At 71.0% G+C, this 56,822-nt stretch carries 47 protein-coding genes and 9 pseudogenes (2 of these 56 cut by a window edge); 13 read left to right on the top strand and 43 right to left on the bottom strand.

Features of this window, described 5'->3' with window-relative positions:
* Together Sfulv_RS21410 and Sfulv_RS21405 are read right to left on the bottom strand one after the other, a co-directional pair.
* A protein-coding gene (locus Sfulv_RS21410) for a polyamine ABC transporter substrate-binding protein (RefSeq protein ID WP_173316176.1) crosses the window boundary here: on the bottom strand, positions 1-77 show its start. Its footprint begins 1,174 nt before the window's first position; the window shows 77 of its 1,251 coding nt (coding positions 1-77); its start codon is at positions 75-77; its stop codon lies beyond the left edge, outside the window.
* Positions 78-123: 46 nt separating this feature from the next.
* Positions 124-1,638 carry a gamma-aminobutyraldehyde dehydrogenase gene (locus Sfulv_RS21405; protein ID WP_173316175.1) on the bottom strand — a complete coding sequence of 505 codons (1,515 nt, stop codon included), beginning with the start codon at positions 1,636-1,638 and terminating at the stop codon, positions 124-126.
* A gap of 189 nt (positions 1,639-1,827) precedes the next feature.
* Between Sfulv_RS21405 and ybiA the strand changes: the two genes are divergently transcribed.
* Positions 1,828-2,394 carry a riboflavin biosynthesis intermediates N-glycosidase gene (gene ybiA / locus Sfulv_RS21400; protein WP_371874693.1) on the top strand — a complete coding sequence of 189 codons (567 nt, stop codon included), beginning with the start codon at positions 1,828-1,830 and terminating at the stop codon, positions 2,392-2,394.
* A gap of 92 nt (positions 2,395-2,486) precedes the next feature.
* On the opposite strand, the gene Sfulv_RS21395 is transcribed toward ybiA, so the two are convergent.
* Positions 2,487-3,194 carry a DUF4190 domain-containing protein gene (locus Sfulv_RS21395; RefSeq protein ID WP_173316174.1) on the bottom strand — a complete coding sequence of 236 codons (708 nt, stop codon included), beginning with the start codon at positions 3,192-3,194 and terminating at the stop codon, positions 2,487-2,489.
* A 129-nt stretch (positions 3,195-3,323) separates the two neighbouring features.
* On the opposite strand from Sfulv_RS21395, the gene Sfulv_RS21390 reads away from it, so the two are divergent.
* The 3 genes from Sfulv_RS21390 (at position 3,324) to Sfulv_RS21380 (ending at position 5,974) form a co-directional block, all read left to right on the top strand.
* On the top strand, positions 3,324-4,358 hold the full coding sequence (locus Sfulv_RS21390; RefSeq protein ID WP_173316173.1) for an adenosine deaminase: 1,035 nt from the start codon (positions 3,324-3,326) through the stop codon (positions 4,356-4,358).
* A 20-nt stretch (positions 4,359-4,378) separates the two neighbouring features.
* Positions 4,379-5,101, top strand: coding sequence for a glycerophosphodiester phosphodiesterase (locus Sfulv_RS21385; protein ID WP_173316172.1), 723 nt, complete (start codon positions 4,379-4,381; stop codon positions 5,099-5,101).
* Between the two features lie 66 nt (positions 5,102-5,167).
* Positions 5,168-5,974, top strand: a complete 807-nt coding sequence (locus Sfulv_RS21380; protein WP_173316171.1) for an SAM-dependent methyltransferase — start codon at positions 5,168-5,170, stop codon at positions 5,972-5,974.
* A gap of 108 nt (positions 5,975-6,082) precedes the next feature.
* Here Sfulv_RS21380 and Sfulv_RS21375 read toward each other — a convergent pair whose 3' ends face one another.
* Complete coding sequence (locus Sfulv_RS21375; protein ID WP_173316170.1) at positions 6,083-7,522, bottom strand: gamma-aminobutyraldehyde dehydrogenase; 1,440 nt, start codon at positions 7,520-7,522, stop codon at positions 6,083-6,085.
* A gap of 161 nt (positions 7,523-7,683) precedes the next feature.
* Between Sfulv_RS21375 and Sfulv_RS21370 the strand changes: the two genes are divergently transcribed.
* From Sfulv_RS21370 to Sfulv_RS21355, 4 genes are all read left to right on the top strand, one after another.
* Positions 7,684-8,190: an Lrp/AsnC family transcriptional regulator gene (locus Sfulv_RS21370; RefSeq protein WP_173316169.1), complete on the top strand. Its 507-nt coding sequence runs from the start codon at positions 7,684-7,686 to the stop codon at positions 8,188-8,190.
* Positions 8,175-9,554 carry an aspartate aminotransferase family protein gene (locus Sfulv_RS21365; RefSeq protein WP_173316168.1) on the top strand — a complete coding sequence of 460 codons (1,380 nt, stop codon included), beginning with the start codon at positions 8,175-8,177 and terminating at the stop codon, positions 9,552-9,554. The genes Sfulv_RS21370 and Sfulv_RS21365 overlap by 16 nt, the downstream gene beginning before the upstream one ends.
* A gap of 214 nt (positions 9,555-9,768) precedes the next feature.
* Positions 9,769-10,506 carry an ABC transporter ATP-binding protein gene (locus tag Sfulv_RS21360; RefSeq protein WP_173316167.1) on the top strand — a complete coding sequence of 246 codons (738 nt, stop codon included), beginning with the start codon at positions 9,769-9,771 and terminating at the stop codon, positions 10,504-10,506.
* Complete coding sequence (locus Sfulv_RS21355) at positions 10,488-11,663, top strand: hypothetical protein (protein ID WP_173316166.1); 1,176 nt, start codon at positions 10,488-10,490, stop codon at positions 11,661-11,663. The genes Sfulv_RS21360 and Sfulv_RS21355 overlap by 19 nt, the downstream gene beginning before the upstream one ends.
* A 122-nt stretch (positions 11,664-11,785) precedes the next feature.
* Here Sfulv_RS21355 and Sfulv_RS30615 read toward each other — a convergent pair.
* Positions 11,786-12,168: pseudogene (locus Sfulv_RS30615) on the bottom strand (integrase core domain-containing protein); the annotation flags it as partial.
* 104 nt (positions 12,169-12,272) lie between these two features.
* Positions 12,273-12,671 (bottom strand): VOC family protein, encoded by a 399-nt coding sequence (locus Sfulv_RS21340; protein WP_173316164.1) that lies wholly within the window; start codon positions 12,669-12,671, stop codon positions 12,273-12,275.
* 92 nt (positions 12,672-12,763) lie between these two features.
* Between Sfulv_RS21340 and Sfulv_RS21335 the strand changes: the two genes are divergently transcribed.
* A complete protein-coding gene (locus Sfulv_RS21335; protein WP_173316163.1) occupies positions 12,764-13,753 on the top strand; it encodes a helix-turn-helix transcriptional regulator in 990 nt (329 codons plus the stop codon).
* Between the two features lie 59 nt (positions 13,754-13,812).
* On the opposite strand, the gene Sfulv_RS21330 is transcribed toward Sfulv_RS21335, so the two are convergent.
* The 10 genes and pseudogenes from Sfulv_RS21330 to rpsB all read right to left on the bottom strand — a co-directional run bounded on the left by Sfulv_RS21330 (position 13,813) and on the right by rpsB (position 24,242).
* The gene (locus Sfulv_RS21330; RefSeq protein ID WP_173316162.1) at positions 13,813-14,313 is read right to left on the bottom strand and encodes an SRPBCC family protein; all 501 of its coding nucleotides are present in this window, start codon (positions 14,311-14,313) and stop codon (positions 13,813-13,815) included.
* Between the two features lie 82 nt (positions 14,314-14,395).
* Positions 14,396-15,436 (bottom strand): ABC transporter ATP-binding protein, encoded by a 1,041-nt coding sequence (locus Sfulv_RS21325; RefSeq protein ID WP_173316161.1) that lies wholly within the window; start codon positions 15,434-15,436, stop codon positions 14,396-14,398.
* Between the two features lie 2 nt (positions 15,437-15,438).
* On the bottom strand, positions 15,439-17,067 hold the full coding sequence (locus Sfulv_RS21320; protein WP_173318086.1) for an ABC transporter permease: 1,629 nt from the start codon (positions 17,065-17,067) through the stop codon (positions 15,439-15,441).
* A gap of 56 nt (positions 17,068-17,123) precedes the next feature.
* Positions 17,124-18,221, bottom strand: a complete 1,098-nt coding sequence (locus tag Sfulv_RS21315) for a thiamine ABC transporter substrate-binding protein (RefSeq protein WP_173316160.1) — start codon at positions 18,219-18,221, stop codon at positions 17,124-17,126.
* A gap of 243 nt (positions 18,222-18,464) precedes the next feature.
* Complete coding sequence (gene rlmN, locus Sfulv_RS21310) at positions 18,465-19,571, bottom strand: dual-specificity RNA methyltransferase RlmN (protein WP_173316159.1); 1,107 nt, start codon at positions 19,569-19,571, stop codon at positions 18,465-18,467.
* 104 nt (positions 19,572-19,675) lie between these two features.
* Positions 19,676-20,758, bottom strand: a complete 1,083-nt coding sequence (locus Sfulv_RS21305; RefSeq protein ID WP_173316158.1) for a phosphatidate cytidylyltransferase — start codon at positions 20,756-20,758, stop codon at positions 19,676-19,678.
* Complete coding sequence (gene frr, locus Sfulv_RS21300; RefSeq protein WP_073726823.1) at positions 20,758-21,315, bottom strand: ribosome recycling factor; 558 nt, start codon at positions 21,313-21,315, stop codon at positions 20,758-20,760. Before frr ends, Sfulv_RS21305 begins: the two co-directional genes overlap by 1 nt.
* Before the next feature lie 116 nt (positions 21,316-21,431).
* Positions 21,432-22,207, bottom strand: a pseudogene (gene pyrH, locus Sfulv_RS21295) (UMP kinase).
* A gap of 159 nt (positions 22,208-22,366) precedes the next feature.
* Positions 22,367-23,203 carry a translation elongation factor Ts gene (tsf, locus tag Sfulv_RS21290; protein WP_173316157.1) on the bottom strand — a complete coding sequence of 279 codons (837 nt, stop codon included), beginning with the start codon at positions 23,201-23,203 and terminating at the stop codon, positions 22,367-22,369.
* Between the two features lie 97 nt (positions 23,204-23,300).
* Positions 23,301-24,242 carry a 30S ribosomal protein S2 gene (gene rpsB, locus Sfulv_RS21285; protein ID WP_173316156.1) on the bottom strand — a complete coding sequence of 314 codons (942 nt, stop codon included), beginning with the start codon at positions 24,240-24,242 and terminating at the stop codon, positions 23,301-23,303.
* 278 nt (positions 24,243-24,520) lie between these two features.
* Here rpsB and Sfulv_RS21280 point away from each other — a divergent pair.
* Positions 24,521-25,099: pseudogene (locus tag Sfulv_RS21280) on the top strand (murein hydrolase activator EnvC family protein); the annotation flags it as partial.
* A 133-nt stretch (positions 25,100-25,232) separates the two neighbouring features.
* On the opposite strand, the gene Sfulv_RS21275 reads toward Sfulv_RS21280, so the two are convergent.
* The 17 genes and pseudogenes from Sfulv_RS21275 to Sfulv_RS21195 form a co-directional block, all read right to left on the bottom strand.
* A complete protein-coding gene (locus Sfulv_RS21275; protein ID WP_173318084.1) occupies positions 25,233-25,790 on the bottom strand; it encodes a TetR/AcrR family transcriptional regulator in 558 nt (185 codons plus the stop codon).
* 190 nt (positions 25,791-25,980) lie between these two features.
* Positions 25,981-26,817 (bottom strand): RNA polymerase sigma factor WhiG, encoded by an 837-nt coding sequence (gene whiG / locus Sfulv_RS21270; RefSeq protein ID WP_173316155.1) that lies wholly within the window; start codon positions 26,815-26,817, stop codon positions 25,981-25,983.
* A 254-nt stretch (positions 26,818-27,071) separates the two neighbouring features.
* On the bottom strand, positions 27,072-28,280 hold the full coding sequence (gene dprA, locus Sfulv_RS21265; protein WP_173316154.1) for a DNA-processing protein DprA: 1,209 nt from the start codon (positions 28,278-28,280) through the stop codon (positions 27,072-27,074).
* Positions 28,277-29,901, bottom strand: a pseudogene (locus Sfulv_RS21260) (YifB family Mg chelatase-like AAA ATPase). The gene dprA and the pseudogene Sfulv_RS21260 overlap by 4 nt, the downstream one beginning before the upstream one ends.
* A complete protein-coding gene (locus tag Sfulv_RS21255) occupies positions 29,901-30,260 on the bottom strand; it encodes a YraN family protein (protein ID WP_173316153.1) in 360 nt (119 codons plus the stop codon). Before Sfulv_RS21255 ends, Sfulv_RS21260 begins: the two are co-directional and overlap by 1 nt.
* Positions 30,261-30,343: 83 nt before the next feature.
* On the bottom strand, positions 30,344-30,652 hold the full coding sequence (locus Sfulv_RS21250; RefSeq protein ID WP_003965949.1) for a DUF2469 domain-containing protein: 309 nt from the start codon (positions 30,650-30,652) through the stop codon (positions 30,344-30,346).
* Between the two features lie 63 nt (positions 30,653-30,715).
* On the bottom strand, positions 30,716-31,204 hold the full coding sequence (locus Sfulv_RS21245; protein WP_173316152.1) for an NUDIX hydrolase: 489 nt from the start codon (positions 31,202-31,204) through the stop codon (positions 30,716-30,718).
* Positions 31,194-31,958 (bottom strand): signal peptidase I, encoded by a 765-nt coding sequence (gene lepB / locus Sfulv_RS21240; RefSeq protein ID WP_173316151.1) that lies wholly within the window; start codon positions 31,956-31,958, stop codon positions 31,194-31,196. Before lepB (Sfulv_RS21240) ends, Sfulv_RS21245 begins: the two co-directional genes overlap by 11 nt.
* Positions 31,959-32,008: 50 nt before the next feature.
* Positions 32,009-32,824: a signal peptidase I gene (lepB, locus tag Sfulv_RS21235; RefSeq protein WP_371874692.1), complete on the bottom strand. Its 816-nt coding sequence runs from the start codon at positions 32,822-32,824 to the stop codon at positions 32,009-32,011.
* A gap of 7 nt (positions 32,825-32,831) precedes the next feature.
* Complete coding sequence (gene lepB, locus Sfulv_RS21230) at positions 32,832-33,881, bottom strand: signal peptidase I (RefSeq protein WP_173316150.1); 1,050 nt, start codon at positions 33,879-33,881, stop codon at positions 32,832-32,834.
* Positions 33,874-34,643, bottom strand: a pseudogene (gene lepB / locus Sfulv_RS21225) (signal peptidase I). The gene lepB (Sfulv_RS21230) and the pseudogene lepB (Sfulv_RS21225) overlap by 8 nt, the downstream one beginning before the upstream one ends.
* A 45-nt stretch (positions 34,644-34,688) precedes the next feature.
* On the bottom strand, positions 34,689-35,039 hold the full coding sequence (gene rplS, locus Sfulv_RS21220) for a 50S ribosomal protein L19 (RefSeq protein WP_173316149.1): 351 nt from the start codon (positions 35,037-35,039) through the stop codon (positions 34,689-34,691).
* Positions 35,040-35,164: 125 nt separating this feature from the next.
* A pseudogene (trmD, locus tag Sfulv_RS21215) lies at positions 35,165-35,985 on the bottom strand (tRNA (guanosine(37)-N1)-methyltransferase TrmD).
* Positions 35,982-36,575: a ribosome maturation factor RimM gene (rimM, locus tag Sfulv_RS21210; protein WP_173316148.1), complete on the bottom strand. Its 594-nt coding sequence runs from the start codon at positions 36,573-36,575 to the stop codon at positions 35,982-35,984. The pseudogene trmD and the gene rimM overlap by 4 nt, the downstream one beginning before the upstream one ends.
* A 98-nt stretch (positions 36,576-36,673) precedes the next feature.
* Positions 36,674-36,913 (bottom strand): RNA-binding protein, encoded by a 240-nt coding sequence (locus Sfulv_RS21205; protein ID WP_173316147.1) that lies wholly within the window; start codon positions 36,911-36,913, stop codon positions 36,674-36,676.
* Between the two features lie 2 nt (positions 36,914-36,915).
* Entirely contained in the window at positions 36,916-37,353 is a 438-nt protein-coding gene (rpsP, locus tag Sfulv_RS21200; RefSeq protein ID WP_173316146.1) for a 30S ribosomal protein S16, read from the bottom strand.
* A 156-nt stretch (positions 37,354-37,509) separates the two neighbouring features.
* Positions 37,510-38,102, bottom strand: a pseudogene (locus tag Sfulv_RS21195) (hypothetical protein).
* A gap of 580 nt (positions 38,103-38,682) precedes the next feature.
* Between Sfulv_RS21195 and Sfulv_RS21190 the strand changes: the two are divergent.
* Positions 38,683-39,555: a methyltransferase domain-containing protein gene (locus Sfulv_RS21190; RefSeq protein WP_173316145.1), complete on the top strand. Its 873-nt coding sequence runs from the start codon at positions 38,683-38,685 to the stop codon at positions 39,553-39,555.
* A gap of 85 nt (positions 39,556-39,640) precedes the next feature.
* Here the strand turns inward: Sfulv_RS21190 and ffh are convergent, their stop codons facing one another.
* The 5 genes and pseudogenes from ffh to nsdA all read right to left on the bottom strand — a co-directional run bounded on the left by ffh (position 39,641) and on the right by nsdA (position 47,320).
* Entirely contained in the window at positions 39,641-41,191 is a 1,551-nt protein-coding gene (gene ffh / locus Sfulv_RS21185; protein WP_173316144.1) for a signal recognition particle protein, read from the bottom strand.
* Positions 41,192-41,338: 147 nt separating this feature from the next.
* A pseudogene (locus Sfulv_RS21180) lies at positions 41,339-43,788 on the bottom strand ([protein-PII] uridylyltransferase).
* Positions 43,789-43,816: 28 nt separating this feature from the next.
* Positions 43,817-44,155: a P-II family nitrogen regulator gene (locus tag Sfulv_RS21175; RefSeq protein ID WP_173316143.1), complete on the bottom strand. Its 339-nt coding sequence runs from the start codon at positions 44,153-44,155 to the stop codon at positions 43,817-43,819.
* Positions 44,152-45,501, bottom strand: coding sequence for an ammonium transporter (locus Sfulv_RS21170; RefSeq protein ID WP_173316142.1), 1,350 nt, complete (start codon positions 45,499-45,501; stop codon positions 44,152-44,154). The genes Sfulv_RS21175 and Sfulv_RS21170 overlap by 4 nt, the downstream gene beginning before the upstream one ends.
* Positions 45,502-45,844: 343 nt before the next feature.
* The gene (gene nsdA, locus Sfulv_RS21165) at positions 45,845-47,320 is read right to left on the bottom strand and encodes a transcriptional repressor NsdA (RefSeq protein ID WP_173316141.1); all 1,476 of its coding nucleotides are present in this window, start codon (positions 47,318-47,320) and stop codon (positions 45,845-45,847) included.
* A 419-nt stretch (positions 47,321-47,739) separates the two neighbouring features.
* Between nsdA and Sfulv_RS21160 the strand changes: the two genes are divergently transcribed.
* Positions 47,740-48,387 (top strand): bifunctional DNA primase/polymerase, encoded by a 648-nt coding sequence (locus Sfulv_RS21160; protein ID WP_173316140.1) that lies wholly within the window; start codon positions 47,740-47,742, stop codon positions 48,385-48,387.
* An 82-nt stretch (positions 48,388-48,469) separates the two neighbouring features.
* Here Sfulv_RS21160 and ftsY read toward each other — a convergent pair whose 3' ends face one another.
* From ftsY to Sfulv_RS21135, 5 genes and pseudogenes are all read right to left on the bottom strand, one after another.
* Positions 48,470-49,681 (bottom strand): signal recognition particle-docking protein FtsY, encoded by a 1,212-nt coding sequence (gene ftsY, locus Sfulv_RS21155; protein ID WP_173316139.1) that lies wholly within the window; start codon positions 49,679-49,681, stop codon positions 48,470-48,472.
* Between the two features lie 293 nt (positions 49,682-49,974).
* Positions 49,975-51,392 (bottom strand): annotated as a pseudogene (locus Sfulv_RS21150) (sugar porter family MFS transporter).
* Positions 51,393-51,600: 208 nt separating this feature from the next.
* Positions 51,601-55,176 (bottom strand): chromosome segregation protein SMC, encoded by a 3,576-nt coding sequence (gene smc / locus Sfulv_RS21145; RefSeq protein WP_173316138.1) that lies wholly within the window; start codon positions 55,174-55,176, stop codon positions 51,601-51,603.
* 294 nt (positions 55,177-55,470) lie between these two features.
* A complete protein-coding gene (locus Sfulv_RS21140) occupies positions 55,471-55,683 on the bottom strand; it encodes a hypothetical protein (protein ID WP_173316137.1) in 213 nt (70 codons plus the stop codon).
* 441 nt (positions 55,684-56,124) lie between these two features.
* Positions 56,125-56,406, bottom strand: a complete 282-nt coding sequence (locus tag Sfulv_RS21135) for an acylphosphatase (protein ID WP_173316136.1) — start codon at positions 56,404-56,406, stop codon at positions 56,125-56,127.
* 155 nt (positions 56,407-56,561) lie between these two features.
* On the opposite strand from Sfulv_RS21135, the gene Sfulv_RS21130 reads away from it, so the two are divergent.
* Positions 56,562-56,822 carry the start of a CAP domain-containing protein gene (locus tag Sfulv_RS21130; protein ID WP_173316135.1) on the top strand. It continues 621 nt past the right edge of the window, so 261 of the gene's 882 nt are visible here — the first part of the coding sequence; it begins with the start codon at positions 56,562-56,564; its stop codon lies beyond the right edge, outside the window.

Below are 56,822 nucleotides of genomic sequence, written 5' to 3'. Positions count from 1 at the left end.
CCCCTGCCCGTGGTCAGGCTTCGCCTCATGGCCGCCAGCCGGGCGGGAGAGAGGTGCTCGGGCTCGTACTGCTCCATACGCGTTGCCCTTTCGGGTGTGTGGCCGCCGGTCGGGCGACGTCTGCTATCGGTCCCCGAAGATCGTGCGGTGCCAGTCCTTGCGCGCGACCGCGCTGTTGTCGTACATGACGTGCTTGACCTGTGTGTACTCCTCGAAGGAGTACGCCGACATGTCCTTGCCGAAACCGCTGGCCTTGTATCCGCCGTGCGGCATCTCGCTGATGATCGGAATGTGGTCGTTCACCCAGACGCAGCCCGCCTTGATCTCGCGGGTGGCCCGGTTGGCCCGGTAGAGGTCGCGGGTCCAGGCGGAAGCCGCGAGTCCGTACGGGGTGTCGTTGGCGAGGGCGATGCCTTCGTCATCGGTGTCGAAGGGCAGGACGACGAGGACCGGCCCGAAGATCTCGGACTGGACGATCTCGCTGTCCTGGGCGGCGTCCGCGACCAGGGTCGGCCGGTAGTAGGCGCCGTCCCTGAGACCGCCGCCGGGCGCCTCGCCGCCGGTGACGACGGTGGCGTAGGCGCGGGCGCGCTCGATGACGGCGGCGACCCGGTCGCGGTGGGCGTGGCTGATCAGCGGGCCGAGGTCCGTCGAGGGGTCGAAGGGATCACCGAGCCGTACGGTCTCCATGAGCGCGGCGACGTCCCGTACGAAGGCGTCGTAGAGGGGGCGCTGCACGTAGGCGCGGGTGGCGGCGGTGCAGTCCTGGCCGGTGTTGATGAGGGAGCCGGCCACCGCGCCGTTGACGGCCGCTTCGAGGTCGGCGTCGTCGAAGACCAGGAAGGGCGCCTTGCCGCCGAGTTCGAGGTGGAGGCGCTTGACGGTGGAGGTGGCGATCTCCGCGACCCGCCTGCCGACGGCCGTCGATCCGGTGAAGGAGGTCATGACGACGTCGGGGTGGCCGACAAGGTGCTCACCCGCGTCCCTGCCCGCTCCGGTGACGATGTTGATCACCCCGTCCGGGATGCCCGCCACGGTTGCCGCCTGGGCGAACATCAGCGAGGTCACAGGGGTGGTCTCGGCAGGCTTCAGGACGATGGTGTTGCCTGCGGCGATGGCCGGGAGGACCTTCCACGCGGCCATCTGGAGGGGGTAGTTCCAGGGGGCGATGGAGCCGATGACGCCGATCGCCTCGCGGCGTACGTAGGAGGTGTGGTCGCCGTCGTACTCGGCCGCCGCCTTGCCCTCCAGATGACGGGCGGCGCCCGCGAAGAAGGCGGTGTTGTCGACGGTGCCCGGCACGTCGAACCCGGTGGAGAGCTTGATCGGCTTGCCGCACTGGAGGGACTCGGCGTACGCGAGGTCGTCGGCCTGTCCGGCGAGCTCGGTGGCGAAGCGGTACATCACGTCGGACCGCTCGCCGGGGGTGGCTCCGGACCAGCCGGGGAACGCGGCGGCCGCCGCGGCGACGGCCGCGTCCACGTCCTCGGTGCCGGCCAGTTCGTAGCGGTAGACCGTCTCGCCCGTCGCCGGGTTCACCACCTCGTGGTGGCGCCCTGATGTGCCGGACCGCAGTTTTCCGCCAATGTACTGCGCGCCGCCCGCGAAGCGGTCCTGCACGTGGAAGCCGTTGCCCATGACGCACTCCTCCGCCGCTCACTCCGCTGGGCGGGGGCGGCGTAGCTTCTGGTCGAGTTGAGTGCCGATCCTGACAGAGGGACCCCAGGCCAACAAGTGATTCCGTTGTTGCCTTTTGGTTACGCGACGGAATCTGTCGACCATGTGTCGTGTCGGCGCGAAGATCCCCGTACGGAGTGTCCGTGGCGGATGCCAGACTCCCATGCCATGGGGCACACCGAGGATCTTGTGGCGAGAGTCGCGCGTGGCGAGAAAGTGAAGTACCTGCCGTTCTGGGGGCACCGCCCGAGCCACGACGGCCGGCTCGGTCCGAGCTGTCTGAGCCAGTGGTGGCCCTCTCCGTTCACCGTGGACGCGGTGACGTACGCGTCGGCGGAGCACTGGATGATGGCCGGCAAGGCGCGGCTCTTCGGCGACGCGGAAGCGGAGATACGGGCGGTCGGGGCGAGCGGCCCGGGGGCGGCGAAGAAGGTGGGCCGGCTGGTCCGCGGCTTCGACCAGGAGGTCTGGGCGCGCGAGCGCTTCGGCCTGGTGGTGGAGGGCAGCGTCCACAAGTTCGGCCAGGACCCCGCGCTGCGGGGGTATCTGCTGGGCACGGGGGACCGCGTGCTGGTCGAGGCGAGCCCTCTCGACCGGATCTGGGGCATCGGCCTCGCCGGGGACGACCAGCGGGTGAGCGATCCGGCGCGCTGGGAGGGGCTGAACCTGCTCGGCTTCGCGCTCATGGAGGCGCGGACGCGGCTGCGGGCGCTCTGACGGACGGTCCCGGAGCGCCGTTCGCGGGCAGGCGCGTGTCCTGTCCGCGAACGGCGAACGGCGGCCGGGAACGCACGGGCGGAGGCGAGCGGCTACCGGCCGGCGCCGGCCACGAGCGAGGTGGCGTACGGGTCGTCGTACTCCTCGATGTCGTTGAAGTCCTGGCCGTGCGTGGCGAACAGCCAGATGAAGAAGCCGATGATCGCCGCGCCGAGCGCGATGCCGATGGAGCCGAGGATGACTCCGGTCAGGGCCTGACCCGCGTTGTCGGCCTCACCGCGGGCCACGCGCCTGCGCCCCAGGATGCCGAAGATCAGGGCGAGGATGCCCAGGATCAGGCTCGGGACTCCGTAGACGCAGAACAGGCAGACGGCCAGGATGCCGAGCACCATGGCGGCCGTGCCGAGGCCGTTGGCGGGCGGCGGACCGCCCCACCCGGGCCCGCCTCCGTAGCCCGGATAACCCGGGTAGCCGCCGTACGGCGGGACGGGCGCGGCCGGATAGCCGTACGGCCCCGAGGGCGGAGCGGCCTGTCCGGGCCCGCCGGGCGCGAGGGCCGGCGGCGGAACGGCCGTGTCACCCGGCCCGTATCCGGCCCCCGCGCCGCCCTGACCGTATCCCGGGGCGCCGGCTCCCGGGGCTGGACCGCTGCCGACGCCCGGCATGGCGCTGACGGTCGGCTGGTCGTGCGCGGGCGGCGGTCCTGCGGCCGGTTTGCCCAGGTCCACCCGGCTGTCCGGCGGTGCCCACGGATCGCGTGGCGCACGCCCGCCCCCGGGCTGCTCTGTGCTGTCTGACATGGGCCTCCCCCATCGTGGTCCCGTCATGCTACGGCCCGGCCCCGGGCGGCCCGCCCCCGCATACGATGATCGGTGCGGCCGGTGCCCCCGGACGCCAGACGCCGAACGCCGAGACTTCCGGAGAGTCCGATGAACGATCTGCACCCCTTCATCGCGGGGCTGCCCAAGGCCGAACTCCACGTGCACCACGTCGGATCGGCCTCCCCGCGCATCGTCTCGGAACTGGCCGCGCACCACCCCGACTCCAAGGTCCCCACCGACCCGGAGGCACTGGCGGACTTCTTCACCTTCACCGACTTCGCGCACTTCATCGACGTCTACCTCTCCGTGGTGGACCTCGTGCGGACCCCGGAGGACGTGCGGCTGCTCACCTTCGAGGTGGCCCGGGACATGGCCCGCCAGAACATCCGGTACGCGGAGCTGACCGTCACCCCGTTCAGCTCGACCCGGCGCGGCATCCCCGAGGTGGGCTTCATGGAGGCCATCGAGGACGCCCGCAAGGCCGCCGAGGCCGAGCTCGGCGTCGTCCTTCGCTGGTGCTTCGACATCCCCGGCGAGGCCGGCCTGGAAGCCGCGGCCGAGACCACCAGGCTCGCCCTGGACCTGCGGCCCGAAGGACTCGTCTCCTTCGGCCTCGGCGGCCCGGAGATCGGCGTGGACCGCCCGCGGTTCAAGCCGTACTTCGACCAGGCCATCGCCGCGGGCCTGCACTCGGTCCCGCACGCCGGGGAGACCACGGGTCCGCAGACCGTCTGGGACGCGCTCACCGCCCTGCGCGCCGAACGCATCGGCCACGGCACCAGCTCGGTCCAGGATCCGAAGCTGCTCGACCACCTCGCCGAGCACCGGATCGCGCTGGAGGTCTGCCCGACCTCCAACATCGCCACCCGCGCGGTCGCCGACCTCGAACTGCACCCGGTCCGCGAGATGACCGAAGCGGGGGTGCTCGTGACGATCAACAGCGACGACCCGCCGATGTTCGGCACCGACCTCAACAACGAGTACGCCGTGGCCGCCCGCCTCCTGGCGCTCGACGAGCGCGGGGTGGCCGCCCTCGCGAAGAACGCGGTGGAGGCGTCCTTCCTGGACCCGGCGGGCAAGCGGAAGCTGGCCGCCGAGATCGACACGTACACGGCGAGCTGGCCGGCGACCTCCGCCGGGTGACCTCCCGCCACAATGAACCCATGGACCACCCTCTCCGCACCGCCCCCGCCGTCACCGCCGTGGCACACCGCGGCGATCCGTACCGGGCCCGCGAGAACACGCTGCCCTCGGTCCGCTCCGCGCTGGAACGCGGGGCGGACGCGGTCGAGGTCGACGTCCGCGTCACCCGTGACGGCGTGCCGGTCCTGCTGCACGACTCCACGCTGGAACGGCTGTGGGGCCACGACCTGCGTCTCGACCGGCTCCGCCACCACGAGCTGACCGAGCTGACCTCGGGCGGCGTGCCCACGCTGCGCGAGGCGCTGCTCGCCACCGCCGGGCACCGTCTCATGATCGACCTGCCCGGCTGCACCGACGCCTCCGTACGCGACATCGTCGGCACGGTCCACGAGTGCGGCGCGGGCGAGCGGGTGTACTACTGCGCGGGCGGCGGGGCCATGCTCCGCGTCCGGGCGGCCGATCCGTCCGCCGAGATCGCGCTGACCTGGAACACCCTCGCCCCGCCGCGCGCCGCGCTCGTGGCGGCCGTGAAGCCCCGCTGGATGAACTACCGGTTCGGCCTGGTGAGCCGGGAGCTGACGGAGCGCGTGCACCGGGACGGGATGCTCGTCTCCGCCTGGACGGCCGACACCAGGCGGACGATGCGCCGCCTGATCGGGCGGGGCGTCGACTCGATCACCACGAACCGCGTCGACGCGCTGCACGGAGTGCTCGCCAACTTCCCCGCCCGCGAGGCACCTTGATCGATCCGGCATGATGGAAGGCACGGCATCTTCCGTGATGCCAGGCCCGGCACCAGAGGAGCACACGTGAGCGACCCCAGCACCGAATCCGTCCCCGCCCGCGTCCGTTCCGACGTCGCGCACAACGCCCGGGTCTGGAACTACTGGCTGGGCGGCAAGGACAACTACCCGGTGGACCGGGCGGTCGGCGACCAGGTCACCGGCATGTACCCGAGCATCGGCGAAGTGGCCCGCGCGGACCGGGCGTTCCTCGGCCGGGTGGTGCGGCATCTCGCCGGTGACCTGGGCATCACCCAGTTCCTGGACATCGGCACGGGTCTGCCGACCTTCAACAACACCCACGAGATCGCGCAGCACACCGTTCCGCACTCCCGCATCGTGTACGTCGACAACGACCCGATCGTGCTGGCCCACGCGCGGGCCCTGCTCACCAGCTCGCCCGAGGGCGCCACCGAGTACATCGACGCCGACGCCCATCACCCGGAACAGATTCTGCGCTCCGTCGAGCCGACCCTGAACCTGAGGCAGCCGGTCGCGGTGATGATGCTCGGCATCCTCAACTTCGTCCTGGACACCGGCGAGGCGCGGAGCGTCGTGAGCAGGCTGATGGACGCGATGCCCTCCGGCAGCTACCTGGTGCTCACCCACCCCACGCTGGAGCTGGGCGGCGAGGGCAACGAGGAGGCGATGCGCTTCTGGAACGAGCACGCCACTCCGCCGATCACCGCCCGCTCCCGCACCGAGTTCGCCGCCTTCATGGACGGTCTGGAACTTCTGGACCCGGGCATCGTGTCCTGCGCCCAGTGGCGTCCGGAACCGGGCGCCCCGGCGGCCGAGGTCGCCCAGTTCGGCGCGGTGGCCCGCAAGCCGTAGGGGACGGGGTGCGGGCCGGGCCGCCGCGCTCCCGCCGGTCCGGCTCCGGAGACGGGAAACGGCCCCGGGCCTGAGCCCGGGGCCGTCACACCGCTCGTGGTACGCCGGTCAGTCGTCGAGCGACGTCATGACGTGCTTGATGCGGGTGTAGTCCTCGAAGCCGTATGCGGAGAGGTCCTTGCCGTAGCCGGACTTCTTGAATCCGCCGTGCGGCATCTCGGCGACGAGCGGGATGTGGGTGTTGATCCACACGCAGCCGAAGTCGAGGTTCTTGGACATCCGCATGGCGCGCGCGTGGTCCTTGGTCCACACCGAGGACGCCAGCGCGAACTCCACGCCGTTGGCGTACTCCAGGGCCTGGGCCTCGTCCGTGAACGACTGGACGGTGATGACGGGGCCGAAGACCTCGTTCTGGATGATCTCGTCGTCCTGCCTGAGGCCGGAGACCACGGTCGGCGCGTAGAAGTAGCCCTTGTCACCGACCCGCTGACCGCCCGCCTCGACCTTGGCGTGGGCGGGGAGGCGCTCGATGAAGCCGCTGACCTGCTTCAGCTGGTTGGCGTTGTTGAGCGGGCCGTAGAGCACGTCCTCGTCGTCCGGGGCCCCGGTCTTCGTCTCCGCCGCGGCCTGGGCGAGCGCGGTGACGAACTCGTCGTGGATCGACTCGTGGACCAGAACACGGGTCGCGGCCGTGCAGTCCTGCCCGGCGTTGAAGAAGCCCGCGACGGAGATGCCCTCGACGGCCTTGGCGATGTCGCTGTCCTGGAAGACGACGGCGGGCGCCTTGCCGCCGAGCTCCAGGTGGACGCGCTTGACGTCCTTGGCCGCGGACTCGGCGACCTGCGTGCCGGCCCGTACCGAACCGGTGATGGAGGCCATCGCCGGGGTGGGGTGCTCGACCATCGCGCGGCCGGTGTCGCGGTCGCCGCAGATGACGTTGAAGACGCCCTTGGGGAGGATGGCGCCGATGATCTCGGCGATCAGCACGGTCGACGCCGGGGTGGTGTCGGACGGCTTGAGGACGACGGTGTTGCCCGCGGCGAGCGCCGGGGCGAACTTCCAGACCGCCATCATCATCGGGTAGTTCCACGGCGCCACCTGGGCGCACACGCCCACCGGCTCACGGCGGACGATGGAGGTCAGGCCCTCCATGTACTCGCCGGCCGAGCGGCCTTCGAGCAGCCGGGCGGCACCCGCGAAGAACCGGATCTGGTCCACCATCGGCGGGACCTCTTCGGTACGGGTGAGCTCCAGCGGCTTGCCCGTGTTCTCCGACTCGGCCGCGATGAGGTCCTCGGCGCGCTCCTCGAAGGCGTCGGCGATCTTGAGCAGGGCCTTCTGGCGCTCGGCCGGCGTGACGTCACGCCAGGCGGGGAAGGCGGCGGCCGCCGCCTCCATGGCGGCATCGACGTCGGCCTGTCCGGAGAGCGGGGAGGTCGCGTAGACCTCTTCCGTCACCGGGTTGACCACGTCGATGGTCCGCCCGTCCGCGGCGTCCCGGAACTCTCCGTTGATGTAGTTGCGCAGACGGCGCACCTCGGTGGTCACAACCACCCCTCCTGTCGGCTGTCCGATGGATGAGATTCCACCCTAATCGCTTCGGTGACGCTTTCGACATAGCCACCGGGCGTCAACTTCGGATTCGGTGAGATCCAGGTCCCCAGACAACGAATTTCATCGATCTGGGCTTGCCAGACAGACGAGTCCCGGTGCAGAGTGAGTCTGTGGCCAGTCGCAGCGCAGACTCCAGGACCGGGAACGGACCGTCCCCGACGGTCGATGCCGTCTCCCTCGCAATCATCGAGCAGCTCCAGGAGGACGGACGCCGTCCGTACGCCGCGATCGGCAAGGCCGTCGGCCTGTCGGAAGCGGCGGTACGCCAGCGCGTCCAGAAGCTGCTCGACCAGGGCGTGATGCAGATCGTCGCCGTCACCGACCCGCTCACCGTGGGACTCCGGCGGCAGGCGATGGTGGGCATCAATGTCGAGGGAGACCTCGACCCCGTCTCGGAAGCCCTGGCGGCCATGGCCGAGTGCGAGTACGTGGTCATGACCGCGGGCTCCTTCGACCTGATGGTGGAGATCGTCTGCGAGGACGACGACCACCTGCTGGAGACGATCAACAAACGCATCCGGGCCATTCCCGGTGTGCGCTCCACCGAGAGCTTCGTCTACCTCAAGCTCAAGAAGCAGACCTATATGTGGGGAACCCGATAGCCGTGAGCAAGGACCTCAGCCGAACCGCGTACGACCACCTGTGGATGCACTTCACCCGCATGTCGGACTACGAGAACGCGCCCGTTCCCACCATCGTGCGTGGCGAGGGCACCTACATCTTCGACGACAAGGGCAAGCGCTACCTCGACGGCCTCTCCGGCCTGTTCGTGGTCAACGCCGGCCACGGCCGTCACGAGCTCGCCGAGACGGCGTACAAGCAGGCGCAGGAGCTGGCCTTCTTCCCGGTGTGGTCGTACGCCCACCCCAAGGCCGTCGAGCTGGCCGAGCGTCTGGCGAACTACGCCCCGGGTGACCTGAACAAGGTCTTCTTCACGACAGGTGGCGGCGAGGCCGTCGAGACCGCGTGGAAGCTGGCGAAGCAGTACTTCAAGCTCACCGGCGAGCCGACCAAGTACAAGGTCATCTCCCGCGCGGTGGCGTACCACGGCACCCCGCAGGGCGCCCTGTCCATCACGGGCCTGCCGGCCCTGAAGGCCCCCTTCGAGCCGCTGGTTCCCGGCGCGCACAAGGTGGTCAACACCAACATCTACCGCGCCCCGATCCACGGCGACGACCCCGAGGCGTACGGCCGCTGGTGCGCCGACCAGATCGAGCAGGAGATCCTCTTCGAGGGCCCCGAGACCGTGGCCGCGGTCTTCCTGGAGCCGGTGCAGAACGCCGGTGGCTGTTTCCCGCCGCCGCCCGGGTACTTCCAGCGGGTCCGCGAGATCTGCGACCAGTACAACGTGCTGCTCGTCTCGGACGAGACGATCTGCGCCTTCGGCCGCCTCGGCACGATGTTCGCGTGCGACAAGTTCGACTACGTGCCGGACATGATCACCTGCGCCAAGGGCATGACCTCGGGCTACTCCCCGATCGGCGCGTGCATCATCTCCGACCGCCTGGCGGAGCCGTTCTACCAGGGCGGCAACACCTTCCTGCACGGCTACACCTTCGGTGGCCACCCGGTCTCCGCGGCCGTGGGCATTGCCAACCTCGACCTGTTCGAGCGTGAGGGCCTCAACCAGCACGTCCTGGACACCGAGGGCGCGTTCCTCTCGACCCTCCAGAAGCTGCACGACCTGCCGATCGTCGGCGACGTCCGCGGCAACGGCTTCTTCTACGGCATCGAGCTGGTGAAGGACAAGGTCACCAAGGAGACCTTCACCGACGAGGAGACCGAGCGCGTCCTGTACGGCTTCCTCTCCAAGGCGCTGTACGAGAACGGCCTGTACTGCCGGGCCGACGACCGCGGCGACCCGGTCGTCCAGCTCGCGCCGCCGCTCATCTCCGACCAGGCGACCTTCGACGAGATCGAGGGCATCCTGCGGTCCGTTCTCACGGAGGCGTGGACGAAGCTCTGACCCCGGTGAGGGCCCCTGGCTGATGTCGTTCCAGCGGTCATTTCATACGGTCCACGCGGCCCGGATACGCCTTTCGAGTGAGAAGGAGCGCATCCGGGCCGCGTGCTGTGCGCACACCCGGGCCGGGCTGCCTACCGTGCCGAGAGACCGATCGGCCGCGTCTCCCTTCCCCCGTACGGGGGAAGGGAATACTGACTGAACCGAGGTGTACGCCATGGTGGCCCCGCCGGACAACGACGTGATCTGGGCGCGTTCCCTGCACCATTCCCACAACGGCTCACCCGGTCTCGGCGGTGTCTCCGTCGGCGTCCGGGACGGCGAGATCCTGGCCGTGACCGGGCCGCGCGGCAGCGGGAAGACCACGCTGCTGCACTGTCTGTCCGGGCAGCTGGTGCCCCAGCAGGGCGAGGTCTGGTACAACAGCGTCCCCCTCCACACGATGGGCCCGCGCCTGCGGGAACAGCTGCGCCGCGACCGCTTCGCCTGGATCGCCCCCGAGCCCCAGCTCGTGCCGGAGCTGACCACCTGGGAGAACGCGGCCCTTCCCCTGCTCCTGCGGGGCACCTCGCACCGGGCCGCCAAGAAGGCTGCGCTGGAGTGGCTGGAGCGCCTGGATATCGCCGCGCTCGCCAAGAAGCGGCCCCACGCGCTGCTCCAGGCACAGCGCCAGCGGGTCTCCGTGGCCCGGGCCCTGACCGCGTCACCATCGGTGATCTTCGCCGACGAGCCGACCGCGGCGCTCCACCGCGCGGACCGCACGCAGCTCCTGCGCACCCTGACGACCGCGGCCCGCTCCCACGACATCACGGTCGTCCTCGCCACCCACGACGTGGAGGTCGCCGCCCTCGCCGACCGCGCGGTCGCCCTGCTGGACGGCCGCCGCGTCAGCACCGTCACCCTGCCCGCCGTGTCCGATACGGAAGGCCGCTCGGCGTGCTCGCTCTCCGTCTGACCCGCGGTACGCACCCCCTGGTCCTGGCGCGGCGCCTGCTCGTCGCCGCGGCCTCGGCCGGCGTCGGTTTCCTGCTGCTCTGCACCCTGGGGTACGCCTCCGGCCACCCGGCGCAGGCCACGGGGTCGGTACTGCGGCTGCTGTGGTGCCTGGTCCCGCTGGCGGCCGCCGTGCAGTTCGCCGTCGCGGTGGCCCGGACCGACCCGGCCACCCGGCCCCGCCCCGGGCTCTTCGCCATCGGGCTGGGCCCGGTCAGGCTCTCGGTGCTCGCGGCCGTCTCCACCGCGGTCTCCACCACGCTCGGCTCGATGGTGGCCCTGCTGCTCTTCCTGCACCTGCGGGGCGACCTGACGGGGATGCCGTTCGACGGCCGCGCCACCGAGCTGCTGGGAGCCGGTACACCGCTGCCGCTGGCGGCCGCCCTCACGCTGCTCGCCCTCGTACCGGTGGCCTCGGTGCTCGCGAGTGCGCTCGCCCTACGCGCCCGGCCCCCCGTGGCCTCCTCCCCCACCGCCCCGGACGGCGCCGGTGACCCCGGCACATCGGGGGCTCCCTCGGGGCTGCCGTGGGGCGTCGCCCTGACGGCGGCCGGTCTGGCCGTCGAGGCGTACGCGAGCCGGGGCCCGGCGGGCGGCAGCCCGTTCCCGCTGCCCGGCAGGCTGGACGCCACCCCGGCCGGCGTGCTGGCGGGCTGGACACTGACCGCGATCGGCCTGGCCATGGCCGGCCCCGGACTCACCTACCTCTGCGGCCGGCTGCTCCAGGCCGTGCGCCCGGGAGCCGTCCGCCTGCTGGCGGGCCGGGTCCTGATGGACGAGGCCCGGCGTATCGGCCGCCCGCTCGGGGTGGTCTGCGCGGTGCTGTCCGGGGTGATCGCCGCCGCCGCGCTGTACGGGACGGGGCCCCGCCCCTTCGGTCCCCTCACCGCTCTCGGTGCGGCGCTCGTACTCGGCTGCACGACGGCGACGCTGCTGACCTCGGCGCTGGAGGCGAAGCAGGCCCGCGCCAGGACCGCCGACGCGCTGCTCAGGATGGGCGCCCCGGCATCCGCACTGCGCGGCGCAACCGCCGTGCGGGCCGGCGCGCTGCTGGCCGTTTTCGCCCCGCTGACCTGGACGGTCGCGCAGCTGGCCGCGCTGCCCCTGACCGCCGCCTGACGTCTAGGTGTGGTGTCTCAGGACGTTGGTTCCACGGCGTCCTCGAAGGCGAGCTGCTGCGGGATCGTGTCGAGTGGCTTCGGCGGCTGGTCGAACACGATGCGGTAGTCACTGCCGGAGGTCCGGCTGATGGGTGGCCGGCCTCCGAGCGCGGAGTGCGGGCGCTCGTGGTTGTAGTAGTTGAGGAAGTTCGCGAGCGCGGCCCTGCGTTCCTGCTCGGAGGTGTAGGCGCGCACGTAGGCCCACTCGCGGGCCAGCGTCCCGTTGAACCTCTCCACCTTCCCGTTGGTCCGTGGCGGTACGGCCTGGTGCGCTTGGGCTTCGTTCCCGTCACGACCAGGGCAGCGGCCCAGGCGCGAGAGCGGTAGCAGGAGCCGTTGTCGGTGAGGACGCGGCGGATCGGCGTGATGTCGTGGGCGGCGAAGAACGCGACGGAACGATGCCAGAACGCGGCTGCGGTCACGGCCTTCTCGTCGTCCAGAGCCTCGGTGTAGGCGAGTCGGGAGTCGTTCCGATGTCCCCTGCTGGTGGCGCTCCTGGACCCGGCGGCCGCGTTCACCGGGAGCCCCTGAGATTTCGGGGCTCCCGCGTGAGCGGCTGTGCGTGGCGTCAGCGTGCGAACTTTTCGATGGCCTCCGGGGTGACGGGGGTGAAGAAGTTGACGAGGTTGCCGTCGGGGTCGCGGAACAACAGCGACCGGTTGCCCCAGGGCATCGTGGTGGGCACGTTGACGAAGTCGGTGACGAAGCCGGTCAGGTTCTGGTGAACGCGGTCCACGTCGTCGACGAGGAACTCGATGATCACGCTGTGGTTGTCCGCCGGGCGGGCAGAGCCCGGGGCGAACAGCGGGACGGTGCGGGTGCCGGCGATCGCGAGGGTTGCGCCCGCGGTCCTGAGTTCGGCGAAGTCCTCGGTGGCCCGTATCGCCTGCATCCCTGTAGCTCGCTCGTAGAACTCGACGAGGCGTGCGACGTCGCTGGTGATGATGCGGATCGAGACGAAGTCCATGGGTATCTCCTTGGCTGTGCTGGAGGCGTGCAGTCTCAGGCTAGGAGAAATAGTGGACAGAATCGGTCCTGTATTCGCGTTAGGCTGCGAACATGTCACGACCCACAGGCCGCGTGCTGAGACTCCTGGAGCTACTGCAGTCGGGCGGCACCCGGACTGTGGCCGAGCTCGCCGACCGTCTCGGCGTCGAAGGGCGCACTGTGCGGCGGTATGTGGACCAACTGATCGAACTGGACGTGCCCGTGGAGTCGGTGCGCGGCCGCTACGGCGGGTACCGGCTGGCTCCCGGGTACCGTTTGCCTCCGCTCATGCTCAGCGACGACGAGGCGCTGGCCGTGCTGCTCGGCCTGGTCGCCGGCCGCCGGGCAGAGCTGACGACGACGGAGCGCACGGCAAACGAGACGGCGTCAGCGAAGATCCGGCGGGTGCTGCCCAAGCACATCGCCCGCCGGCTCGACACACTCCTGGAAGCTCTCGCCTTCACGGATCAGCCCGGCGAGTTGGACCACCCGGACGCCGGGCTCCTGCTCACCATCGCCGATGCGGTGCGCCACCGCCGACCGGTGTCGATCCGCTACACCGACCGCGACGGACGGCGCAGCGAACGCACACTGCACGCGTACGGGATCGTCGCCCATGCGGGCCGGTGGTACGTGACGGGCAAGGACGCCCAGGTCGGCGAGGACCGAACCTTCCGGCTCGATCGCATCGCAGCCGCGAGGGCCCTGTCCGGCTCATTCGAAGCGCCCGTGGGTCCCGGTCCGGCACAACGCGTGTTGTCAGGATTCGCCACGGCCGAGTACAGGCATCAGGTCACCTTGCGGATCCACGGGACAGTTGAGCAGATCCGCGCCCACCTCCCCGCCAGCGTCGCGAGCCTGGAGGAGCACGAGCCCGCGGCCGGCCAGGACCCGGCGGCCGAGCACTGGCTGCGCGTCGAGCTACGGGCGGAGCGGCTCGACTGGTTGCCTCCGGTACTCGCCTCACTCGACCGGCCGTTCGCCATCGAGCACCCCGATGAACTCCGCGCCCTCGTCATCGCGCTCGCCGATCGCTTCGCGTCCTATGCCCGCCAAGCCTGACAGGCGAAGAACCAATGTCATGAGACGGCACATCTAGGCCCGGGGCGGGCCGGCCGCTCTCAGCGAGGAGGCGCAGGCCGGGAGCGGAGGTCCGGCGGCGGCGCCGGACCGCGGGTGGTCGCGAGGACCGTGGTGAGCGTGTCGAAGCACGCCTCCCAGCCGTCCTCCGCTGCGGCGTACTGCTCCGGTGTGAGGTTCCCGCCGCGCTGGCGGAACGTCATCTCGGTGGTGCGCCCCCGGCCGGTGAACGTGGCGGTGACGATCTCGCCCTCGGCCTCGTCGGCGACGCTGCCGTCCTTCAGCGTGAAGACGAGCCGCTGCGGTGCGACCACCTCGCGGTAGACCCCGTGGAAGGGCATCTCGGTGCCCGGTACGACGAGGACCAGGCTCCAGGCCCCGCCCGGCCTGACGTCCATCGACACCCGGTCGAGCGGTACGGCGGCGTGGCCGCCGTACCAGGCGGCGAAGCGTTCGGGCGTCGTCCACGCCTCGAACACCCGCTCCCGTGGGGCGTCGAAGGCCCGGGTGAGATCGATGCCCTCGCGTACTGACCCGTCCATGGTCGTGGTCCTTTCCTGGGGCCCGGCAGGGCGGTCGCCGACCGTTCCAGGGGACCAGGCTCCGGGGGGCGCCGCCAGCCGGTCACTTCCCGGACGGCTCCCCCGCCGGCGCCAGGACCACCGTCTCCGCCACGTCGAAGGTGACCCCGACGGCGGCGCCCTCCTGCGGGGTGTCCCGCAGCGCGCACGCCGCCTCCAGCACGGGCCCGCGCTCGGGCCGCAGCAGTACGGAGACGTGGTGCCCCCGGAACGTACGCGCCTCCACGGTGCAGCGCAGGCCGTCCCGCGGGGCCCCGATCCGCACCCCGGCCGGCCGCACGAGCAGCTCGCACGGCCCCTGCCACTCCCCCTCGGCCACCGCCACCTTGCCCCAGACCGTGTCCGCCACCGTGCCCGTCACCTCGGCGTCCACCACGTTGTCGAAGCCGAGGAACCGGGCGACGAACGCGGAAGCGGGCCTCTGCCACACCTCAAGCGGAGTCCCCGTCTGCGCGATCCGCCCCTCACGCATCACCACCACCCGGTCGGCGAGGGCGAACGCCTCCCCCTGGTCGTGCGTGACGGCCAGCACCGTGGTGCCCAGCCGGCCGAAGAGCGTGCGCAGTTCGACGACCAGGCGTTCGCGCAGGCTCCGGTCCAGCTGTCCCAGCGGCTCGTCCAGCATCAGCAGCTTCGGGCTGGGGGCCAGCGCGCGGGCGAGCGCGACACGCTGCTGCTCGCCGCCGGAGAGTGCGGCGACCGCCCGGCGCCCGGCGCCCGGCAGCCCGACCAGGTCGAGCAGTTCGGCGACCCCGCTCTCCCGCTCCGCCCGTCCGGCACCGTGCATCCGCAGCCCGAAGGCGACGTTGGCCCCGGCATCGCGGTGCGGGAACAGCTGGTGGTCCTGGAACATCAGGCCCAGACCCCGCCGGTGCACGGGCACCCCCGCCTGGTCCGCGCCGCCCAGCAGCACCCGGCCGCCGTCCATCGGCTGCAGCCCGGCGACCACCCGGAGCAGCGTCGACTTGCCGCTGCCGCTCGGCCCCAGCACGCAGACGATCTCGTGCTCGGCGACCTGGAGGTCCACCGCGTCGAGCGCGGTGCGCCCGCCGAAGCGGACCGTGGCCGATTCCAGTGCCAGCATGGTCAGAACTCCCCGGATCGATCGGTGCGGATACGTTCCAGCAGCAGCAGCGACACCGCGCAGACGAGCATCAGAATCGTGCTGAGGGCCATCGCCTGCCCGTAGTTGAGCTCCCCGGACCGTCCCAGCAGCCGGGCCACCGCGACCGGCAGCGTCGGGTTGTCGGGGCGCGCGATGAACACGGTCGCGCCGAACTCGCCGAGCGACACGGCGAACGCGAAGCCCGCGGCGACCAGCAGCGCCCGGCGCACCAGCGGCAGGTCGACCTCACGCCAGACCCGCACCGGCGAGGCCCCGAGCACCGCCGCCGCCTCCCGGAGCCGCCCGTCCACCGCGCGCAGGACGGGCAGCATGGTCCGTACGACGAAGGGGACACCCACCAGGGCCTGCGCGAGCGGCACCAGGATCCAGGACGTCCGCAGATCGAGCGGTGGCTCGTCCAGCGTGATCAGGAAGCCGAAGCCGACCGTCACGGCGGACACCCCGAGCGGCAGCATCAGCAGCGCGTCGAACCCGCGGACCAGCCGCCCGGCACGCCGGGTCAGCGCCGCCGCCGCGAGCCCGCCGACGAAGAGCGCGATCAGGGTCGCGACGAGCGCGTACCGCAGCGAGTTCCAGACGGCTTCGAGCGGCGGTACGAGGAACGTGGAACCGCTCGCCTCGGCCGACCGCAACGCGCGGTAGAAGCCCAGCCCGTGACCGCCGGGACCGTCGAAGGAGCGCTCCACCAGCACACCCAGCGGCAGCAGGATCAGCAGCAGGACGGTCAGCAGCACCCCGCCCAGCAGCGCCCACTGCCCGGCGCCGCGCGGTCGGCGGGCGGTCTGCGCCGGGTCGACCAGCTTCAGGGCGGTCTCCCTGCGCCGTACGGTCCAGGCGTGCACGGCGAGGATCGCGCCGACCGCGGCGAACTGGACGAGGGTCAGCACGGCGGCCGTCGGCAGGTCCAGGAGCTGGGCGGTCTGCCGGTAGATCTCCACCTCGAGCGTGGAGAAGGCCGGGCCGCCGAGGATCTGCACGACGCCGAAGGAGGTGAACGTGAAGAGGAAGACCATCAGTGCGGCGGCGGCGACGGCGGGCACCAGGGCGGGCAGGGTGACCCGCCGCCAGGCGGCGAACCGTCCGGCGCCCAGGACCCTGGCGGCCTCCTCCTGGCGGGGATCGAGCTGCGACCAGAGGCCGCCGACGGTGCGTACGACCACGGCGTAGTTGAAGAAGACGTGGGCCAGCAGGATCGCCCACACGGTGGTGTCGAGCCGCACTCCCGCCAGCTCGTCGAGGAAGCCGCCGCGGCCGAGGAGCGCCAGGAACGCCGTCCCGACGACCACGGTCGGCAGCACGAACGGCACCGTGACCACGGCCCGCAGCAGGTGTTTTCCGGGGAAGTCGAAGCGGGCGAAGACATAGGCGGCGGGCAGCGCGAGGACCAGGGTGAGCGCGGTGGAGGCGAGGGCCTGCCAGGTGGTGAACCACAGGACGTCGAGGATCTCCGGGCGGCCCAGCACCTCACCGATGCGGCCGAACTGCCACCGGCCCGTGTCCTTCAACCCGCGGCCGACGATCGCGGCGACGGGGTAGGCGAAGAACAGCGCGAAGAACGCGAGGGGCACGGCCGTCAGGCCGAGCCGCACCGCGTTCCCGCGTATCCGTCCGCTGAGCACCCGTCCTCCGCGCACGGAGCGGCCGGCTACTTGACCACGAGCGAGGACCACGACCGGACCCACCGCTCACGGTTCTTGGCGATCCGCTCCGGGGCCACGGTCGCCGGCTCGTCGATCTCCGCGCCGAACTCGGTGAAGAGCTCGGGCAGTTCCGCGTCGCTCACGACCGGGTTCACGAACATGTTCAGCGGCATGTCCTCCTGGAATTCCCGGCCGATCAGGAAGTCCAGCAGGGCCTTGCCGCCCGCCTCGTTCTCCGCACCGTCCAGCAGACCCGCGAACTCGATCTGGCGGAAGCAGGTCCCGGTGGCGACGCCGGTCGGCGCCTTCGCCGGCTGCGGCTGCGCGTACAGCACCTCGACGGGCGGGCTGGAGGCGTAGGAGACGACGAGGGGCCGGTCGGCCTTGGCCTTCCTGCCGCCGGCGGAACCGGAGAACTCGTCGTTGTACGCCTGCTCCCAGCCGTCCACGACCTTGACGCCGTTGTCCTTCAGCTTCTTCCAGTAGTCCTCGTAACCGTCCTCGCCGTAGGCGGCGACGGTACCGAGGAGGAAGCCGAGACCGGGCGAGGAGGTGGCGGCGTTCTCGGTGACGAGCAGGTTCTCGTACGCGGGCTTCAGCAGGTCCTCGAAGGACTGCGGCGGCGCGAGCTTCCTGTCGGCGAAGTACTTCTTGTCGTAGTTCACGCAGACGTCACCGGTGTCGACGGGCGTCACCCGGTGCTTGTCCGCGTCGAGCCGCACCTCGTCCGCGACCCGGTCCAGGCCCTTGGCCTCGTACGGCGTGAACAGGCCGTTGTCGAGGGCGCGGGAGAGCAGGGTGTTGTCGACGCCGAAGAACACGTCACCGCGCGGGGAGCCCTTGGTCAGGATCTCCTGGTTGAGCGCGGCCCCGGCGTCGCCGCTCTTGAGGACCTTGACGGTGTAGCCGGTCTCCTCGGTGAACGCCTTCAGCACGTCCTTGGAGGCGTTGAAGGAGTCGTGACTGACCAGCGTCACGGTCTTGGAGCCGGAGCCCTTCGACCCGCCGGACGCACCGTCGTCGGAGTCCGCGCAGCCCGCGAGAGCCGTGACACCGAGAGCGGCGGCCACCGCGGTCGCAGTGATCTTCTTCGTGGTGCTCATGTGATTCCTCCTGGAAGTGACCAGGAAGAGACGCGGCCCTGCCCGCCCCCGGTGATCTTCGGGAGGCGGGCAGGGCGCAACAGCTTGAGTAAGGTCCGAACTTCCTACCCGGAATGACCCGGGCGAGGTTCAGAGGGTCTGCGGCCGGCCCGTTGTCGGTGCCGCACTCTCAGCGCTGTGGCGCTCCCCTGCCGGAATATGAAGTTGGATGTGGCGCCCAGGCTACACCGGGCGCCTTCCGCCTCAGCGCTCGGAGGCCGCCAGCTGTCCGCAGGCCCCGTCGATCTCCTGGCCGCGGGTGTCCCGGACCGTGACCGGCACGCCGTGGGCCGCGATGGCCTCGACGAACGCCTTCTCGTCCTCGGGCCGCGACGCGGTCCACTTGGAACCCGGCGTCGGGTTGAGCGGGATCAGGTTGACGTGCACCCGCTTGCCCTTGAGCAGCCGGCCGAGGCGGTCACCCCGCCACGCCTGGTCGTTGATGTCGCGGATCAGCGCGTACTCGATGGAGATGCGGCGGCCGGACTTCGCCTCGTACTCCCAGGCGGCGTCCAGCACCTCCCGCACCTTCCAGCGCGTGTTCACGGGCACGAGCGTGTCGCGCAGCTCGTCGTCCGGGGCGTGCAGCGAGACGGCGAGACGGCACTTGAAGCCCTCGTCGGAGAAGCGCAGCATCGCGGGCACCAGGCCCACGGTGGAGACGGTGATCCCGCGCTGCGAGAGACCCAGCCCGTCGGGCTCGGGGTCGGTCAGCCTGCGGATCGCGCCGACGACGCGCTTGTAGTTGGCGAGGGGCTCGCCCATGCCCATGAAGACGATGTTGGACAGCCGCGCCGGCCCGCCCGGAACGTCACCGTCACGCAGCGCCCGCATGCCGTCCACGATCTGGTGCACGATCTCGGCGGTCGACAGATTGCGGTCGAGCCCGGCCTGCCCCGTGGCGCAGAACGGGCAGTTCATCCCGCAGCCCGCCTGGGAGGAGATGCACATGGTCACCCGCTCCGGGTAGCGCATCAGGACGGACTCCACGAGCGTCCCGTCGTGCAGCTTCCAGAGCGTCTTGCGGGTGGTGTCGTCGTCGCAGCTGATGTGCCGCACCACGGACATCAGGTCAGGGAACAGCGCCTCAGCGAGACCCTCGCGCGAGCCGGCCGGGATGTTGGTCCACTCCGACGGATCGTGCGCGTACCGCGCGAAGTAGTGCTGGGACAGCTGCTTGGCGCGGAACGGCTTCTCGCCGATCGCGGCGACTGCTTCCTTGCGCTCGTCGGGCGTGAGGTCGGCGAGATGCCGCGGCGGCTTCTTGGCTCCGCGGGGCGCGACAAAAGTGAGTTCTCCGGGCTTTGGCATGGTTCTTCCAGTGTCGCAGACAGACGAGTGAGGGCCCGCCGTCCTGTGGACAACGGACCCTCACTCGCGACTTCGCAGGTCAGGCGGTGTGTTGACGCGGTGGGTCAGCCCGATCCGACGAAAAGCACCAGCAGCAGCCAGACCACAGGCGCGGTCGGCAGCAGCGAGTCCAGCCGGTCCATGATCCCGCCGTGTCCTGGCAGCAGCGTGCCCATGTCCTTGATACCGAGATCACGCTTGATCATGGATTCGCCCAGATCACCGAGGGTGGCGCTGGCGGCGACCGCGAGGCCCAGCAGCAGGCCCTGCCACCAGGAGCCGTCCTCGATCAGGAACTCCATGCACAGGGCGCCCGCGGCCATGGCGAAGCCCACGGCGCCGAGCAGGCCCTCGCGGGTCTTGCCGGGGCTGATGCGCGGAGCGAGCTTGTGCCTGCCGAAGCGCCAGCCGACCGCGTACGCCCCCGTGTCGCTGACCACGGTCAGCAGCAGGAAGGTCAGGACGCGCTGCGGTCCGTCGTCGGCCGTGAGCAGCAGCGCGACGAACGTGGCCAGGAACGGCACGTAGAAGGCGGCGAACACACCGGCCGTCACGTCCTTGAGGTAACCCTCGGGCGGCTCGGTCATCCGCCAGACCAGTACGGCGAGCGCGGTCAGTGCCATGGCGACCCAGGCGCCCTCCGCCCCCCGCACGTATCCGGCGACGACCATGGCCGCGCCGCCCACCGCGAGCGGCACGAGAGGCGCCTTGATGCCCTTGCGCTCCCGCAGCCGGGAGGTGAGCTCCCAGAGACCGACGACGACAGCGGCCACGATCACACCGATGAAGGCGGCCTTCACGACGAAGAGCGAGGCGGCGATGACAGCACCGAGCCCCACACCCACCCCTATGGCGGCACGGAGATCCCGCCCGGCACGCTTCTTCGGAGGGGGCTGCGGCGGGGTGGACATGGGCTCCTGCGGCATCTCGTCACGGAACAGGGGGCCGCTGACGCGCGCGGCTCCCCCGCCCCGGTCGTCGCGGTGGTCAGCGTCTCTACCTGCGTCGGGAAGGTCCGGCACGATGGGCATGGGCCGAGTCTGCTGGGCGTCATGCACATCGTGAGCAGGACCCGCCGGAGCGGCTCCCATCCGGGGCGCACCCCAGGAACCCGCTCCCTGCGGGGCACCCCAGGAAGAGTCGTTCATCAGACTTCGAGCAGCTCGGCTTCCTTGTGCTTGAGCAGCTCGTCCACCTGGGCGACGTACTTCGCGGTGGTGTCGTCGAGCTCCTTCTCCGCGCGGCGCACCTCGTCCTCGCCGGACTCCTTGTCCTTGACGAGCTTGTCAAGCGTCTCCTTGGCCTTGCGGCGGATGGAGCGGATCGAGATCTTGGAGTCCTCGGCCTTGGTCTTGGCGACCTTGATGTACTCCTTGCGGCGGTCCTGCGTGAGCTCGGGGAACGTCACACGGATGATGTTGCCGTCGTTGCTCGGGTTGACGCCGAGGTCCGAGTCACGGATCGCCTGCTCGATGTTGCGCAGCGCCGTCTTGTCGAACGGGGTCACCACGGCCATCCGCGGCTCGGGGACCGAGAACGAGGCCAGCTGGTTGATCGGGGTCAGCGCGCCGTAGTAGTCCGCGACGATCTTGTTGAACATCGCCGGGTGCGCGCGGCCGGTGCGGATCGCGGCGAAGTCCTCTTTCGCGACGACAACGGCCTTCTCCATCTTCTCCTCGGCCTCGAGGAGGATTTCTTCGATCACCACGTGCTCCTGCGTGTCTTGAGTGGACCCGGCATCGTCGGGCCCTGCGGATCCTGCGTCGCGTCCTCACCTGCACGGTGTCCGACCGGCAGGCCGTTGTCCATCTTGGGGGGCCGTCAGGCCCTGGTGCTCTCGTCGCTCACGAGCGTGCCGATCTTCTCACCCTTGACGGCGCGGGCGATGTTGCCTTCGGCGGTCAGCTCGAAGACGAGGATCGGCAGCTTGTTGTCGCGGCAGAGCGTGATGGCGGTGGCGTCGGCGACCTTGAGGTCACGGGCGAGCACCTCGCCGTACTCCAGGGCGTCGAACTTCACCGCGCCGGGGTTGGTCTTCGGGTCGGCGTCGTAGACCCCGTCGACTCCGTTCTTGCCCATCAGCAGGGCCTTGGCGTCGATCTCCAGGGCGCGCTGGGCGGCGGTGGTGTCGGTGGAGAAGTACGGCATGCCCATGCCGGCGCCGAAGATGACGACGCGCCCCTTCTCCAGGTGCCGCACGGCGCGGAGCGGGATGTAGGGCTCAGCGACCTGGCCCATGGTGATGGCGGTCTGGACGCGGGAGTCGATGCCCTCCTTCTCCAGGAAGTCCTGGAGTGCGAGGCAGTTCATCACCGTGCCGAGCATGCCCATGTAGTCGGACCGGGCCCGGTCCATGCCGCGCTGCTGGAGCTCGGCACCGCGGAAGAAGTTCCCGCCGCCGATCACCACCGCGATCTCCGCGCCGTCCCGTACGACCGCGGCGATCTCGCGGGCGATGGTGTGCACGACATCGGGGTCGACACCGAGGCCCCCGCCACCGGCGAACGCCTCCCCGAGAGCTTCAGCATGAAGCGTCCGGAAATCGTGCCCTCGTCGCGCTTGTGGCCGGCCTGTGAGGCGTCCGCGCCCTTGTCCATCGAAATTCTCCTCGTGCACATACGAAGAAGGCCATTGCCGGTGGGTCTGGTGTCCCTCAGCGGCAATGGCCTCCTCGTCAGATCTGCGGTCGTCCGGCACGAGTGCGGCCGTCGACTGCGCTAGACCCTATCGGGGTCCACCGTTGTTCGCGGACGGACTCAGATGCCGACCTTGATGCGCGCGAAGCGCTTCAGGCTGACACCGGCCTCGTCCAGGACCTTCTGGACGGACTTCTTCGGGTCCTTGGCGAACGCCTGCTCCAGGACGACGACGTCCTTGAAGAATCCGTTGACACGGCCCTCGACGATCTTCGGAAGGGCGGCCTCGGGCTTGCCCTCCTCACGGGAGGTGGCCTCGGCGACCCGACGCTCGTTCTCGACCGTCTCGGCCGGGACCTCGTCGCGGTTGAGGTACTTCGGAGCGAAGGCGGTGATGTGCTGCGCGACGTCCTTGGCGACCTCGGCGTTCTCCTTGTCCAGCTCGACGAGCACGCCGACCTGCGGCGGGAGGTCGGGCATGGTGCGGTGCATGTACGCAGCCACGTAACCGCCGGTGAACTGCGCGAAGCGGTCCAGGACGATCTTCTCGCCGAGGTTGGCGTTGGCCTCGTCCACGTACGCCTGGACGGTCTTGCCGGCCTCGATCTCGGACGCCAGGAGCGTCGCGATGTCGGCCGGGGAGGTGGCGGCGACGTGCGCGGCCAGCGCGTTGGCGACGGCCTGGAACTTCTCGCCCTTGGCGACGAAGTCCGTCTCGCACTTCAGCTCCAGCAGCACGCCGGAGGTCTTGTCCTCGGAGATGAGGGAGACGACGGCGCCGTTCTCGGCAGAACGGCCTTCGCGCTTGGCGACGCCCTTCTGGCCCTTGATACGGAGAGCCTCGACGGCTCCTTCGACGCTGCCGTCGGCCTCGTCGAGGGCCTTCTTGCAGTCCATCATGCCGGCGCCGGTGAGCTCACGGAGCTTCTTGACGTCAGCGGCGGTGTAGTTCGCCATGAGTCTGTTTCTCTCTCGAAGTCTGAAAGATCTACGGGTGAACGGCGGGGGCGGTGCCTGCGGCACCGGCCCCCGCCGTCTTCAGCCGTGACGGGTGTCAGGCCTGCTCGGCGTCCGCGGCCGGGGCCTCGGCAGCGGGGGCCTCGGCAGCGGGCGCCTCAGCAGCGGGGGCGTCGGCGGCAGCGGCCTCGGCGGCAGGAGCCTCGGCGTCGGCGGCCTTCTCGGTCTCGGCGGAGGTCTCGACCTCGGCGTCGGCCTTCTTGTCGCCTTCGAGCAGGTCGCGCTCCCACTCGGCGAGCGGCTCGCCTGCGGCCTTCTCGCCCGGCTTCGAGTCACCGGTGGCGGCACCGGAACGGGCGATGAGGCCCTCGGCGACGGCGTCGGCGATCACGCGGGTGAGCAGGGTGACGGAGCGGATCGCGTCGTCGTTGCCCGGGATCTTGTAGTCGACCTCGTCGGGGTCGCAGTTGGTGTCGAGGATCGCGACGACCGGGATGTGGAGCTTGCGCGCCTCACCGACGGCGATGTGCTCCTTCTTGGTGTCGACGATCCAGACGGCGCTGGGCACCTTCTGCATCTCGCGGATACCACCAAGGGTCTTCTCCAGCTTGGCCTTCTCGCGAGAGAGAACCAGGAGCTCCTTCTTGGTGAGGCCCGACGCGGCCACGTCCTCGAAGTCGACGAGCTCCAGCTCCTTCAGGCGCTGGAGGCGCTTGTAGACGGTGGAGAAGTTGGTCAGCATGCCGCCGAGCCAGCGCTGGTTGACGTAGGGCATGCCCACGCGCGTCGCCTGCTCGGCGATCGCTTCCTGCGCCTGCTTCTTGGTGCCGACGAACATGACGGAACCGCCGTGGGCGACGGTCTCCTTGACAAACTCGTAGGCGCGGTCGATGTACGACAGCGACTGGAGCAGGTCGATGATGTAGATGCCGTTGCGCTCCGTGAAGATGAAGCGCTTCATCTTCGGGTTCCAACGACGGGTCTGGTGACCGAAGTGGACGCCGCTTTCCAGCAGCTCCCGCATCGTGACGACGGCCATGGCCGTACTCCTTGAGGTACTCGGTTACCGCGACCGCAGGATTGCTGTCGCGCCTGACGCCCCGACGCGCCGTGCCACAAGGGACCGAGGAGCGCGGCCACCGTCCGCAGAGAGGGTGGTGGCGGGGCGTGCGAAGTCGACCCGGTCACCCGGATCGCCAAAGGAAGTGTACGGGACCCTTCGGGTGCCGGGTGACGGAGCTGTCCACAACCCCTCCGTCGTCCACAGATCGCGTCCATGATCACCGCGGAACGGCCGGAAAGGGCAGCGTTGCGCTCATGCTCCGCACTCCTGGAACGCCCCTGTCCCGCCGCGTCGCCACCCTCCTGTTCACCGTCTCGGCGACTCTGCTCGCGGTGTCGGCCGCCTCCGGCGCGGCCCACGCCGCCTCCGGGCGCCCCGCGCCGGACGGGAACCGCTCGTGGCCCCTGGCCGGGCACCCCGCGGTGGTACGGGGGTGGGAGCCGCCCGCCGGGCCGTACGGACCGGGTCACCGCGGCGTCGATCTCGCGGCCGGGCCGGGCGCCGCGGTGCTGGCGGCCGCCTCTGGCCGGGTGTCGTTCGCCGGGCCGGTGGCCGGCCGCGGAGTAGTCGCCATCGAGGTGTCCGGCAGCGGGGAGCCACCCCTGCGCACCACGTACGAACCGGTACGGCCCCTTGTCTCCCCGGGTGACGAGGTCGCGGCCGGGCAGGAGGTGGCGGTTCTCGAACCGGGGCCGTCCCACTGCCCCGGGGCCTGTCTGCACTGGGGACTGCGGCGCGGCGGGACCTATCTGAATCCCCTGTCGCTGCTGCCGCCCGCACTGCTGAGGCGCGGCCCTTCACGTCTGCTGCCGGTGTTCGGCGTACCGGAGCCGGCGCCGGGGCCGTCAGAGGGTGCGGGGTCCGGGCCCGTGACCGTGGACCGGGAAGCGGATGACGGAGGAGGCGTCCGGCCCGGGCGGGCGGTCCACACCGGGCCGCCCGCGGCCGCAGCGGCCTGGGCGGTCCTCAGCCCCGCACGCCGCGCAGGATCATCGCCACGGCCGTGTCGGCGACGACGCCCGGCTCCTCGGCCGCACCCAGCTCGATACGGCGCACCGCGGCGTCCACCGAACCCTGGAGCAGCATCGCGGCGAGCCTCGGCTGCGCATGCCCCAGATCGCTCAGCGCCTCGACGATCATGGCGATCAGCCCGCCGTGCGCGGCCCGGATCTTCTCTCGTGCGCCCGCGTCCAGCTCACTCGCGGAGATCGCGACGACCGCCCGGTGGCGCCGGTCCCCGACGAGGTCGAGCTGCCTGCGGACGTATGCCTCGATCTTCTCCTCAGGAGTCGCCGCACGCTCCATGGCGTTCTCGATCTCGGCCGCCCAGAGGGGGAAGTCAACGGCGCAGAGCTCTTCGACGACGGCCGCGCGGGAGCGGAAGTACTCGTAGACGGAGGACCTGGCGAGCCCTGTGCGCTCGGCGAGAGCGGGGAAGGTCAGCGCCTCGGTACCCCCCTCGGACAGCAAGGAGCGTGCGGCGTCGAGGAGGGCGCCGCGCTGCATGGTCCGGTGCTCGGCCACGGAGGCCGCTCGAATCCTGGGCACGCGTCCACTCTACGGCGGCAGGTGTCCGGGAGGGGGTGTGCGCCTGCGTTCGGTGGCCGAAGCCACCTCGGCCGGGCGCCGGTGTGACGGTGTCACGAGGAGTGCTCACCCGTCGCGGAGGGGACTCACCGTCGCGGGGAGAGGCGCTCATCCGCGCGGGGACGGCTCAACGCCCCGCGTCGGCCAGTTTCGCCCGGAGCTGCAGCACGGACTTGGTGTGGATCTGGCTGACCCGGCTCTCGGTGACCCCGAGGACGTTGCCGATCTCGGCGAGGGTCAGTCCTTCGTAGTAGTAGAGGGTGACGACCGTCTTCTCCCGCTCCGGGAGCGTGTTGATGGCCCGGGCGAGCATCCGTCTGAGCTCCCGGTCCTCGGCCACCTCCACCGGATCGTCGGCGGCCGTGTCCTCCAGCGTGTCCATCAGGCTCAGCCGGTCGCCGCCCTCCCCGCCCACGTGCAGCAGCTCTTCCAGGGCCACCACGTTCGCCAGCGACAACTGGCTGAAAACAGCGTGCAGGTCCTCCAGGGCGATACCCATCTCGGCGGCCACCTCCGCCTCCGACGGCGTGCGCCGCAGCTGCGCCTCCAGCGTGGCGTAGGCGCGCTCCACGTTCCGCGCCTTCTGCCGCACGGAGCGGGGAATCCAGTCCAGCGCCCTGAGTTCGTCGATCATCGCGCCGCGGATACGGGTGATCGCGTACGTCTCGAACTTGATGGCCCGCTCGATGTCGAACTTCTCGATGGCGTCGATGAGCCCGAAGACCCCGGAGGAGACGAAGTCCGCCTGCTCCACGTTGGGCGGCAGCCCCACGCTCACGCGGCCCGCGACGTACTTCACCAGCGGCGAGTAGTGGAGGATCAGCTGCTCCCGCAGCCTTCCGTCGCCCGTGGACTTGTAGGAACGCCACAACTCGTCGACAGAGGAGGGGGCAGCTGGACGCACAGCGCCACGCGCGGCCGGTGGTACTGCCGCGCGGTCAGACCCGGAGGTGTGCTGGGGCATGTGGTGCCTTGAGCCGTTCTGCTGTGAAGCGCCGGGGAACTTCCGCCTGGTGTGGAATCCTTGTGAGCGTAGCGTGACCGGAAGGTTGCGATGTGCGCAGGACCGGAGACCTGTACCGGGTGATTCTGCCCCATAGCACGCGCAGCCGGTCATGGCCGAGGTCCGGGGCCGTCGCGGTGCGCGTCGGTCCCGGAAACATCACGGACAGGGCCGCCGGGGTCATCGGCTTCACCTTTTCACCCGAATGCTCCAGGTCAAGTACCGCCTCGCCGCGCGTCTTCGCCGCGGACCGGCCTCGGCGTCAACCGCCATCCGTCGCCCTCCCGTTCGACGAACCCCAGTGAGTGCAGTTCGTACAATCGGCCGAGCGCCTCGTCGGCGGTGACGCCTGCGGCGCGCGCCACCTCACGGCCGTCCACCGCGCCCCGGTACGGCAGCGCCTCCAGGACGCGTGCCGTCACGGCGTCGAGCAGGTCCCTGGGGAGCACGGGTCCGCGCCGCACGGGAGCCAGGTCGCCGATGCCGCCGACCAGTTCGGCCACTTCGGACGCGTCGGTGACCAGGACGGCTTCCCCCCGCAGCAGTTCATGGACTCCGGCCGACAGACCGCTGGTCGCGGGGCCCGGTACCCCCATGGTGAATCGGCCGAGCCGCTGCGCGCCGCGGGCGGTGACGAGGGACCCGCTGCGGTATTCGGCCTCGACCACGACCGTCCCTCTGGTCAGGGCCGCGATCACCCGGTTACGGAGGATGAACCTGCTGCGCGTCGGATGATCGCCCGGCGCCAACTCGGTGACGAGAAGGCCCTGTTCGGCGATGCGTCCGATCAACCCGGCGTGACCCCTGGGGTAGGCGACGTCGACGCCGCAGGCGAGCACCGCCATCGTCGCGCCGCCCGCGGCCAGGGCTCCGCGATGCGCCGCACCGTCCACTCCGAAGGCGGCCCCGGACACCACCACCCAGCCGCGCTCGGCGAGGCCGGAGCCGAGCTCCCCGGCCATGTGCGCCCCGTAGGGCGTGCAGGCCCGGGCGCCGACCACCGCGACCGAGCGCAGGGCCCACAGACGCAGGTCGGAGCGGCCTCGCACCCACAGACCGAGCGGCCTGGCGTCGCCCAGGTCGTCGAGCTGCGTCGGCCACTCCCGGTCCCCGGGGCACAGGAAGCGACCGCCGGCCGCCGCCGCCACCGCCAGGTCCCGTTCCGCCTCGGCCGCCGCCGCCCGCAGGCGGTAGCCGCCCAGCCGCACGGACGTCATCCCCGGCAGCCGTTCCGCCGAGCCGTCGGCGGTGCCGAGGCGCCGGACAAGCTCGACCGGACCCGTCTCCCGCAGCCAACGGCCCGCACGCTCGTCCCCCGGTTCGAAGATCCGTGTCAGAGCGGCCCGGGCCAGCCGCTCCCGGTCGTCGCAGCCCGCCCGGCCGTCCTGCTCCGCGTGAGCTTCACCCGCCGCATGCTGGTTCATGGTGCCCCGGCCTCCATCGGCACCCCTCGCTGGATGCCCGTCCGCAGTTCCAGCGCGACCGCGATGTCGGACGCGTCGGGGCGGTCGGCCGCCCGGAGGTCCGCGACGGTCCAGGCCACTCTCAGCACCCGGTCCAGACCCCGGGCCGTCAGGACTCCCCGCTCCATGTCGCGTTCGGCCGCGAACAGCGCGCCGGGTGCCACGAGGAGCCGGGTGCGCAACTCGTGCCCCGGCACCTCGCTGTTCGTGGTCCAGGGAGTGCCCGCGAGCCGTTCGGCCGCCCGCTCCCTCGCCACCCGCACCCGGGCGGCGACCTCGGCCGTCGTCTCGCCCCGCCCTCCGCGCCCCATCAGGTCGGCCCGGTTGACGGGCTCCACCTCGACCCGCAGGTCGACCCGGTCGAGCAGTGGTCCGGACAGCCTCGACTGGTAGCGCCGGATCATGGAGGGCGGGCATTCGCAGCCGGCCCCGCTGAGGGTGTGCCGGCCGCAGGGGCACGGGTTGGCGGCCAGCACCATGAGGAACCGCGCGGGCAGCCGCACCACGCCGGCCGCGCGGGCCACGACGACGTGTCCGGACTCCAGCGGCTGCCGCAGCGCGTCGAGCGCCCGCCCGGAGAACTCGGGCGCCTCGTCCAGAAAGAGCACACCGCGGTGAGCGAGCGAGACGGCCCCCGGCCGTGGCAGGCCGTTGCCGCCGCCCACCAGTGACTGCATCGTCGCCGAATGGTGCGGCGCGCAGTACGGCGCCCTGGTGACCAGGGGTTCACCCGGCGGGAGGATGCCCGCCACCGAGTGCACCGCCGTCACTTCGAGCGATTCCTGACGGGTCAGCGGCGGCAGGATCGCCGAGAGCCGCTCCGCCAGCATGGTCTTCCCCGCCCCCGGCGGACCCGAGAGCAGCAGATGGTGCCCGCCCGCCGCCGCCACCTCAAGGGCCTTGCGCGGCCTGTGCTGGCCGGCCACCTCCGAGAGGTCGGGCCGGTGGCTGTCGCCGCCCCGCGCCGCGAAGGGGGCGAGCCCCGTGCCGACCCCGCGCCGGGCATCATCAGTCCGGCCAGCATGCTGTCGGGGCGCCCCCGGTCCGCCACCGGCTCCTCGGGGACCGGCTCGTCGCCGAGCACCGCGATCAGCTGCCGCAGGCTCCGTACACCGAGGACCGAGACGCCCGGCACCAGGGCCGCCTCACCGGCGGTCTGCTCGGGGACGACCACCTGGCGGTACCCCGCCTCCGCCGCGGCGAGCACCGCGGGCAGCACCCCGCGCACCGGACGGACCCGGCCGTCCAGGCCCAGCTCCCCGATCATCACCACATCGGCGATGGCCGCCGGGTCGATGCGCTCCGCCGCGCCGAGCACCGCACAGGCGACAGCGAGATCGAAACCGCTGCCGCTCTTGGGGACCGACGCCGGGGAAAGCCCCACCGTGAGCTTCTTCTGCGGCCACTCGGCACCCGAGTTGACCACCGCGGCCCTGACCCTGTCCCGGCTCTCCACCAGGCTCTTGTCGGGCAGACCCACCAGGGTGAAGGCGGCCACCCCCGGCTCCAGGTCCGCCTGGACCTCCACCACCACGCCCTCGACGCCGACCAGCGCCACCGAACACGCACGGGCGAACCCCATCAGGCCACCCCCCGCACGTGCTCGGTGACGGGTGCTCCGCGCCGGGGCAGGGTGACTCCGACGAGATCGATCCGGACCCCGCCCGACGGCGGTCCGCCGTGCCTGTCGAGCCAGATCGCCGCGAGCCTGCGCAGCCGTTCGGCCTTGACCGGTGTGACGGCGGCCATCGGATGCTCGAATGCCCCAGCCCTGCGGGTCTTGACCTCGCAGATGACCAGGGCGTCACCGTCCCCCGCGACGATGTCGATCTCTCCGGCGCGGCACCGCCAGTTGCGTGCCAGGACGGCCATACCCGCTTCGGCCAGCAGCCGCGCCGCCAGATCCTCGCCGTACCGCCCGAGTGCCCCCCGTGCGTTCATTCGGCACCACCTCCGGCACCGACTCTGCCGCGTCGGCCCGGATCGAGTGGATCTTGGTGGACAACTCAGTGATTGTGGATAACTCAGCCACCCGGAAGTTCGAGATCGCTCTTGTTGAGCTCCTCGATGTTGACGTCCTTGAAGGTCAGGACGCGGACCTGTTTGACGAATCGAGCGGGCCTGTACATGTCCCACACCCAGGCGTCCGCCATGGACACCTCGAAGAAGACCTCGCCCTGGACCGAGTGCACCTGCATCTCGTAGTCGTTGGTGAGGTAGAAGCGCCGTTCGGTCTCGATCACATATTTGAACAGACCGACGACATCGCGGTACTCCCGGTAGAGCTTCAGCTCCATCTCGGTCTCGTACTTCTCGAGGTCCTCGGCGCTCATGGCATGTTCCCCTTCAGCCGTGCGTCCCCCTATTGTGCGTCAGCCTCTCCCGCTCCCGGCCTGTCAGACGATTTCGGGGGCCAGGACCAGCGGATGACGTGGAGGACCCTCGTCGAGCAGCGTGCGCAGCAGCTCGGCGAGTCTGGTCGGGTACACCGTCTCACGCGCCGCCAGCAGTTCGGCGGAAGTCCACCACCTGGAGCCCGCGATGCTGCGCGCCTCCAGATCGGTGAAGGCCGTGGGGGCCGTGGCGGTCTGCGCCGTCCGGGCCAGGAAGTACCACTCGTCCTGGTTCCAGCGCCGCCCGTCGAAGGGGAAGGAGCAGAGGCGCTTCCAGAGCACCGGCCCGAGTTCCACGTCCGTGATCCCGGTCTCCTCGGCGAGCTCGCGCAGCGCCGCCTCCTGGCGGGTCTCCTCGCCCTCGAGGCCGCCGCCCGGAGTGAACCACCAGGCATTCCCCGGGTCACCGGGTTCGAATCCGTGCAGCAGCAGCACGCGGTCCTGCGGATCGAGGAGCACCACCCGGGCGACCCTGCGCGATTCAGCGGACACGCGCGGGCTTCCCGGTACGGCCGCGGCCCGCGGCCCGCGCCGTGATCGATCCGGCGGCAGCCCCGCCCAGGATCAGCGCGGCGCCCGCCCCCACGGCGGCGAGCTGGAACGGCAGCGGTCCGCCGGCCGAGATCCCGCCCGGGAGCCCCGCGAAGCTCTCCGGTCGCTCGACCAGGCCCGGTGAGGGCCACGCCACGGCGTCGAGCCGCGCCTGCACGGCGCTGAGCGGGACCGATCCCTGCCCCGGCTCCTCCAGATGGACACGGGAGTCCAGCGAGGTGCTGCGCTCGTCACCGAGGAGGAACACCTGCCCCTTGGGAACCTCGGCGGAGAAGTCCTGCTGCGCGGCCGGCGCCCCGGGCTGGGACCCGGCGGGTGACTGCGCGTGCAGATACGGTTCCTCGACCGGCTGACCGTTGACGGTGAGCCGTCCCCGGGCATCGCAGCAGGCGACCTTGTCGCCACCGACCCCGACGACGCGCTTCACCATGGGCTGGGCGCCCCACACGGCTTCGGTGAAGACCACCACGTCACCGCGCCTCACATCGGCGCCGTCGATCCGTTCCGCGAGCACCCGGTCCCCGGCCTCGACCGTCGGGGACATGGACGCGGTCGGCACCGTGTACGGCTTGTACACCACCGCTCCCCAGGCGAACCCGCCGAGGAAGAGCACACAGCCGACGGCCACGGCCAGGCTCGACAACGCGTTGCCGAGCCGGCCGTGGCCGTCACCCGTCCGTCCTGTTCCGCTCATCCCAGCGCTCCCCCATCGGAGATCGACAATCGCTGATCCGAGTCGGCACCCTACCCGGCGGTATGCCCCCGGGTCAGCCTCCGCCTGCGCCACAGCACCAGGGGCAGCGCCGCGGCCGCACCCAGTGCGCCCGGCGCCACCGCTGCCACCGCGTTCAGCCCGGACTGGTCGAACGTGCCGGGGACCGGCAGCGTGGCCCAGCGGTTGACCGGCCAGGCGACGACGACGGCCCGGCCGACGACCTCGTCCGTGGAGACCGTGCCCTGGCCCGGCAGCTCCTGGTGGTAGCGCGAGTCCAGCGAGTTGCTGCGGTGGTCGCCCATCACCCAGATACGGCCGTCGGGCACCTTGATCGGCCCGAACGGCTCGTCGTTGCAGGGCGTGTCCCCGGCGAAGACGAACGACTTCTCGTCCAGAGCCTTGCCGTTGACGGTCACGGGGCCGTTCTTCTTGCACTCCACCGTGTCACCGCCGACCGCGATGACCCGCTTGATCAGGTCCTTCTCCTCGGCGGACGGCATCAGCCCGATGAAGCTCAGGAACTTCTGCGCCACGTTGGGCTCGGGCAGTACCGTGTCCTCCAGCCAGCCGCCCGGGTCGTGGAAGACCACGACCTCGCCGCGCTCCGGCTCCGAGCCGAACCACGGGGTCAGCTTGTCGACCAGCACCCGGTCACCCCGCTGCAGCGTGTTCTGCATGGAGTCGGACGGAATCGAGAACGCCTGCACCAGGAACGTCTTGATCAGCAGCGCGAGGATCAGCGCGATGCCGATGAGAAGCGGCAGCTCCTTCCAGAAGGAGCGCTGCTTCTTCGGAGCCTCCGCGCCGCTGTCCGGGGAGTCGCCGTCACTCTCCGCCCGGTCCACCGACACCTCATCCCGGGACCCGGCCTGCTCCGGCCGGTCCTCGGGTTCGTCGTGTCCGGATCGTGCGCCGACCGCCAAATCCCCCACATCCACTCCTCAATCCGTGCCACCGCCCGCGCCGTAGTCGGTGCAGGCCCACCACTCCCATAACGAGCGGGAGTTCCGCAGGGGTCGGGAGCGGGACCATCGCGTATCGATCCCGGGAGGACACACTATTCGAACCGGCGGCCCCGTCCGCCGTCCCGGTGCCCGGAGCGGGAACCGAAGCGTACGTCTCCCGTTCCTCCAGCCCGCGCCAGTGGGCGAAGGGCCATGCGATCACGACGGCCCGGCCCACCACCTCCTCCTCGGAAACCGTTCCCTTGTCCGGTTCGTCGAGATGGAAACGCGAGTCGGCCGAATTGGACCGGTGGTCACCCATGACGAAGATGCGGCCCTTCGGCACCTCCACCTCGAACGTGAGGGCCGACGGCTTGTCCCCGGGATGCACGTACTGCTCGCTGACAGGCACGCCGTTGACCGTCAGCCGGCCGTCCTGCCCGCAGCACCTGACGGTGTCGCCGCCGACGGCCACCACGCGCTTGATCAGGTCCTGTTCGTCGTCGGACGGCAGCAGCCCGATGAAGGTGAGGAACTGCTCGGCCTGCCTGAGACCGATGGGCGGTTCGTTCTCCTGGGTCGCCCGCTCCCGCTGGAGCCAGCCTCCCGGGTCCCTGAACACGACGACGTCGCCGCGCTGGGGCCTCGAACCGAACCAGGGCGTGAACTTGTCCACCAGCACCCGGTCACCGATCCGGATGGTCTGCTCCATCGACCCGGACGGAATCACGAACGCCTGCACCAGAAAGGTCTTGAGGACGAGCGCGATCAGCAGCGCCACGAAGACGAGGAGAGGCACCTCCTTCGCCGCGGACCTGCGCCTGCGCCGCTTGACCTTGCGGGCCAGTCTGCGCCGCTCCGCCCTCGTCGGCAGCGAACGGCGCCCGGCCGGCCTGGTGCCGGCCGGCGGCGGGACGTCCTCCTCCGGCGCCCCGCGAGGGCGCCCGCGGTTACCCATGGGCTCCGCCCGGTGGCCGGACGCCGTCGAAGGCGCCGGAGCGCGGCAGGGAGCCCATCCTGCCGAGCGGCCAGCCGAGCCAGTCGACCCGGCCGATCACCATGTCCACGGGGACCATGCCGCCGCCGGGCTGCCCCAGCAGTTCCCGGGAGTCGCGCGAGTTGCTGCGGTGGTCGCCCATCATCCACAACGTGCCCTCGGGGACGACTATGTCGAACGCCACGGAGGACGGCTCGTCGCCCCGGTGGAGGTACTCCTCGTCCACGGACCGGCCGTTCACCTGGAGCCTCCCCCGCCGGTCGCAGCAGACCACCCGGTCACCGCCCACGCCGGCCACCCGCTTCACGAAGTCGGTCTCGGCGGGTTCGGCCAGGCCGAGGGAGGCGGCCGCGCCGCGCAGCAGGGCCGCGAGGGGGCCGCCCCGGACGTCTCCCGTACGAAGGTGCCCGTGCCGTCGAAGACCACCACGTCGCCGCGCCGGGGCGAGGTGCCGAAACGGTACGCCAGCTTGTTGACGAGGACCCGGTCCCCGACCCGCAGCGTCGGCTCCATCGAGCCGCTGGGAATGAGAAAGGGCTGCACCACGAAGTGGCTGAGGAGCAGCAGAACCGACGTGACGACCGCGCCCAGGAAGGCGGTCCGCCGCCAGGACATCGGAGTGGCCGTCCGGCCCCGGACACGCGAGAAGCGCGACCTCTCCTGCGGCCCATCTGCGGGTCCGTAGGAGAGATCGCGCTCTGTGTGCTGTGTGTCCGTGTCCATCGGAGCCGAAGCCTATCCGGCCGTCCCGAGGAGCCTGGAGTCAGCTCAGCGGTCGCGCTTCTCCTTGATCTTCGCGGCCTTGCCGCGCAGCTCACGGAGGAAGTACAGCTTGGCGCGGCGGACGTCACCGCGGGTGACGAGCTCGATCTTCTCGAAGATCGGGCTGTGCACCGGGAAGGTGCGCTCGACGCCGACGCTGAAGGAGACCTTGCGGACCGTGAAGGTCTCGCTGACGCCCGCGCCCTGGCGGCGGATGACGACACCCTTGAACTGCTGGATACGCGAGCGGTTGCCCTCGATCACGCGCACGTGGACGTTGATGGTGTCACCGGCGCGGAAGGCCGGGACGTCGGTACGCAGCGAAGCGGCGTTGACGCCATCGAGCAGATGAGACATGTTGTCTGCTTTCTTCGCCGATGCCACAGGTCATCGACGGGAGAGAGGGAAGAATGGGGTGCTGATCGCGTCGGGCGGGCGTCTTTCCCCCTGTGGCAGGGGCGCACACCGGACGTACAGCAGCGTCATTCTTCCATGCCGGTCGGCCTGCGCCAAAATCGGCCGCCTGGCCCGGGGACCAGCCGAGGATGGACAGCATCTCCCGGTCCTTCTTGTCGAAGGCCGAGGCATCGCAGCGCTCGATCAGATCGGGCCTGTTGAGCGCGGTACGGCGGAACGCCTCGTCCCTGCGCCAGCGCGCGATTCTGCCGTGGTGGCCGCTGAGCAGGACGTCCGGAATGCCCCGGCCGCGCCACTCGGGCGGCTTGGTGTAGACGGGCCCCTCCAGCAGATCGGCCATGGCACCCGGTGCGAAGGAGTCGTCGCGGTGCGATTCGGCGTTGCCGAGGACTCCTGGCAGGAGCCGCGCAACGGCCTCCGTGATCACCAGTACGGCGGCTTCCCCGCCGGCCAGGACGTAGTCCCCGATGGAGACCTCGATGACCCGCACCCGGGTGGCGTACTCGTCCATCACCCGGCTGTCGATGCCCTCGTACCGAGCGGGCGTGAAGATCAGCCACGGCCGCTCGGAGAGCTCGACGGCGAGCTCCTGGGTGAAGGGCCGGCCGCTGGGTGTGGGTACCACGATCACCGGTGAGCGGGCCCCGGCCTCGTAGCCGTCGGCGAGCGTCTGGTCCAGGCAGTCGCCCCAGGGACCGGTCTTCATGACCATGCCCGGGCCACCGCCGTAGGGGGTGTCGTCGACCGTGTTGTGCCGGTCGTAGGTCCACTCGCGGAGGTCGTGGACGTGCACGTCCAGCCGGCCGCGGGCACGTGCCTTGCCGACCAGGGAGACGTTCAGCGGCTCCAGGTACTCCGGGAAGATCGTGACGACGTCCAGCCTCATCGGGTCCCGTCCCCGGACGGGGCGGGCTCCTCGCCCTCCTCGTCGGCCTCCTCACCGCGGGAGGTGGCGACCACGGCCTCGCTCTCGTCGATCAGCCCGGGCGGCGGCGTGATGACCACGCGCTGCTCCGCCAGGTCGATGTCCCCGACGATCTCCTCGACGAAGGGGATCATCACCTCGCTGCCGTCCGGGCGCTCGACGATGAACAGGTCCTGGGACGGCAGGTGGGTGATCTCGGTGATCCGGCCGACCTCGGTGCCGTCGGCGAGGACCACGTCGAGGTCCATGAGCTGGTGGTCGTAGAACTCCTCGGGGTCCTCCGGAAGCTCGTCGGGGTCCACCTCGGCGATCAGCAGGGTGTTGCGGAGCGCCTCGGCTCCCGAACGGTCCCGTACGCCTTCGAAACGGAGCAGCAGCCTGCCGCTGTGGACCCTGCCGGTCTCGATCGTCAGCGGCCCCGTCTCGGCGGGCTCGGTGGCGAGGACGGCCCCGGGGCCGAGCCGCACCTCGGGCTCGTCCGTGCGCACCTCGACGGTGACTTCGCCCTTGATGCCGTGGGCACGGCCGATCCGTGCGACTACCAACTGCACGCTACTTCTCCAGGTGATCGTTCAGATGATCGTTTACGGACGACAAAGGCCGGGGACGGCTCGAAAGCCCTCCCCGGCCCTGGCCGGTGTTCAACTCCTCAGCGAGCCTGGTCCACGTCGACGAGGTCGACGCGGATACCGCGGCCGCCGATGGCACCCACGACGGTACGCAGAGCGCGAGCGGTGCGGCCGTTACGGCCGATCACCTTGCCGAGGTCGTCCGGGTGTACCCGGACTTCCAGCACGCGTCCACGGCGCAGGTCGCGTGAGGCGACCTGCACATCGTCGGGATTGTCGACGATGCCCTTCACGAGGTGCTCGAGAGCCTCCTCGAGCATGCTCAGGCCTCGGTCGACTCGGTGGACGCGGCGTCGGCCGCCTCGTCCGCCTTCTTGTCGGCCTTCTTGGCCTTCGGGGTGATGGCTTCACCCTTGGCCTCGTCGCCGTCCGAGGTGAGAGCCTCGAACAGGGCGCGCTTGTCGGGCTTGGGCTCCGGCTGCAGGAGCGGCGGCGGGGCCGGGAGGCCCTTGTGGGCCTGCCAGTCGCCGGTCAGCTTGAGGATCGCGAGAACCGGCTCGGTCGGCTGGGCGCCGACGGACAGCCAGTACTGCGCGCGCTCTGCGTTGACCTCGATGCGCGAGGGGTTCTGTACCGGGTGGTACAGGCCGATCTCCTCGATGGCCCGGCCATCACGGCGGGTACGGGAGTCGGCGACGACGATGCGGTAGTGAGGCGAACGGATCTTGCCCAGACGCTTCAGCTTGATCTTGACTGCCACGGAAGTGGTGTCTCCTGGTCTTGACGTGGTTGGGCACAACGTAGATGCCACGTGGGGTTGCGGTACTCGCGTGCCCGACGGACGCGTCAGTCGGAGGAGAGAGGGGTCCTGTGCGACTGTCGAGTACAGCTGTCCATTGTGCCACACCGCATCGGGTCACCCCACCGCGACCGCCGCTTCAGGAATCCGGAACGGCTTCCCGCAGCCGCCGCAGACGATCGGGGCCTGCGCGAGGACCGAGGGGACCACGCGCACATTGCGTCCGCAGTCGCAGACGGCCTTGACCCGCACGCCGCCCCGGAGGAGCCGTGCCTGGCGGCCGGCCCGCGGAACGAACGCTTGGTGTCCGCGGCCGTGGCGACGGTGTGCGCCTTGAGCGCGCGGTGCAGCCGTTCGATGGTCGGTCGGTACCTCCGCTTGGCCTCCGGGTTCAGGGTGACCAGTGAGAAACCGCTGCTGGGATGGGGCTCCTCGGCATGATCGAGGCCCATCTCCTCGGCGATCGCGAGGAATCGTCGGTTGTGGTACCGGCCGGCGCGGGAGGTGTCGCGGACACCTCGTGCGGCGGCGATACCGTGGACTGCCTCATGCAGCAGTCGCTCGAAGGAGAGCTCGGCGCCACAGGCGGACGACGACTCTCCGATCAGGGACTCGGGCGCGGCGAGATCGGGCAGCTCGGGGTGGTACCGCTGAATGTCGGCCCACGCCTGTGCCAGCTCTGCGGCAAGTACAGGTGGTGTCGTGCTCACGTCGTGACAACGAGCCTGAGTGCCCCGGTGTTCCTATTCCGGGGCATCCCAAATAATTTGCACGTACCAGTCAGTTGCCGTTGATGCGTCCGGACGAGGGCGGGTGCGCGGATCTGCGGAGAAGCCTCACAGCTCACACCAAGGTGGTACGTAGCGCCTGGTACGTCCGGCGTGGGGTCACGGCGGCGGCGCGGGGACTCCGGTGTGCTCCTGGAGTGCGCCGGCGGCGGCCGGGACACCTGCGAGCCTACCCGGCGCGCTGTACGCGCCGGGCACCGGCCCGCCGCGTCCCTCGCCCTGCGGGACGGGCGCTCGGGGCGCTCGACGTGCTCCCTGTCGCGTGTCGGGTAAGACTGGGGAGGGAAGGCACGAGCCCGCAGGGCCCGACGCCGTGTGGAACGTCCCGCCGGAGCTGCTCGTCGGTGGGGGCGCACGACCGGGGCATCCAAGCATTGTCATTCAACCTCTGGACGAGACCGCGGATGCGGGGTTCTCTGACATACGGGGGCTGCGGGCCTGACGCACACGGGGGGCCGTCCACTCGGGTACGACCGACCTCTTGGCGGATTGGGGCGCTTTCATGACACCAACGCTCGTCCGGCACCACAGGTACGCGGATTCGTCCGCCACGGTGGACGCCGGTACCCGTGCCCGCGACTGGGCCGAGATCCAGGAGCGGATGCTGGCACCGCTGTACGAGGCGGTGTACCAGCGGCTCGAAGTCGGGGCCGACACGCGCATGCTCGCCATCGGCTGCGGTTCCGGGCTGGCGCTGCTGATCGCGGCCGCTCGCGGCGCGCACGTCACCGGCGTCGACACCGATCGGGAACGGCTCGCGCTGGCCCGCGAGCGCCTTCTGCCCGGCTCCGGGTGGGACGGCGGTCCTGGCCGGCCTCCGGCGGAGCGGCCGATGCTCTTCGCGGGCGGACCCGCTGAGGCCGCTCCTGCGGCCTCAGCGGCCCCGTACAACCTCCTGACCGCGTTCAACCCGATCGGCTGTGTGGCCGGTGACTCCGAAGGGCTCGCGCCCGCTCTGGAGTCGGCCGTGCGGCTCTCCGCCCGGGGCACCACCGTCGTCCTGACGGGCTGGGGACCGCCCGAGCGGTGCGCCACCGCGCCGGTTCTGCGGGTGGCGGCCCGGCTCGCCGAATCGGCCCGCGCACCGCGGTCCGCCGGCCTTCGGGCGGCCTGCCGGGACGATCTGGAGGACGTGGCGGCGCGGGCCGGGCTGAAGCCGGACGGGTCCGGCCGGGTGTCCTGCCCGTTCGGGTACGCCGACATGGACAGCGCGGTCCGCGGACTGCTGTCGACCGGGCTCTTCGACTCAGCCGTTCGGGCGACCGACCGGTCCCAGGTCGAGAAGGAGGTCGCGGAGGCGCTGCACCCGCACCGCCGGCCGGACGGCACGGTGTGGATGCCCAACGTGTTCCGCTACCTGGTGTGCGTCTCTTGAGAGCACCAAGCACCGGACACGCGTAAGGGGCGCCCTCCCAGAGAGGGCGCCCCTTACGCGTGTCCGGACCAGCTGGTCAGCCTGGTCAGCCCATGAACTTCTTGAACTCGTCCGGCAGCTCGAAGTTCTTGTCTTCCGGGGAGGGCAGGCCCAGCGCGCCGCCCTGGGCCGCCGCCTGCTCGCGGCGGGCGGCCGCGGCCTGCTCCTCGGCCTTGCGCTTCATCGGGTTACCGCTCTTGCGCTTGCCCTTGGCCTGCTTGATCTGCTTCTTCTGACGGCCCGGGCCACCGCCCATGCCCGGCATCCCCGGCATCCCGGGCATGCCGCCGCCCTGGGCCATCTTCGACATCATCTTGCGGGCCTCGAAGAACCGCTCCACCAGGGACTTCACGGCGGAGACCTCGACGCCCGAGCCCTTGGCGATACGGGCCCGGCGCGAGCCGTTGATGATCGTCGGCTCGGCGCGCTCCTTGGGGGTCATCGACTTGATGATCGCGGCCGTGCGGTCGACGTCACGCTCGTCGATGTTGCTGATCTGGTCCTTGATCTGCCCCATGCCTGGCAGCATCCCGAGCAGCTTGGAGATGGAGCCCATCTTCCTGACCTGCTCCATCTGCGACAGGAAGTCGTCGAGCGTGAAGTCCTTGCCCTTGCTCGACGCCAGCTTGGAGGCCATCTGGGCGGCCTCTTCCTGACTGAACGTCTTCTCCGCCTGCTCGATCAGGGTGAGCAGGTCACCCATGTCGAGAATGCGGGAGGCCATGCGGTCCGGGTGGAAGGCGTCGAAGTCCTCGAGCTTCTCGCCGTTCGACGCGAACATGATCTGCTTGCCCGTGACATGGGCGATCGACAGGGCGGCGCCACCGCGGGCGTCACCGTCGAGCTTGGACAGGACCACGCCGTCGAAGCCGACGCCGTCGCGGAACGCCTCGGCGGTGTTGACCGCGTCCTGGCCGATCATCGCGTCCACGACGAAGAGGATCTCGTCGGGGCTGACGGCGTCGCGGATGTCCGCGGCCTGCCGCATCAGCTCCTCGTCGATACCGAGGCGGCCCGCGGTGTCGACGATGACGATGTCGTGGACCTTGGCCTTGGCGAACTCGATGGAGTCCTTGGCGACCTTGACCGGGTCACCGACGCCGTTGCCGGGCTCCGGCGCGTACACCGCGACTCCGGCCCGGTCGGCGACGACGCTGAGCTGGTTGACGGCGTTGGGGCGCTGGAGGTCGCAGGCGACGAGCAGCGGGGAGTGGCCCTGGCCCTTGAGCCAGAGGCCGAGCTTTCCGGCGAGGGTCGTCTTGCCGGCACCCTGGAGACCCGCGAGCATGATCACGGTGGGCGGGTTCTTCGCGAACCGCAGGCGCCGCGTCTCGCCGCCGAGGATGCCGACGAGCTCCTCGTTGACGATCTTGACGACCTGCTGGGCCGGGTTCAGGGCCTGGGAGACCTCGGCGCCGCGCGCCCGCTCCTTGACCTTGGCGATGAAGGCGCGGACCACGGGAAGGGCGACATCGGCTTCCAGCAGCGCGATACGGATCTCGCGAGCCGTGGCGTCGATGTCCGCCTCGGACAAGCGGCCCTTGCCCCTGAGGTTCTTGAAAGTCGCGGCAAGGCGGTCGGAGAGAGTATCGAACACGGCGCTCGTCGGTCCTCAGGGTCGGGGGCAGGTGATTCGTACCTAGAGTATCCGGCCCGGGCGGACGTCGGTCCTCGCCGGTCGTCTCCGGCCGTCAGGGGCGCGGAACCCTCCCCCGGCCGGGGGGAGGCCGTCGCCCCCTCAGGCTCACCGCAGAGCGTCCTCCAGCGCCTTCGCCAGTGCCGTCGCCTCGGCGCCGGACAGTACCGTGCCGTCCTGACGTGTGACGTAGACCGTGTCCACGGCGTTCGCCCCCAGGGTCGAGACATGGGCGCTGCGCACCCGTACGGCGCTCTGCTCCAGCGCCTGGCCGATCCGGTGCAGCAGTCCCGGGGCGTCCTGGGCGCGTACCTCGATCACCGTGGCGACCTTGGAGTCCGCCGCGGCGACGGTCACCCGGGGCGGGGGCGCCTTGACCCCGCGCCGACGGGGGTAGGCCGCCTCCCGCTCGGCGAGACGGGCCCGGATGTCCAGTGAGCCGTCCAGGGCCCGCACCAGGTCGGCGCGGAGCCGGGCGGCCTGCGGGAGCGCCCCGAACTCGGCGGCGACCCGCCAGCTGAGCAGCAGCAGATCGGCGGTGTCGCCGAGCTCGGTGGGGAGCTCGACCGCGCGCAGGTCGGCGGCGCGGACCGTGAGGCGGTGCAGGGCGAGGACCCCTGCGGCGGCGGGCAGGACGCCGGGCCGGTCGGGCAGGGCGATGAGGAGTTCGACGCCGACCGGTTCCGGTTCGCCGTCGTCGGCCGGGGTCTCCGGCTGGGTGTGGAGGGCGAGCACGGGCTCGCCGGTCCGCAGGGCCTCGACGGCGAGGCGTTCCTGTTCGGCGCTGGGAGCGGCCGGTTCCGGTTCCGGCGGGGCCTCACCGGCGAGTACGGCGGCGACCCGCCTGACCAGGTCGGTGACGAGGGAGGCGCGCCAGGTGCTCCAGGCGGCGGGTCCGGTCGCGAGGGCGTCCGCCTCGGTCAGGGCGTGCAGGAGTTCCAGGGTCGAGGCCGAGCCCAGCGCGGCGGCGACGGAACGGACCGTCGCCGGGTCGTCGAGGTCGCGCCGGGTGGCGGTCTCGATGAGCAGCAGGTGGTGGCGTACGAGGGTGCAGACGACGCCCACGTCGTGTGTGTCGAAGCCGATGCGGGCCGCCATGTCCCGGGCGATGACCTCGCCGGCTACGGAGTGGTCGCCGGGCCAGCCTTTGCCGATGTCGTGGAGGAGCGCGGCGACCAGGAGCAGGTCGGGGCGTCCGACGCGGCGGGTGAGGGTGGCGGCGCGTACGGCCGTCTCGACCAGGTGGCGGTCGACCGTCCAGGTGTGCACGGGGTTGCGCTGGGGGCGGCAGTGGACCCGTTCCCAGTCTGGCAGCAGCCGGGTGATGATCCCTTCCGATTCGAGCGCTTCCCAGACGCCCACGGTGGCCTCGCCCGCGCCGAGCAGGGTGACCAGTTCCTCGCGGGCCTCGGCGGGCCACGGCACGGGCATTGGCCGGGCGGCGCTCGCCAGATGGCGTACGAGGTGACGGGAGAGCGGCAGTCCGGATTCGGCGGCGGCCGCGGCGGCCCGCAGGGTCAGGACGGCGTCCTTCTCGGGGCGTGCGGTGCGGGCGAGGACGACCTCGCCGTCCGCCTCGACGACCCCGTCGGCGAGCGGGGTGCGGTCGGGGACGGGCTTGCCGCCGCCCAGCATGGCGCGCAGCCGGGGCCGGACGGAGCGGGCGCGGAGCACCCGGTTGACCTCGCGCCAGGTGACGTCGGTGGCGTACGAGACGGTGCGGGCGGCCTCGTAGACCTGGCGGAGCAGCACGTCGGCGTCGAGGAGGCCCAGTTCGGCGGCGACCTGGTCCTGTTCCTGGAGGGCGAGGCGGTCGGTCGCACGGCCGGTCGTGAGGTGGAGGGCGTCGCGGGCGTCGAGGAGGACGCGGCGTGCCTCGGAGAGCCCTTCGCGCGGGGCGTCGGCGACCCAGGAGGCGGCGACGGCGCGCAGGGCGGTGGCGTCGCGCAGACCGCCGCGGGCCTCCTTGAGGTCGGGTTCCAGGAGGAACTGGAGCTCGCCCATGCGCTCGCCCCGTTCGCGGCAGAGCTCGTCCAGGGCGGGGAGGCGCTTGGGGCCTGGTTGCGCCAGTCGGCGAGGATCGCGGTACGCAGCCCCGCGGCGAGGCCCGCGTCCCCGGCGACGGGACGGGCGTCGAGCAGTCCCAGCTGGACCTTGAGGTCCTCCCCCGCCGTCCTGCGGGCCTCGGCGGGGGTCCGTACGGAGTGGTCGAGGGCGAGGCCGAGGTCCCAGACGGGGTACCAGACCCGGTCGGCGAGTGCGGCGAGTGCCGCGGCGTCGGCGCTGCCGTCGTGCAGGAGCAGGAGGTCGAGGTCGCTGCGCGGGGAGAGCTCGCCGCGGCCGTATCCGCCCACGGCGACGAGGGCCGCGCCCCGGACGCCCGTGTCCTGGGCGGCGGTGGTGAAGAGCGCGTTCAGCCAGCCGTCCGTCAGCGTGGCGAGGGCGGCACGGCGCGGCGGCCCGGACCGCGCCTTCTCCTGGAGGAGGCGCAGCCGGGCCGCCGCGTAGCCGCTGGGTCCCGATTCCTCTGATTCGGTGGTCACTTCGGTGCTCGTCACCCAGCTGCCTTTCTGTTGTACGGGACGATCAGAGCGCGTCGGGTCCGCGTTCCCCGGTCCGTACGCGGATCGCGGTCTCGACCGGCACGCTCCAGACCTTTCCGTCACCGATCTTGCCGGTGCGGGCGGCTTTGACCACGACGTCGATGAGCTGTTCGGAGTCCTCGTCCTCGACGAGCACCTCGATACGGACCTTCGGTACGAGGTCCACGGTGTACTCGGCACCGCGGTAGACCTCGGTGTGTCCGCGCTGGCGCCCGTAGCCGCTGGCCTCCGTGACCGTGAGGCCCTGGACACCGAACGCCTGGAGGGCCTCCTTGATCTCGTCGAGCCGGTGCGGCTTCACGACCGCGGTGATGAGCTTCATGCGTCCACCTTCTTCGTCTTCGCTGCTGCCGTCGTGTCCTGCGAGGCCGTGGTGCGCGGGGCGGTGCCGCCGCCGGCGCCGCTGAAGTCGTACGCCGTCTCGGCGTGCTCGATCTGGTCGATCCCGGAGACCTCGTCGTCCTCGGGGACCCGCATCCCGATCGTCCTGTCCAGGAGGAGGGCCAGGACCGCGGAGACGACCAGAGAGTACGCGAGGACCGCGAGGACACCGACGGCCTGCTTGCCGAGCTGGTCGAGGCCGCCGCCGTAGAAGAGGCCCTTGGCGTCGGACTGGACACCGCCGGTGGCGAAGAATCCGACGAGCAGGGAGCCCGCGATTCCGCCGACGAGGTGGACGCCGACGACGTCCAGGGAGTCGTCGTAGCCGAACCTGTACTTCAGGCCGACCGCCAGGGCGCAGAGCACACCGGCGATGGCGCCGACGGCGATCGCGCCGAGCGGGCTGACGGCTCCCCCGGCCGGGGTGATGGCGACGAGGCCGGCGACCGCGCCGGATGCCGCGCCCAGGGTGGTGAAGGAGCCGTGCCGGATCTTCTCGTAACCGAGCCAGGCGAGCATCGCGGCGGCGGTGGCGACCTGCGTGTTGACGAACATGACCGCGCCGACACCGTCGTCGTTGCCCAGCCACGAGCCGGCGTTGAAGCCGAACCAGCCGAACCAGAGCAGACCGGCGCCGAGCATCACGAGCGGCAGGCTGTGCGGCCGCATCGGGTCCTTCTTGAAGCCGACGCGCTTGCCGATCACGAGGATCACGCCGAGAGCCGCCGCACCGGCGTTGATGTGGACCGCCGTACCGCCGGCGAAGTCGATGACGCCCATCTCGAAGAGCCAGCCGCCCGCGCCCCAGACCCAGTGCGCGACCGGGAAGTAGACGACGGTGACCCAGAGCGTGATGAACAGCGCCCACGAGGTGAACTTGACCCGGTCGGCGAGCGCGCCGCTGATCAGGGCCGGGGTGAGGACGGCGAACATCAGCTGGAAGACGGCGAAGACGTAGACCGGGATCGTGTAGCCGTCCCAGAGTTCGTTGACGCCGATCCCGCTCAGGCCGACGTACTCCGACGACCAGCCGACGACCGAGCCGATGTCGGACCCGAAGGCCATGCTGAATCCGTAGAGCACCCACAGGATCGTGACGATCCCGAGGCTGATGAAGCTCATCATCAGCATGTTGAGGGTGCTCTTGACGCGGACCATGCCTCCGTAGAAGAAGGCCAGGGCCGGAGTCATGAGCATCACCAGGGCCGAGCAGATGAGCATGAACCCGGTGTTGGCGGCAGACAGCTCTGGGGCGTCTGCGGCAAGCGTCATGATGCCTGGGGGCATCGGCGTCTCCTCGTCGTCGGTGCGGCCGCGTGCGGGCGATATTGCGGGCCACTGGGGAAAAGGGTGCGGGCCGGTTATGCGCCATGAGATTGGCCCAGCGCCGTTTCCGCAGATGCTGCACGGTGTTTCACCGCAGTGACGAAGAGGCCCGGTGTGTTACGTCCGAATGAACCAGGAGTGGCGTCGGCGCCTTGCGGCCTGCCATGCGTCCCGTGCCGCATACGGTGCGGTTGGAACGGCCGGCGACGTGAACCGGCCACGGCGGCCACCCGGTGACCTGGCGGCGGGGGAGCCGGTCGGGTTGTACGGGAGGGCCGTCGTGGCCGGTGGCGGGGTGACCGGGTCAGACCGCTTCGGCGGTCTCCGGCAGCTGCTCGTGGAGGAGCTCGGTGAGCCTGGCGACGTCCTCGACGTCGCCGAAGTCCCTGGCGGCGGTGTCGACGGTCTTGCGCAGCCGGGTGTTGACCCGCTCGGAGCGGACCTTTCTCGCGACCCTGAGGGCGTGCGAGGCGAGCTCGGTGGCCTGCTCGGGCTCCCGTTTGAGGAGATGGACGGTGGCCATGCCGATCAGATTGAGCGCGTACGACCGCTGGTGCTCGTCGTCCTCGCCGAAGAGCTCGACCGCCCGCTCCATGACGGGCTCGGCCAGCGAGGCGTAGGTCGGGCTGCGGCCGGCCACGTAGGCCAGGTCACGGTAGGAGTGGGCGTTCTCCCCGTTGAGCTCGGCCTCGGAGAAGAACCTGATCCAGTCGGGCTCGGGCTCGCCGTCGAGTCCGGCGTCCAGGAAGGTTTCCTCGGCCATCCGGACCGCTCGCTTGCACTTGCTGGGCTGGCCCATGTTGGCGTAGGCGCGGGCCTCCATCGCATACAGCATGGCCTGGGTGCGCGGGGTGGCGCACTCCCGGCTGCCGTACTGGGCGAGGTGGATCAGTTCGAGGGCGTCGTCGGGGCGTCCCAGGTGGATCATCTGGCGGCTCATGCTGGAGAGCACGTACGAGCCGAAGGGCTTGTCGCCCGCCTCCTTGGAGGCGTGCAGGGCCAGGACGAAGTACTTCTGGGCGGTGGGCTGGAGGCCGACGTCGTAACTCATCCAGCCCGCCAGTTCGGCCAGCTCGGCCGCGCACCGGAAGAGCCGGGTGGCGGTGGCCTCGGGCTGCGGTTCCTGGAGCAGGTCGGTGACCTCGTGGAGCTGTCCGACGACGGCCTTGCGGCGCAGTCCGCCGCCGCACTGGGCGTCCCACTGGCGGAACATGGCCGTCGTGGACTCCAGCAGGTCCAGCTCGGGACCGGAGAGCCGGGAGGGGCGGCGGGCGGCGGCCGGGGACTCGGTCCCGGTCCGCGCCCCGGTGGAGACGGGAACCAGCCAGCGCTGCATGGGCTCGATGAGGGCGGGACCCGCGGCGAGGGCGAGCGAGGAGCCGAGGAATCCGCGCCGGGCGAGCATCAGGTCGCTGCGGGAGAACTCGGACAGCAGGGCGACGGTCTGCGGACCCGCCCACGGCAGGTCGACGCCGGACACGGAAGGCGACTGGTGTGCCGTACGCAGTCCGAGCTCCTCGACGGCGACGACGGCGCCGAACCGCTCCGAGAAGAGCTCGGAGAGGATGCGCGGGATCGGCTCGCGGGGCTGTTCACCGTCGAGCCAGCGCCGCACCCGGGAGGTGTCGGTGCTGATGTGGTGCGCGCCCATCTGACGCGCCCGGCGGTTCACCTGCCGGGCGAGTTCGCCCTTCGACCAGCCGCTGCGCACGAACCAGGATCCCAATTGCCCGTTGGGGCGCTTTCCGGCATTCGTCTCGCCTGCGCCGCTGCCACTCACTGGAACGCCCCCCATCCCGCCGAAACCTGTCGCGCGAACCACTATCAGAATGCCGTGCATCGATGCTGCCCGTACGGAGGTCGCACACCCTCGTACAAGAAATCGGGTTGCCTGCGGCATACCCGTGGGCGCCCATACTTCCAGGCTTCGTGTACCGACGGTAATCCTACGATCACCCCTCTCGCGAGGGCCCTTACGGAAACGCCACCATTCGCCACCCCTTCGGATGAACGCGCCTGGCGCCTCTCGCGATTCACTTGACAGGCGGCGATCAGCAATGGGCGGGATGACGCACTCGGGGGCGCGCGAATCGCGGCACACACCCCCGGCACCGCATCGCGGCGGATCGGCGACGGCGCGGCGGGCGGATCGGTGCCCGCGGGTCGTAACCACCGGTGAGTCGGACCCGTTGGAGGGGCATGGGCTTCACGATCGGCGGCATCCGTGAGATGCGATCCGGCTCGCGGCGCCGCGGCCGTTCGGCCGAGTGCACCGCGGTGGCCGAGTACACGGGACTCTGGGGCTGGGCGGTGGTCCCCGGCGCGCGCGCCTCCGCCGGCCTCTGCTCCTGCGGGGCCGCGGAGTGCGCCGCCCCCGGCGCGCATCCGCTGGACTTCGCGGACAAGGTCCCCGCGGGCGCCCCGCTCGGCATCGCCGCCGACGCGTGGGCCGAGGTGCCCGGGGCGGCGATGCTGCTCCCGGTCGGCCGCACCTTCGACATCCTCGACGTCGCCGAGGCGGCCGGACGCCGGGCCCTGGTGCGGCTGGAGCGGATGGGACTGCCGCTCGGCCCGGTGGCCGTCACCCCGGCCGGGCGCGCGCAGTTCTTCGTGGCCCCAGGAGCCGCGGCGGAGCTGCCCGAGCTGCTGTACCGGCTGGGGTGGGACGACGCGGACCTCGATCTGCGGGCCCTCGGCCCCGGCTGCCACATCACGGCCCCGCCCTCGGACCTCGGTGGTCTGGGCCCGGTCCGCTGGCTGCGCCCCCCGGTGCCGGACACCGCGGGCACTCCTCCGCAGGCGCGGCTGCTGCTGGGCACACTGGCGTACATCTGCCACCGCCTGTAGCGCGCCCGGGTACGCGTGAGGGCCGGGCAGCCGGTCCGCGGCCTGCCCGGCCCTCATCCGTGCGCCAGGGCCCGACGGGCCGTCAGTCGCCGATCAACGCGTCCACGAACGCCTCGGGATCGAACGGGGCGAGGTCGTCGGGACCCTCGCCGAGGCCGATCAGCTTCACCGGTACGCCGAGCTCGCGCTGGACCGCGATGACGATGCCGCCCTTGGCTGTGCCGTCCAGCTTGGTGAGCACGATGCCGGTGACGGCGACGACCTCGGCGAAGACGCGGGCCTGCACCAGCCCGTTCTGTCCGGTGGTCGCGTCCAGGACGAGCAGGATCTCGTCGAGCGGTCCGTGCTTCTCCACGACCCGCTTGACCTTGCCGAGCTCGTCCATCAGACCGGTCTTGGTGTGCAGGCGGCCCGCGGTGTCGATGAGCACGACATCGGCGCCCTCGGCGATGCCTTCCTTCACCGCGTCGTAGGCGATCGACGCCGGGTCGCCGCCCTCGGGGCCGCGGACGGTACGGGCACCGACCCGCTCGCCCCAGGTCTGGAGCTGGTCGGCGGCGGCGGCGCGGAAGGTGTCGGCCGCGCCGAGCACGACGCTGCGGCCGTCTGCGACGAGCACCCGCGCCAGCTTTCCGGTGGTGGTGGTCTTGCCGGTGCCGTTGACACCGACGACCATCACGACGCCGGGGGTCTCGGCTCCGCCCTCCGTCCTGACCTCGCGGTCGAAGCCGGTACCGAGGAGTGCGAGGAGCTCCTCACGCAGCAGCGTGCGGAGCTCGTCGGGGGTACGGGTGCCGAGGACGCGGACCCGCTCGCGGAGCCGCTCCACGAGCTCCTGGGTGGGAGCGACGCCGACGTCGGCGGTGAGGAGCGTGTCCTCGATCTCCTCCCAGGTGTCCTCGTCGAGGTTGTCGCGGGACAGCAGGGTGAGCAGGCCCTTGCCCAGGGTGTTCTGGGAGCGGGCGAGCCGGGCGCGCAGCCGTACGAGACGGCCGGCGGTGGGCTCGGGGATGTCGATCGCGGGGGCGGCGGGCGCCTCCGGTCCGGCGGTGGCCGGGGCTTCCTCCGCGGTGTCCGGGGAGCCGGCCTCCTCGATGGTGCGCCGCGCTTCGTCGCGCGGCGCCTCGGCTTCCTCGCCGACGCGGGGTTCGGCGGGAGCAGTGATGGTCGGCGCGCTCGACGGCGGCGTGGGCGGCAGCTTCTTCTTGCGGCTGCTGACCACGAGCCCGCTGATCAGGCCGACCGCGACCAGGGCGATGACTACGGCAAGGATGACGATTTCGACGAGTTCCATAACCCGTCCAGTATCGGCCACGGCCGCGGCGGGAGCACTGCCCCGGCAGCCACCGGGAGGCGCACAGGGGTGTAATGCACCTTTTGGCGGTAGGTCACCCGGCGGAGAGCTCCGAGGCGCGGACGGCTCCCGGCCGCCTTCCCCGGGTCCGGGCGCCCGGCGGCGACCAGGGCGGGCGGTGGAGGGACCGGGGCGGCACGACCTGCGGCTGTCCCGCGAGACGGCGGGAGACGGAGCCGCCCCGGCTCAGCACGGGCTGGACCGGGGCGGTTCCTTGCGAGGAGCAGCGGGGATCAGCCCATCTCCTCCAGGGCCTTGCCCTTGGTCTCCTTCACGAACTTGAGCACGAAGGGGATCGAGAGCACGGCGAAGAACGTGTAGATGACATAGGTGCCGGAGAGGTTCCAGTCGGCGAGGCTCGGGAAGCTCGCCGTGATCGCCCAGTTGGCGATCCACTGCGCGGAGGCGGCGACGCCGAGGGCCGCGGCCCTGAGGCGGTTGGGGAACATCTCGCCGAGGAAGACCCAGACGACGACACCCCACGAGAGGGCGAAGAAGAGCACGAAGACGTGGGCCGCGATGAGCGCGACGACACCCTGGGTGCTCGGGAGTTTGCCGTCGACCAGGTCCGCTGAGAACGCCCACGCCTCGAAGGCCAGCGCGAGCGCCATGCCGCAGGAGCCGACCAGGGCGAGCGGCCTGCGGCCCACCCGGTCCACCAGCACCATCGCGATCACCGTGCCGATGATGTTGATGATCGACGTGGTGAACGAGTAGAAGAACGAGTCGGTCGGGTCGATGCCGACGGACTGCCACAGCGTCGCCGAGTAGTAGAACGCCACGTTGATGCCGACGAGCTGCTGGAAGACCGAGAGGCCGATACCGACCCAGACGATCGGCAGGAAGCCGAAGCGGCTGCCGAGCAGGTCCTTGAAGGTGGACTTGTGCTCGCGGTGCATGGCCGTCTCGATCTCGGCGACCCGGGCGTCGAGATCGACGTTCCCGCCCTCGACCTCGGCGAGGATCTGCCTGGCCCGGTCCTTCTTGCCGACCGAGATCAGGAACCGCGGCGACTCGGGGATCGCGAACGAGAGCAGCCCGTACAGGACGGCGGGGACGACCATCACGCCGAGCATCCACTGCCAGGCTTCGAGGCCGCCGATCTCGCCGCGCTGGTCTCCGTCGGCGATCTGGAGGATGCCGTAGTTGACCAGCTGCGAGACGGCGATGCCGATGACGATGGCCGCCTGCTGGAAGGAGCCCAGCCGGCCGCGGTAGGCGGGGGCGAGACCTCGGCGATGTACGCGGGTCCGATCACCGAGGCCATACCGATGGCGAAGCCGCCGACGACCCGCCACAGCGCCAGGTCGAGGAGGGAGAACGGCAGTGCCGAGCCGATGGCGCTGGCGGTGAACAGCACCGAGGAGATCTGCATGCACCGGATGCGCCCGATCCGGTCGGCGATGCGTCCCGCCGTCGCCGCGCCGATCGCACAGCCGATCAGCGCGACGGCGATGACCTGGGCGAGGGTGCCGGAACCGATGTCGTACCGGTCGCGGATCGCCTCGACCGCGCCGTTGATGACTGAGCTGTCGTATCCGAAGAGGAAGCCGCCCATCGCTGCGGCTGCCGTGATGAAGATGACATGGCCGAGGTGGTCCGGATGAGCCTCTCGGGCCCCGGACGCCGGTCCGTTCGCTGTGCTGGTCACGTGAACTCCTGATGCCTGGCCGCTACGACAGGCGTGGGGGGCGAGCTCTCCCTAGTGGCACACAACTTCTTCAGTGCCACCACTTGAAGACAAAATGAACGTTTCAGAGACTATGCGTTCAAGTTCCGAAGTCAAACATCGGGTGGAGTTCCACATGTACCCAGAAGTGTCCGCAGAGCGCGTTGAAGTCGTGGCGATTCGGTAGAGGTCAGCGAAGACGCTGGCTGATCACCTTGGACACCCCGTCGCCCTGCATGGAGACGCCGTACAGCGCGTCGGCGACCTCCATCGTCCGCTTCTGGTGCGTGATCACGATGAGCTGCGAGCTCTCCTGGAGCTCCTCCATGAGCCGGATCAGCCGTTGCAGGTTCGTGTCGTCGAGCGCCGCCTCGACCTCGTCCATCACGTAGAACGGGCTGGGCCTGGCCTTGAAGATCGAGACCAGCAGCGCCACGGCCGTCAGTGACCGCTCACCGCCCGAGAGCAGCGACAGCCGCTTGACCTTCTTGCCCGGCGGACGCGCCTCGACATCCAGTCCCGTGGTCAGCATGTTGTCCGGGTCGGTCAGGATCAACCGCCCCTCGCCGCCCGGGAAGAGCCGGGAGAAGACGCCCTCGAACTCGCGGGCGGTGTCCCGGAACGCCTCGGTGAACACCTGCTCCACCCGCTCGTCGACCTCCTTGATCACCTGCATCAGGTCGGCTCGCGTCTTCTTCAGGTCTTCAAGCTGCTCGGAGAGGAAGTTGTGCCGCTCCTCCAGTGCGGAGAACTCCTCGAGGGCGAGCGGATTCACCTTCCCGAGTTGCTGATACGCCCGTTCGGCGGCCTTGAGCCGCTTCTCCTGCTCGGCCCTCACGAAGGGCTGCGGCTGGTTGCGCGGATGCTCCGGATCGTCCGGCAGCTCCTCGCCCTCCGCCGCGGGGGACGGCGGCACCGGCTGGTCGGGGCCGTACTCGGCGGCCAGGCCGGCCGGCTCCACCCCCAGCTCCTCCAGCGCCTTCGCCTCGAGCTGCTCGATCCGCAGCCGCTTCTCGGCGCCCAGCACCTCGCCGCGGTGGACGGAGTCGGTCAGCTTGTCCAGCTCGTCCTTGAGCGCGCGGCCACGGGCCCGCTCGGCCGCCAGGTCCCGTTCGCGCAGCGCCTTCGCCGCCTCGGCCGAGCTCCGCTCCCGCTCCGCCCGTACGACGGACACGTCGACGTGCGCCAGCAGTTGACGGGCTCCGGAAGCCACCGCCGACGCGACCTCGGCCTCGTGGCGCAGCCGGGCGCGGCGCCGTTCGGCCCGGGCGCGGGCCTCCCGCTCGGCGCGCGCCCCCCGGTCGAGGGCGTCGGCGCGGCCGGCGAGCGCCCTGACCCGTTCCTCGTGGGTACGGGCCTGGAGGCGGGCCTCCATCTCGGTCTGGCGGGCGTTGGCTCCGTCGGCGGCGAGCCGGTCGCGCACGGACGAGTCGGGCTCCTCGTCGACGGGCGTCTCCTCGGCGACCAGCAGCCGTTCGGCCAGTTCCTCGGCCTCTTCGGCCGCCCGCTCCGACGCCTCCTGGGCCCGGGCCGCGGAAGCGGCGGTGCGCTCCGCCTCCCCCGCGGCGCCGCGGGCCTGCCCGGCGAGCCGGCCGAGCTGCTGGGCGACCCCGGACCTCCGGCGCTCGGCCGCCCTGCGGCGCTCCCCCAGCTCCTCGGCGAGCGCGGCACAGTCACGCCGCCGCTCCCCCGCGAGCCGCTGGGCGGCGGCGAGCTCCTCGCACCGTACGGCCAGCTCCGCCAGTCCGGCGGCGGCCTCGTCGACCGACGCCCGCACTTCGAGGAGGCTGGGCGCCCCCGCCGAGCCGCCGTGCGCGAAGTGGGCGCCCAGCACGTCTCCCTCCGCCGTCACGGCGGTCAGCCCGGGGTGGGCGGCGACCAGGCCCTCGGCGTCCTCCAGCGTGCCCACGACGACCATGTCCCGCACCAGCCGGCGCACGGCGCCCATGAGCCCGGCCGGCCCGCTCACCAGATCCGCCACCGAGGGCGCCCGGCCGGCACCCGCGCCGTCCCGCCCCACGGTGTCGTACGCGCCGGGCTCCGTACCCAGCAGCAGCGCCGCGCGCCCCGCGTCCTGCTTGCGCAGCAGCCTGATCGCGTCGGCGGCCGCGGCCGGGCCGGTGGCCGCGACGGCGTCGGCGGCGGCGCCCAGGGCGGCCGCCACCGCGATCTCGTACCCCGGCACCACGCTCAGCAGTTCCGCGGCCGGGCCGAGCAGCCCGGCCGGCCGGTCCCGCGCGTCGAGCAGTGCGCCCGTGCCGTCCTTGCGGCGCAGGCCGAGCGCCAGCACCTCGTGCCGGGCGGCCAGCGCCGCCCGCTTCCGTTCCGCCGCCGTGGCGGCCTCCCGGGCCGCACCGTGCGCGGCCTCCGCCCCGGCCAGTTCCCGCTTGGCCTCCTCGTGGCGCTCACCCAGCTCCGCGTCGTCCGCGTCCAGGCCGTCCACCTCGGCCCTGAGCTGTTCGTACTCCTCCTGAGCGGCTACGGCCCGGTCCCTGGCCTCGTCCCGGGAAGCGGCCAGCCGGTCGATCTCGGCCTGGGCCGAACCGGCCCGGCTGCGGGCGGCGTTGACCTGGCCGCGCAGCCGGGCCAGCCCTTCCCTCCGGTCGGCGATGGTCCGGGCGGCGTCCTTGAGCCTGCGCTCCTCGGCCGCCAGCGCCCGTTCCAGCTCCGCCCGGTGCGCGGTGGTGTCCTCCAGCGCGTGCTCCGCAGCCTCCAGTGCGGCGGTCAGCTCGGCCTCCTGCTCGCGAATCCGGGCCGCCTCGCGCTCCATGCTCTCCGGGTCCCGGAAACCCTGCCCCCGCCGCTCGTCGTCGGGTGCCTCGGTGGCGCTCTTGACCCGGGCGTCGGCGAGCGAGACCGTGCCCCGGACCCGCTCGGCCAGCTGCGACAGCTCGTAGAAGGTCTGCTGGGCCCGCTGGAGCCGCGGGGCGAGGCGCCCCACCTCGCCCTCCAGCTCCGCCTCGCGCCCCAGGGCGGCCCGCAGGTCCGCCTCGGCCGCCTCGCGGCGCTGCCTGAGAGCGGCCTCGTCGGCGATCTCGGTGCGCAGCGCCTCGTTCAGCCGCACCAGGTCGTCGGCGAGGAGCCGCAGCCGGGAGTCGCGGAGGTCGGCCTGGATGACCGCGGCGCGGCGGGCCACCGCGGCCTGCCGGCCCAGCGGCTTCAGCTGGCGCCGCAGCTCGCCCGTGAGGTCCTGCACCCGGGCCAGGTTGGCTCCCATCGCCTCCAGCTTCCGCAGCGCCTTCTCCTTGCGCTTGCGGTGCTTGAGGACGCCCGCGGCTTCCTCGATGAACGCGCGCCGCCCCATCGGATCGGCGTGGAGCACGGAGTCCAGCCGCCCCTGGCCGACGATGACGTGCATCTCGCGGCCGATTCCGGAGTCCGAGAGGAGTTCCTGGATGTCGAGGAGCCGGCAGGTGTCGCCATTGATCTGGTATTCGCTGCCGCCGTTGCGGAACATGATCCGCGTGATGGTGACTTCCGCGTACTCGATAGGAAGCGCCCCATCGGAATTGTCGATGGTCAGCGAGACCTCCGCGCGTCCGAGCGGGGGCCGGCCCGTGGTGCCGGCGAAGATCACGTCTTCCATCTTGCCGCCGCGCAGGGATTTCGCTCCCTGTTCACCCATGACCCAGGAGAGCGCGTCCACCACATTGGATTTGCCCGACCCGTTGGGTCCGACGACACACGTGATCCCGGGCTCGAACCGCAGGGTCGTGGCGGAGGCGAACGACTTGAAACCACGCAGGGTGAGGGCCTTGAGGTGCACGCCGCCGGACTCTACCTTTCACTCCCGGTTTCGCCGATGAAGGCGCAGGGCACATCAGACCGTAAGTGAAGGGCGGTACGCGCGTCCGGGGCGGGACGGGGAAGCACTGCGGGGGAAAAGAAAAAGGGACGCCGAAGCGTCCCCTGTACTTGGTCAGCCTGCGCTACGGACCGAGGCCGACCGGTTGACGAGGAGACCTCGAAGACCAGGGACGACGATCCGTGACGTGGGCATTCCTGTGGTGAACTCAAGCGGCTGCCGTACGCGGCCAGGCCGAACCCGACTGGGTTGCGGTCAGGTCAGCGCGGGCTCCGCCTGAGGTACGTCGATGTCGATGCTGTCGAGCAACGACTCCTGGTGCTGAGCGGCGGCGTTGAGCGCGTCATTCTCGTCCTGAATCCGGGCGAGCTCGGATTCAAGATCCTGGACGCGCTTCTGGAGCCGTCGCATCTCGGCGAGGAGTCGCGGGTCGGAACCGCCGACGTAACCGAGAAGCGCCTTTGCCATGATGGATGGTCCTCCACACTGAGTGACCGACCGAAGCGGTGTGGGTCGTGAGGGAAATCGCACCCGCGGTGCTCGGCAGGGCTCTGTCGTCACTGCGGTTTTGCTGCCAAACAGCTCTGCCAAACAGCTGAGGTGCGCGGGGTTTTCAGCGTCTCACCAAAAAGTTTGACGGTCAACACGATCACACCCCGCAGCGGCGGGCGTCCCGGGGGTGCGCGGCTGAGGGATCATGCGGCGCGACTCTCCTGCGGGGCCCCGGAGGGCGCGAGGATCTTCGTTACAGCCGCAGCCTTACATGCCGTCCCGCCGCTTGGCAACCATCTCCTGCCGACGCGTCTCCTCGCAGGTCATTTCGGGTGCGCCGCCCCGCCGGGGAGTCCGCTCACGCCTCGCCGCGCCCTGAATACGGAGCGGAACGGCAGCCGGCTCCCCCGCTCCCGTTCAACGGATCGCGAATCCCTCGTATCCACCGCGCGGGGTGTCCCATATCTCAGTCACTCCGTCCACGCGGCCGGGTGTGTCGTCGGAGCCGAGCCAGTCCAGCAGCCGGTGGCAATTCTCACGTGGCCCCTCTGCCACCACCTGCACCCTGCCGTCGTCGAGATTGAGCGCGAATCCGCGAAGACCACCGATCTCCAAAGCGTTTGCCCTGGTGAACCAGCGGAATCCCACTTGTTGTACTCGACCGCGCACCCAGACGACGAGTCGTGCGTCTTCGTTCATAGCCGAACGCTAACGGGCCGGCAGCTCCCGGAGCACGGCACCCCATTTCTCCATGGCGTACAGTCCGGTCGAAATAGCCTCACCCGAACGGGTGAAGTCGACGAGAGTCACGGTGGCGCCGCGAGGGCGTCCGGAGCACCTGGAAGGCACAGCCCATGGGACGCCACGGCAAGAAGCGGGCCTCGATACCCGTACGCACGGGTCTCCTCGGCGTCTCCGCGGCCATGGCCGTCGGTGCGGTCGCCGTCACCTCCGGTCTGCTGCCGGGCGGCGAATCCCCCGCCGTGCGGAGCAGCAGCGCGGCGGACCAGCTGCGCTCGGGCGGCGCGCCCGACCTCCTGACCCAGGGCGGTACGACAGCCTCGCCGAGCGGCCGGCCATCGGCCTCGACCGGGGCGAGCCGCCCCGGTGAGCGC

Origin of the sequence: Streptomyces fulvorobeus, from assembly GCF_013167895.1 — a bacterium.
Taxonomy (GTDB): Bacteria; Actinomycetota; Actinomycetes; order Streptomycetales; family Streptomycetaceae; genus Streptomyces; species Streptomyces fulvorobeus.
Note: the sequence above shows the minus strand (reverse complement) of the source record. Positions and strands in the feature narration are given on the sequence as shown.

Coding starts and splice junctions, on each gene's coding strand:
- Sfulv_RS21405 (WP_173316175.1), bottom strand. CDS start 1,638: ATGGGCAACGGCTTCCACGTGCAGGACCGCTTCGCGGGCGGCGCGCAG.
- ybiA (WP_371874693.1), top strand. CDS start 1,828: ATGCCAGACTCCCATGCCATGGGGCACACCGAGGATCTTGTGGCGAGA.
- Sfulv_RS21395 (WP_173316174.1), bottom strand. CDS start 3,194: ATGTCAGACAGCACAGAGCAGCCCGGGGGCGGGCGTGCGCCACGCGAT.
- Sfulv_RS21390 (WP_173316173.1), top strand. CDS start 3,324: ATGAACGATCTGCACCCCTTCATCGCGGGGCTGCCCAAGGCCGAACTC.
- Sfulv_RS21385 (WP_173316172.1), top strand. CDS start 4,379: ATGGACCACCCTCTCCGCACCGCCCCCGCCGTCACCGCCGTGGCACAC.
- Sfulv_RS21360 (WP_173316167.1), top strand. CDS start 9,769: ATGGTGGCCCCGCCGGACAACGACGTGATCTGGGCGCGTTCCCTGCAC.
- Sfulv_RS21340 (WP_173316164.1), bottom strand. CDS start 12,671: ATGGACTTCGTCTCGATCCGCATCATCACCAGCGACGTCGCACGCCTC.
- Sfulv_RS21335 (WP_173316163.1), top strand. CDS start 12,764: ATGTCACGACCCACAGGCCGCGTGCTGAGACTCCTGGAGCTACTGCAG.
- Sfulv_RS21330 (WP_173316162.1), bottom strand. CDS start 14,313: ATGGACGGGTCAGTACGCGAGGGCATCGATCTCACCCGGGCCTTCGAC.
- Sfulv_RS21325 (WP_173316161.1), bottom strand. CDS start 15,436: ATGCTGGCACTGGAATCGGCCACGGTCCGCTTCGGCGGGCGCACCGCG.
- Sfulv_RS21315 (WP_173316160.1), bottom strand. CDS start 18,221: ATGAGCACCACGAAGAAGATCACTGCGACCGCGGTGGCCGCCGCTCTC.
- rlmN (WP_173316159.1), bottom strand. CDS start 19,571: ATGCCAAAGCCCGGAGAACTCACTTTTGTCGCGCCCCGCGGAGCCAAG.
- Sfulv_RS21305 (WP_173316158.1), bottom strand. CDS start 20,758: ATGAACGACTCTTCCTGGGGTGCCCCGCAGGGAGCGGGTTCCTGGGGT.
- tsf (WP_173316157.1), bottom strand. CDS start 23,203: ATGGCGAACTACACCGCCGCTGACGTCAAGAAGCTCCGTGAGCTCACC.
- rpsB (WP_173316156.1), bottom strand. CDS start 24,242: ATGGCCGTCGTCACGATGCGGGAGCTGCTGGAAAGCGGCGTCCACTTC.
- whiG (WP_173316155.1), bottom strand. CDS start 26,817: ATGCCCCAGCACACCTCCGGGTCTGACCGCGCGGCAGTACCACCGGCC.
- dprA (WP_173316154.1), bottom strand. CDS start 28,280: ATGAACCAGCATGCGGCGGGTGAAGCTCACGCGGAGCAGGACGGCCGG.
- Sfulv_RS21255 (WP_173316153.1), bottom strand. CDS start 30,260: ATGAACGCACGGGGGGCACTCGGGCGGTACGGCGAGGATCTGGCGGCG.
- Sfulv_RS21250 (WP_003965949.1), bottom strand. CDS start 30,652: ATGAGCGCCGAGGACCTCGAGAAGTACGAGACCGAGATGGAGCTGAAG.
- lepB (WP_173316151.1), bottom strand. CDS start 31,958: ATGAGCGGAACAGGACGGACGGGTGACGGCCACGGCCGGCTCGGCAAC.
- lepB (WP_173316150.1), bottom strand. CDS start 33,881: ATGGGTAACCGCGGGCGCCCTCGCGGGGCGCCGGAGGAGGACGTCCCG.
- rplS (WP_173316149.1), bottom strand. CDS start 35,039: ATGTCTCATCTGCTCGATGGCGTCAACGCCGCTTCGCTGCGTACCGAC.
- Sfulv_RS21205 (WP_173316147.1), bottom strand. CDS start 36,913: ATGCTCGAGGAGGCTCTCGAGCACCTCGTGAAGGGCATCGTCGACAAT.
- Sfulv_RS21190 (WP_173316145.1), top strand. CDS start 38,683: ATGACACCAACGCTCGTCCGGCACCACAGGTACGCGGATTCGTCCGCC.
- Sfulv_RS21175 (WP_173316143.1), bottom strand. CDS start 44,155: ATGAAGCTCATCACCGCGGTCGTGAAGCCGCACCGGCTCGACGAGATC.
- Sfulv_RS21170 (WP_173316142.1), bottom strand. CDS start 45,501: ATGCCCCCAGGCATCATGACGCTTGCCGCAGACGCCCCAGAGCTGTCT.
- Sfulv_RS21160 (WP_173316140.1), top strand. CDS start 47,740: ATGGGCTTCACGATCGGCGGCATCCGTGAGATGCGATCCGGCTCGCGG.
- ftsY (WP_173316139.1), bottom strand. CDS start 49,681: ATGGAACTCGTCGAAATCGTCATCCTTGCCGTAGTCATCGCCCTGGTC.
- Sfulv_RS21140 (WP_173316137.1), bottom strand. CDS start 55,683: ATGGCAAAGGCGCTTCTCGGTTACGTCGGCGGTTCCGACCCGCGACTC.
- Sfulv_RS21135 (WP_173316136.1), bottom strand. CDS start 56,406: ATGAACGAAGACGCACGACTCGTCGTCTGGGTGCGCGGTCGAGTACAA.